Source organism: Pantoea sp. PNA 03-3 (assembly GCF_003201175.1).
Taxonomy (GTDB): domain Bacteria; phylum Pseudomonadota; class Gammaproteobacteria; order Enterobacterales; family Enterobacteriaceae; genus Pantoea; species Pantoea stewartii.
This window is the reverse complement of record NZ_QICO01000003.1, coordinates 481032-538702: the sequence shown is the minus strand read 5'-3', so window position 1 is coordinate 538702 and position 57671 is coordinate 481032. Positions and strand designations below refer to the sequence as shown.

At 49.5% G+C, this 57671-nt stretch carries 54 protein-coding genes and 1 other annotated feature (1 of these 55 only partly in view); of the genes, 16 read left to right on the top strand and 38 right to left on the bottom strand.

The genetic code is table 11. The annotated features are described in order from the left end of the window. The 3 genes in view from C7433_RS12225 to ltnD are tightly spaced (each overlapping or abutting the next) and all read right to left on the bottom strand, a layout consistent with a single transcriptional unit that may run on beyond the window. On the bottom strand, positions 1-225 hold the 5' portion of the coding sequence (locus tag C7433_RS12225) for an aldolase (RefSeq protein WP_110268257.1). It extends 402 nt beyond the left edge of the window; 225 of the gene's 627 nt are visible here — the first part of the coding sequence; the start codon lies at positions 223-225; its stop codon lies beyond the left edge, outside the window. Continuing rightward, a complete protein-coding gene (gene otnK, locus C7433_RS12220; RefSeq protein WP_110268256.1) occupies positions 218-1480 on the bottom strand; it encodes a 3-oxo-tetronate kinase in 1263 nt (420 codons plus the stop codon). The genes C7433_RS12225 and otnK overlap by 8 nt, the downstream gene beginning before the upstream one ends. Beyond that, positions 1480-2385 carry an L-threonate dehydrogenase gene (gene ltnD / locus C7433_RS12215; protein ID WP_033740433.1) on the bottom strand — a complete coding sequence of 302 codons (906 nt, stop codon included), beginning with the start codon at positions 2383-2385 and terminating at the stop codon, positions 1480-1482. The genes otnK and ltnD overlap by 1 nt, the downstream gene beginning before the upstream one ends. 264 nt (positions 2386-2649) lie before the next feature. On the opposite strand from ltnD, the gene ygbI reads away from it, so the two are divergent. Then, on the top strand, positions 2650-3417 hold the full coding sequence (gene ygbI / locus C7433_RS12210) for a DNA-binding transcriptional repressor YgbI (protein WP_006119819.1): 768 nt from the start codon (positions 2650-2652) through the stop codon (positions 3415-3417). A 41-nt stretch (positions 3418-3458) separates the two neighbouring features. On the opposite strand, the gene C7433_RS12205 is transcribed toward ygbI, so the two are convergent. The 3 genes from C7433_RS12205 to C7433_RS12200 form a co-directional block, all read right to left on the bottom strand. Next, a complete protein-coding gene (locus tag C7433_RS12205) occupies positions 3459-4817 on the bottom strand; it encodes an APC family permease (RefSeq protein ID WP_039338101.1) in 1359 nt (452 codons plus the stop codon). Next, on the bottom strand, positions 4807-4971 hold the full coding sequence (locus C7433_RS23745) for a hypothetical protein (RefSeq protein ID WP_006119821.1): 165 nt from the start codon (positions 4969-4971) through the stop codon (positions 4807-4809). The genes C7433_RS12205 and C7433_RS23745 overlap by 11 nt, the downstream gene beginning before the upstream one ends. A gap of 224 nt (positions 4972-5195) precedes the next feature. Further along, a complete protein-coding gene (locus C7433_RS12200) occupies positions 5196-6614 on the bottom strand; it encodes a glutamine synthetase family protein (protein ID WP_172677646.1) in 1419 nt (472 codons plus the stop codon). A 210-nt stretch (positions 6615-6824) separates the two neighbouring features. Here C7433_RS12200 and puuD point away from each other — a divergent pair, with 210 nt between their 5' ends. The 3 genes from puuD to C7433_RS12185 are packed head-to-tail and all read left to right on the top strand — an operon-like array spanning position 6825 to position 9445. After that, the gene (gene puuD / locus C7433_RS12195; protein WP_110268255.1) at positions 6825-7586 is read left to right on the top strand and encodes a gamma-glutamyl-gamma-aminobutyrate hydrolase; all 762 of its coding nucleotides are present in this window, start codon (positions 6825-6827) and stop codon (positions 7584-7586) included. Further along, the gene (gene puuR / locus C7433_RS12190; protein ID WP_110268254.1) at positions 7583-8140 is read left to right on the top strand and encodes an HTH-type transcriptional regulator PuuR; all 558 of its coding nucleotides are present in this window, start codon (positions 7583-7585) and stop codon (positions 8138-8140) included. The genes puuD and puuR overlap by 4 nt, the downstream gene beginning before the upstream one ends. Positions 8141-8167: 27 nt before the next feature. Continuing rightward, positions 8168-9445, top strand: coding sequence for an FAD-binding oxidoreductase (locus C7433_RS12185; protein WP_039338107.1), 1278 nt, complete (start codon positions 8168-8170; stop codon positions 9443-9445). 46 nt (positions 9446-9491) lie between these two features. Here C7433_RS12185 and C7433_RS12180 read toward each other — a convergent pair whose 3' ends face one another. Continuing rightward, positions 9492-10319 carry an SDR family oxidoreductase gene (locus C7433_RS12180; protein ID WP_006119826.1) on the bottom strand — a complete coding sequence of 276 codons (828 nt, stop codon included), beginning with the start codon at positions 10317-10319 and terminating at the stop codon, positions 9492-9494. Between the two features lie 178 nt (positions 10320-10497). Here C7433_RS12180 and hisL point away from each other — a divergent pair, with 178 nt between their 5' ends. From hisL to C7433_RS12120, 12 genes are all read left to right on the top strand, one after another. Further along, positions 10498-10545 carry a his operon leader peptide gene (gene hisL / locus C7433_RS12175; RefSeq protein WP_100396937.1) on the top strand — a complete coding sequence of 16 codons (48 nt, stop codon included), beginning with the start codon at positions 10498-10500 and terminating at the stop codon, positions 10543-10545. Beyond that, positions 10521-10641: a sequence feature (His leader region), on the top strand. It overlaps the preceding gene by 25 nt. A gap of 52 nt (positions 10642-10693) precedes the next feature. Further along, positions 10694-11593: an ATP phosphoribosyltransferase gene (hisG, locus tag C7433_RS12170; RefSeq protein ID WP_006119827.1), complete on the top strand. Its 900-nt coding sequence runs from the start codon at positions 10694-10696 to the stop codon at positions 11591-11593. A gap of 3 nt (positions 11594-11596) precedes the next feature. Next, entirely contained in the window at positions 11597-12904 is a 1308-nt protein-coding gene (gene hisD / locus C7433_RS12165) for a histidinol dehydrogenase (RefSeq protein ID WP_110268253.1), read from the top strand. After that, the gene (gene hisC, locus C7433_RS12160) at positions 12901-13971 is read left to right on the top strand and encodes a histidinol-phosphate transaminase (RefSeq protein ID WP_033740442.1); all 1071 of its coding nucleotides are present in this window, start codon (positions 12901-12903) and stop codon (positions 13969-13971) included. The genes hisD and hisC overlap by 4 nt, the downstream gene beginning before the upstream one ends. A 2-nt stretch (positions 13972-13973) precedes the next feature. Then, a complete protein-coding gene (hisB, locus tag C7433_RS12155; protein ID WP_110268252.1) occupies positions 13974-15041 on the top strand; it encodes a bifunctional histidinol-phosphatase/imidazoleglycerol-phosphate dehydratase HisB in 1068 nt (355 codons plus the stop codon). Beyond that, positions 15041-15631 (top strand): imidazole glycerol phosphate synthase subunit HisH, encoded by a 591-nt coding sequence (gene hisH / locus C7433_RS12150; RefSeq protein WP_006119831.1) that lies wholly within the window; start codon positions 15041-15043, stop codon positions 15629-15631. The genes hisB and hisH overlap by 1 nt, the downstream gene beginning before the upstream one ends. Beyond that, a complete protein-coding gene (hisA, locus tag C7433_RS12145; protein ID WP_033740446.1) occupies positions 15631-16368 on the top strand; it encodes a 1-(5-phosphoribosyl)-5-[(5-phosphoribosylamino)methylideneamino]imidazole-4-carboxamide isomerase in 738 nt (245 codons plus the stop codon). The genes hisH and hisA overlap by 1 nt, the downstream gene beginning before the upstream one ends. Further along, entirely contained in the window at positions 16350-17126 is a 777-nt protein-coding gene (gene hisF, locus C7433_RS12140; RefSeq protein WP_006119833.1) for an imidazole glycerol phosphate synthase subunit HisF, read from the top strand. Before hisA ends, hisF begins: the two co-directional genes overlap by 19 nt. Beyond that, a complete protein-coding gene (gene hisIE / locus C7433_RS12135; RefSeq protein WP_006119834.1) occupies positions 17120-17731 on the top strand; it encodes a bifunctional phosphoribosyl-AMP cyclohydrolase/phosphoribosyl-ATP diphosphatase HisIE in 612 nt (203 codons plus the stop codon). The genes hisF and hisIE overlap by 7 nt, the downstream gene beginning before the upstream one ends. A 73-nt stretch (positions 17732-17804) precedes the next feature. Next, on the top strand, positions 17805-18281 hold the full coding sequence (locus C7433_RS12130) for a YbaK/prolyl-tRNA synthetase associated domain-containing protein (RefSeq protein ID WP_006119835.1): 477 nt from the start codon (positions 17805-17807) through the stop codon (positions 18279-18281). Positions 18282-18348: 67 nt separating this feature from the next. Further along, a complete protein-coding gene (locus tag C7433_RS12125) occupies positions 18349-19146 on the top strand; it encodes an ABC transporter substrate-binding protein (protein ID WP_033740450.1) in 798 nt (265 codons plus the stop codon). Positions 19147-19252: 106 nt separating this feature from the next. Beyond that, positions 19253-20548: a succinylglutamate desuccinylase/aspartoacylase family protein gene (locus C7433_RS12120; protein WP_110268251.1), complete on the top strand. Its 1296-nt coding sequence runs from the start codon at positions 19253-19255 to the stop codon at positions 20546-20548. Between the two features lie 179 nt (positions 20549-20727). Here C7433_RS12120 and wzzB read toward each other — a convergent pair whose 3' ends face one another. From wzzB to wbaP, 31 genes are all read right to left on the bottom strand, one after another. Then, positions 20728-21732, bottom strand: coding sequence for an LPS O-antigen chain length determinant protein WzzB (gene wzzB / locus C7433_RS12115; protein ID WP_110268250.1), 1005 nt, complete (start codon positions 21730-21732; stop codon positions 20728-20730). A 94-nt stretch (positions 21733-21826) separates the two neighbouring features. Next, positions 21827-23236, bottom strand: a complete 1410-nt coding sequence (gndA, locus tag C7433_RS12110) for an NADP-dependent phosphogluconate dehydrogenase (RefSeq protein WP_110268249.1) — start codon at positions 23234-23236, stop codon at positions 21827-21829. A 190-nt stretch (positions 23237-23426) separates the two neighbouring features. Beyond that, a complete protein-coding gene (gene cpsG, locus C7433_RS12105) occupies positions 23427-24794 on the bottom strand; it encodes a phosphomannomutase CpsG (protein ID WP_110268248.1) in 1368 nt (455 codons plus the stop codon). Positions 24795-24798: 4 nt separating this feature from the next. After that, positions 24799-25542, bottom strand: a complete 744-nt coding sequence (locus tag C7433_RS12100) for a glycosyltransferase family 2 protein (protein WP_110268247.1) — start codon at positions 25540-25542, stop codon at positions 24799-24801. Between the two features lie 2 nt (positions 25543-25544). Continuing rightward, positions 25545-26960 (bottom strand): mannose-1-phosphate guanylyltransferase/mannose-6-phosphate isomerase, encoded by a 1416-nt coding sequence (locus C7433_RS12095; RefSeq protein ID WP_110268246.1) that lies wholly within the window; start codon positions 26958-26960, stop codon positions 25545-25547. A gap of 13 nt (positions 26961-26973) precedes the next feature. Continuing rightward, positions 26974-27429, bottom strand: a complete 456-nt coding sequence (locus C7433_RS12090) for a GDP-mannose mannosyl hydrolase (RefSeq protein ID WP_110268245.1) — start codon at positions 27427-27429, stop codon at positions 26974-26976. A gap of 1 nt (position 27430) precedes the next feature. Then, positions 27431-28393, bottom strand: a complete 963-nt coding sequence (locus C7433_RS12085; protein WP_110268244.1) for a GDP-L-fucose synthase — start codon at positions 28391-28393, stop codon at positions 27431-27433. A 2-nt stretch (positions 28394-28395) separates the two neighbouring features. Beyond that, positions 28396-29502 carry a GDP-mannose 4,6-dehydratase gene (gene gmd, locus C7433_RS12080; RefSeq protein ID WP_110268243.1) on the bottom strand — a complete coding sequence of 369 codons (1107 nt, stop codon included), beginning with the start codon at positions 29500-29502 and terminating at the stop codon, positions 28396-28398. Further along, positions 29499-30536 carry a glycosyltransferase family 1 protein gene (locus tag C7433_RS12075; protein WP_110268242.1) on the bottom strand — a complete coding sequence of 346 codons (1038 nt, stop codon included), beginning with the start codon at positions 30534-30536 and terminating at the stop codon, positions 29499-29501. Before C7433_RS12075 ends, gmd begins: the two co-directional genes overlap by 4 nt. Positions 30537-30575: 39 nt before the next feature. Then, positions 30576-31760, bottom strand: coding sequence for an EpsG family protein (locus C7433_RS12070; RefSeq protein ID WP_110268241.1), 1185 nt, complete (start codon positions 31758-31760; stop codon positions 30576-30578). Then, positions 31757-32665 carry a glycosyltransferase family 2 protein gene (locus tag C7433_RS12065; RefSeq protein ID WP_110268240.1) on the bottom strand — a complete coding sequence of 303 codons (909 nt, stop codon included), beginning with the start codon at positions 32663-32665 and terminating at the stop codon, positions 31757-31759. The genes C7433_RS12070 and C7433_RS12065 overlap by 4 nt, the downstream gene beginning before the upstream one ends. Next, entirely contained in the window at positions 32652-33893 is a 1242-nt protein-coding gene (locus C7433_RS12060; protein ID WP_110268239.1) for a flippase, read from the bottom strand. The genes C7433_RS12065 and C7433_RS12060 overlap by 14 nt, the downstream gene beginning before the upstream one ends. Positions 33894-33897: 4 nt before the next feature. Further along, positions 33898-34461: a dTDP-4-dehydrorhamnose 3,5-epimerase gene (rfbC, locus tag C7433_RS12055; protein ID WP_110268238.1), complete on the bottom strand. Its 564-nt coding sequence runs from the start codon at positions 34459-34461 to the stop codon at positions 33898-33900. 70 nt (positions 34462-34531) lie between these two features. Beyond that, complete coding sequence (rfbA, locus tag C7433_RS12050; protein ID WP_110268237.1) at positions 34532-35407, bottom strand: glucose-1-phosphate thymidylyltransferase RfbA; 876 nt, start codon at positions 35405-35407, stop codon at positions 34532-34534. 49 nt (positions 35408-35456) lie between these two features. Next, entirely contained in the window at positions 35457-36359 is a 903-nt protein-coding gene (gene rfbD, locus C7433_RS12045) for a dTDP-4-dehydrorhamnose reductase (RefSeq protein ID WP_110268236.1), read from the bottom strand. Beyond that, the gene (rfbB, locus tag C7433_RS12040; protein WP_110268235.1) at positions 36359-37444 is read right to left on the bottom strand and encodes a dTDP-glucose 4,6-dehydratase; all 1086 of its coding nucleotides are present in this window, start codon (positions 37442-37444) and stop codon (positions 36359-36361) included. The genes rfbD and rfbB overlap by 1 nt, the downstream gene beginning before the upstream one ends. Before the next feature lie 140 nt (positions 37445-37584). Beyond that, entirely contained in the window at positions 37585-38661 is a 1077-nt protein-coding gene (gene wecA, locus C7433_RS12035; protein WP_110268234.1) for a UDP-N-acetylglucosamine--undecaprenyl-phosphate N-acetylglucosaminephosphotransferase, read from the bottom strand. Positions 38662-39146: 485 nt separating this feature from the next. After that, positions 39147-40160, bottom strand: a complete 1014-nt coding sequence (galE, locus tag C7433_RS12030) for a UDP-glucose 4-epimerase GalE (protein ID WP_033740479.1) — start codon at positions 40158-40160, stop codon at positions 39147-39149. Positions 40161-40209: 49 nt separating this feature from the next. Next, complete coding sequence (gene galF, locus C7433_RS12025) at positions 40210-41106, bottom strand: UTP--glucose-1-phosphate uridylyltransferase GalF (protein ID WP_006119858.1); 897 nt, start codon at positions 41104-41106, stop codon at positions 40210-40212. A 268-nt stretch (positions 41107-41374) separates the two neighbouring features. Then, positions 41375-42715, bottom strand: coding sequence for a lipopolysaccharide biosynthesis protein (locus C7433_RS12020; RefSeq protein ID WP_033740483.1), 1341 nt, complete (start codon positions 42713-42715; stop codon positions 41375-41377). Further along, complete coding sequence (locus tag C7433_RS12015) at positions 42712-43935, bottom strand: glycosyltransferase (protein ID WP_110268233.1); 1224 nt, start codon at positions 43933-43935, stop codon at positions 42712-42714. Before C7433_RS12015 ends, C7433_RS12020 begins: the two co-directional genes overlap by 4 nt. Positions 43936-43939: 4 nt before the next feature. Then, a complete protein-coding gene (gene wcaK / locus C7433_RS12010) occupies positions 43940-45202 on the bottom strand; it encodes a colanic acid biosynthesis pyruvyl transferase WcaK (RefSeq protein WP_110268232.1) in 1263 nt (420 codons plus the stop codon). 150 nt (positions 45203-45352) lie between these two features. Beyond that, positions 45353-47563, bottom strand: coding sequence for a phage tailspike protein (locus C7433_RS12005; RefSeq protein ID WP_110268231.1), 2211 nt, complete (start codon positions 47561-47563; stop codon positions 45353-45355). Positions 47564-47651: 88 nt separating this feature from the next. Next, positions 47652-48686: a glycosyltransferase family 4 protein gene (locus C7433_RS12000; RefSeq protein WP_054687535.1), complete on the bottom strand. Its 1035-nt coding sequence runs from the start codon at positions 48684-48686 to the stop codon at positions 47652-47654. Between the two features lie 46 nt (positions 48687-48732). After that, complete coding sequence (locus C7433_RS11995; protein WP_110268230.1) at positions 48733-49485, bottom strand: glycosyltransferase family 2 protein; 753 nt, start codon at positions 49483-49485, stop codon at positions 48733-48735. 81 nt (positions 49486-49566) lie between these two features. Then, entirely contained in the window at positions 49567-50484 is a 918-nt protein-coding gene (locus C7433_RS11990; RefSeq protein WP_033740494.1) for a glycosyltransferase, read from the bottom strand. Positions 50485-50612: 128 nt separating this feature from the next. Continuing rightward, positions 50613-51749: an EpsG family protein gene (locus tag C7433_RS11985; RefSeq protein WP_006119869.1), complete on the bottom strand. Its 1137-nt coding sequence runs from the start codon at positions 51747-51749 to the stop codon at positions 50613-50615. A gap of 246 nt (positions 51750-51995) precedes the next feature. Then, complete coding sequence (wzc, locus tag C7433_RS11980) at positions 51996-54173, bottom strand: tyrosine-protein kinase Wzc (protein ID WP_110268229.1); 2178 nt, start codon at positions 54171-54173, stop codon at positions 51996-51998. 12 nt (positions 54174-54185) lie between these two features. Beyond that, entirely contained in the window at positions 54186-54620 is a 435-nt protein-coding gene (locus C7433_RS11975; RefSeq protein WP_006119871.1) for a protein-tyrosine-phosphatase, read from the bottom strand. 9 nt (positions 54621-54629) lie between these two features. Then, a complete protein-coding gene (locus C7433_RS11970) occupies positions 54630-55769 on the bottom strand; it encodes a polysaccharide export protein (RefSeq protein ID WP_033740498.1) in 1140 nt (379 codons plus the stop codon). Between the two features lie 274 nt (positions 55770-56043). After that, on the bottom strand, positions 56044-57477 hold the full coding sequence (wbaP, locus tag C7433_RS11965; protein ID WP_110268228.1) for an undecaprenyl-phosphate galactose phosphotransferase WbaP: 1434 nt from the start codon (positions 57475-57477) through the stop codon (positions 56044-56046). Between the last annotated feature and the right edge of the window lie 194 nt (positions 57478-57671).

Sequence of the window (57671 nt, the reverse complement as noted above, 5' to 3'; positions counted from 1 at the left end):
GATCTCTTTCGACGGTTTATCCCCGGCTATCCACTCCCCCTGTAACGTCACGTTAGACAGACGCTCCGCATCCAGTTCGCCCAGGCAGGACCCCGTGGGCGTTGCCAGTAAGGTGCCGTCGTCCAGCAGCAGCGACAGATTACCGGCCGAGCCGGTGGCGTAACCACGCTGGAAGAACGAGGCACCCAGTCTGACCATCTCTTCGCGGGCCTGTTGTTCAGTCATGTGAAAACTCCGTTTGTGCGCGGCGGAAGAACTGCTCATCGCCAAAATTGCCAGACTTCAGCGCCAGTGACAGCGGCTGCTGGATATCTCTGACCCAGGGCACACCGGGCGAAATCACCGGACCAATATGGAAGGCGGTCACGCCCAGGCTTTGGGCGACCACGCCCGAGGTTTCGCCGCCCGCCACGATAAAGCGCTGCCAGCCGCGGGATTGCAGATCTCTCGCCACCTGAGCAAACAGTTGCTCTACCGCCTCACTGCTGCGCTGTGCACCGAAATGCTGCTGGATCGACTGCAGCTGTTGCGCATCCGCAGTGGCAAAGAGCATCGGGGCCAGCGGCCCGTCGGCATGCTCAACGACCCAGTCGCACAGCGCCCCGGCGTACTGTTCATCGTTGAGGCAGCGCTCAACGTGAATTTCCCGGGCGGGTGCCTGCTGGCGATACGCGTTGACCTGGCGGTTGGTCATTGGTGAACAGGAACCCGAAAGCACCACGGCCCGCTGCCCTTGCGGATAGCCCGCGCGCTGCGCCTGACCATCGTCGCAGCCAGATGTTGACCACTGGCGCGCCAGGCCAATTGCCAGCCCGGAGCCGCCCGTGACCAGCCGCATCGACGTCAGCGCTTCGCCCTGATTCAGCAGATGCTGCTCAGTAAGCGTGTCGATTACGGCATAGTTCACGCCCTGAGCACGCAGATGTTCAAGTTGCTCTGTTATCGCGCCTGCGCCCTGCTCGACCGTGGCTAACGGAATAAGCCCGGCTTTTCCCGTGCTCTGACACGCCATCAGCCTTAGCAGGTTACTGTCGGTCATCGGCGTGACAGGATGATGGCGCATGCCGGACTCCGACAGCAGGTGTTCCCCCACAAACAGGTAGCCCTGATAAACGGTACGTCCGTTGACCGGCAATGCCGGGCAGATCACCGTCAGCGTCTCATTCAGCGCGGCCATGAGCGCATCCGTCACCGGACCGATGTTACCCGCAGCGGTGCTGTCGAACGTGGAACAGTACTTGAAATAAAAGCGCTCACAGCCTTGCGCCTGCAGCCAGCGCAGCGCCGCAAGCGAATGACTGACGGCCAGCGCCGGCGCACAGGATCGCGATTTCAGGCTGACCACAATGGCCTGGGCATCCGGGACCGTTGTCTGTTCTGGGATGCCGTTAAACTGAATGGTAGAAAGCCCGTTCTGCACCAGAAAGCTGGCAATGTCGGTTGCGCCGGTAAAATCGTCGGCAATCACCCCTAAGCGCATCACATCGCCTCCTCGCGCTGGGGCAGCGTAATGCCGCTGAAGATTTTAATCACCGCACTGTCATCCTCGCGGCCAAAACCGGCATTGCTGGCCTCAGTGAACATATTCAGCGCGGTAGAGGCCAGCGGTAGCGGGAAATGCAGGGCTTTCGCCGTATCGGCGACCAGATTCAGGTCTTTAACAAAGATATCCACTGCGGATTTCGGTCGATAGTCGCCGTCGACGACATGGCGCATACGGTTTTCAAACATCCATGAGTTGCCCGCTGCGTTAGTGACCACCTCATACATCGTATCGAGCGGAATCCCGGCGCGGGCGGCCAGCGCCATGGCTTCGGCCCCGGCGGCAATGTGCACGCCCGCCAGCAGCTGATGAATGATTTTGACTGTCGATCCCTGACCGATTTCCGTGCCGACGCGGTAAACCTTTGCGGCGACCGCATCCAGTACCGGTTGCAAAGCCGCAAAGGCCGCATCGCTCCCGGATGCCATCACGGTCATCTCGCCACTGGCCGCTTTGGCGGCCCCGCCGGACACTGGCGCATCCAGCATCAGCAACTGACAGTCCGCCAGTCTGGCGGCGATCTGCTGCGCATCCTGCGCGGACAAGGTGGAGGATACCATCACCGCCGTGCCCGGTTTCAGCCTGGCCGCCAGCCCCTGCTCGCCAAACAGAATCGCATTAACCTGCCGGGCATTCACGACCAGCAACAGGACAGCATCCAGGTGTTCGGCAAAGGCATGAGCCGACGACTGCGCGTCACGCGCGCCTGCCTGGCGCAGCGTTTCGCAGGCCTGCGGATTCAGATCAACGCCCCATGTCGCCAGCCCAGCCCGGATGCAGGACTGCGCCGCGCCCATTCCCATTGAGCCTAAACCTATGACACAGATCTTTGAAGCGGGCATCGGTGGCCTCCCTTGTTAAATTAAGTGAATTTTTGGTCTCTGCTGTTAATAGTGGCAGTAAAGTGAAGGTAAAAACGTGCCGTATTTCACATAAATTAACTTCATAAGGCCGCAGTTGAACATTTATTCACATCAACCACGTAACTGTTATTACCAGGTATCGCGGTCAAATCGCCACCAGCAAAGGGGAGCTGGTGCAAAATTTCCGTGCGTCTTTGTGAAGGCATCCCCTACAATGTGAAAAAATGATAAACCGAGGTGTATATGATCCCCGTTGAGCGTCATCAACAGATTCTGGCACTGGTGGCCGAGCGCGGCGTAATGAGCATCGCCGAACTGACCGAGCGTTTTGGCGTGTCACACATGACGATTCGTCGGGACGTGCAGAAGCTGGAGGAACAGGGCGCGGTGCTGTCGGTTTCCGGTGGCGTGCGCTCCGCTAACCGCCTGGCGAGCGAACCCTCGCACCTGACCAAGACCGCGCTGTGTAATGAAGAAAAAAACGCTATCGGCAAATTGGCCGCTCAGCTGATTCCGCCTGACAGCTGTATTTATCTGGATGCCGGTACGACCACACTGGCGCTGGCGCGGGAAATTGCCGACAGGGAGGACCTGTTAGTGGTCACCAATGATTTTATGGTGACCAATTTGCTGATGGAGGCGAGCCGCTGCCGGGTGATTCATACCGGTGGCACCGTCTGTCGGGATAACCGTTCCTGCATTGGCGATGCAGCCGCACGCCACCTGCGGCAACTGGCAATTGACATTGCCTTTGTCTCCACTTCCAGTTGGGGATTGCGCGGTTTGTTTACGCCGGATGAAGACAAGGTAGCGGTTAAACAGGCCGTGTGTGACGTCAGCAGCAAACGCGTGCTGCTCAGCGACAGCTCGAAATACGATAAAATCGCGACGTGGCTGGCCTTACCGCTGGAAAAGTTTGATGTGATTGTGACAGATGATCAGTTAAATGCCGCAGGACGGAATGCGTTACAGGCAGGAAGCTGGGAACTGATGCTGGCAAGTAAAAGCTGACAGAAAACGGCCCTGCTCTGTGAATGAGCAGGGCCGGGGGATTACACTTCTTCGCTAAACTGTGGAACGGGATTGCGGAAGCTGCGCGTCACAAAGGCCAGGTAAACAATACCAATCGCGGCCCAGATCAGTCCCAGCACCATAGAACTTTGCTCCAGGTTAACCCACAGTGCACCCACGGTCAGGGCACCCATCATCGGCAGAACCAGATACTGGACGTGATCTTTCAGGGTCTTATTCCGTTTTTCACGTACCCAGTACTGCGCAATCACTGACAGGTTAACGAAGGTAAACGCAACCAGCGCACCAAAGTTAATCAGCGCAGTCGCGGTGACCAGATCGAAGTTGATCGCCATCAACGCCACGGCACCTACCAGAATCACGTTCAGTGACGGCGTGCGCCATTTTGGATGGATATAGCCGAAGAAACGCTCCGGGAACACACCATCACGGCCCATCACGTACATCAGACGTGAAACGCCTGCGTGCGCTGCCATACCGGACGCCAGTACCGTAACCACAGAGAAGATCAGGATACCGATCTGCAACGCTTTACCGGCCACGTACAGCATGATTTCAGGCTGCGACGAATCCGGCTCTTTAAAGCGCGAGATGTCCGGGAAATACAGTTGCAGGAAGTACGACGCGACAATAAACATCAGGCCACCAATCAGCGCGGTCAGGAAAATCGCACGCGGAATGGTACGTTCTGCATCTTTCGTTTCTTCTGACAGCGAACTGATGCCGTCAAAACCGAGGAATGAGAAACACAGAATCGTCGCACCGGTGATCATCGGCACCACATGGGCGTTTTCAGACCAGAACGGTTTACTGCTTACCACTGTTCCCGCACCTTCGCCGTGCGCCACGCCGTAAATCACCATCGCGGTGATACCGACCATGACCACCACCTGAAGGATGACAATCACGCTGTTGAAGTTAGCGACCGTTTTGATGCCCTTAAGGTTGGAGAGCGTCATAAAGCCCACCAGCAGCACCACGAAAATCCACGACGGGATCCCTGGCACCAGGGTTTCAAAATAGTTTTTAGCCAACAGAATGTTGATCATCGGCATGAACAGATAGTCCAGCAGCGATGACCAGCCCACCATAAAGCCGACGTGCGGACTGATGGCCTTCTGAGCATAGGTATAAGCGGAGCCCGCAGATGGGAAGCGGCGTACCAGCTTACCGTAACTCACGGCGGTAAACAGAATCGCAATCAGGGCGAAAGCATAAGCGGTGGCAACGTGACCGTCCGTCAGGCCCGATACGATACCAAAGGTATCAAACAGGGTCATCGGCTGCATGTAGGCTAAGCCCATCATGACAACAGGAAGTAACGTCAGCGTTTTTTTCAGTTGGGCACGTTGTGGTGCGGCAGAGGTATTAAGCGACATGCTTCAGTCCTCCTTGCGCAGCAACCTGGCTGGGTTGATTCACAAGGAAACTGCGCATTAAGCGACAGGGAGTAAGGCTGGCGGCCAGCGCGGCGCCGTAGTCATCACGGAAACGTGTACCAGCCTGGGCTGGCAGAGTGTTAAACATCCCCATCTTTACATCCTCAATCTCACGCGGCTGCGTGTTTTCAGTGTTTATCTATCCGGGTGCGTGCCCGGCCTCGTTGGTGTCAGCTAAATGCTACGCGTTAAAAACAATATGCAAAAAAATAACCGGCGCGGTGAGCGTCGGTTATGTTCTGAATTTGCAGGGGGCGTATTTTGCCCTAACCCAACGCATTATTTCAAGACGTTGTCGCATAGAATGCAAAATTTTAATCAGGCGTTTTTCAGCATCCAGTCGATTTCGGTGGCAGTGATTAATCTTTCGAACTGCATAAGCTCATAATTTTTGCAGCTAAACCACACTTTGGCAAATTTCTCACCCAGTAATTTTTGTAAAGGATAGCTGCTTTCGAAGGCATAGAGTGCATCGCTCTGCCGAATCGGCAGCGCCAGCCCTTCCGCTTCATGGCCGTTTCCTTTAACCGGCTGTGGCAGCGGCAGCTGCGTATCGAGGCCGTGCAACATGCCGGCCAGAATGGTAGCCATGACGAGATAAGGATTCGCATCCGCCCCGGCTACCCGGTACTCGATGCGGCGACTTTCCAGATCGCCACAGGGAATACGCAACGCTACCGTACGGTTATTGTGGCCCCACGACGCCTGCAAAGGAACGTAGGCATCGGGCACAAAACGACGGAAGGCATTGACGTTGGGGGCCAGCAGCGCCATGGAAGCAGGCATAAGGTCAATCATGCCCGCCAGCGTGCGTTTCAGCAGCGGGGAATCGCTTCCGTCATCACAGGCAAAGGCATTATGGTCAGCGGCATCAAGCATGCTGATATGGACGTGCATCCCGCTTCCGGCGTAGTCCTCATAGGGTTTTGCCATAAATGTTGCCGTCATGCCGTGGTTCTCTGCCACCTGGCGGATAAGGCGCTTGAGCTGGATAGCATGGTCGCAGGCGCTCAGCACATCACGGGTATGATGGAGATTGATTTCGAATTGCCCCGGCGAGGCTTCCGCCAGCGCGCCATCCGCAGGAATGCCCTGCAGACGGGCCAGCGCATCAATATCACGCAGGACATCGGCGAAGTGATCGAGATTATCCAGCGAGTAAACCTGGCTTTGTCTGTTGCGATCGTCACTGCCTGGCGCACAGGGCGGTTGAATATAGCCTTCTGCATCGCGCTTTTTATCGACCAGATAGAACTCCAGCTCTACCGCTACCACCGGAAACAGTCCACGATTACGCAGCTGTTGCCACAGCCGGTTCAGAACATTTCGGGGTTCAACGTCAAAGGGAGTGCCATCTTGGTTGCACATGGTTAACAGCAGTTGTGCAATGTGTTGCGGATCGGCGGCGGAGGGGACGAGCGTGCCATGGACGGGAAGGCAGAGGTTATCGGGTTCACCAAGCGACTGGCCCAGACCGGCCTCTTCGACGGTATTGCCGAGAATATCCATAGCAAAAACCGAGGCGGGAAAGTAGCAGCCTTTTTCCAGCCTGGCTAAGGCCGAAACCGGGATGCGCTTACCGCGAAAAACACCATTTAAATCGTTGAGCAAGATATCGACATACTGCGTTTCAGGGTGGCGCTCCAGCCAGTTTTTCACTTCTTGCTGGAACGCGCTGGTTCGTCTCTCTTCACTGTGAAGCGTGAAGTCTTCTACTTCTACCAGGTTAGTCATGATTTCATCCGCCTTTGACCACAAAAATGGGAGTGCGTAATGCTCAAAAAAACCGCCACTCATCTAACATAGCTCTAACGTAAAAAGTGTGCAAATGTAACAAATCTGTTTGAAGATCGACCAATGGATTGCTAGATTGACAAAATATTGCACACTTAACCATCAGACATGCCCTTTTCGTCAAATATTTCGAACAGCAGTTAAGGGGGAAAGATGGGCATTATTTTTGACAAGCCTTTGATTGGCGTAGTGATGTGCCAGACGCACAATCAGGGCCACCCGGTTCAGTCTGTCCACAACAAATATCTTGATGCCATCGTCCTGGCGGGCGGCGTGCCGCTTGCCCTGCCCCATCACCTTATGGCTGCCCCGCATCTATCAGAAAACGCTATGGCTGTGCTGGACGGCATTCTGCTGACCGGGAGCCCCAGCCACCTGGCGCCCTGGCTGTATGGCGAAGAAGGCGAAGAGCCGGAGGCAGATGCCGGCCGCGATCGCCTGGCGTTTAACCTTATTACGCATGCTGTCGGTAAACAGGTGCCGCTGCTGGGCATATGTCGGGGCATGCAGGAGCTGGTCGTGGCCAACGGCGGTGCCCTGTATCGCCACCTTGACCACCATCCGCAGTTTCAGCGACACCATGCAGACGAGGATGCCTCACCTGAACAAACTTACGCACCCGCTCATGCCATCCAGATTGCACCGGGAGGATTGCTGGACAGGCTGCTGGGGCGTGCGCCGATCACCGTCAACTCCGTTCATCACCAGGGCATTCGTGAAGCGGGACCGCAGGTGCGCGTTGAGGCCCGTGCGCCCGATGGTCTGATTGAGGCGGTCAGCCTGCCAGCGCACCCTTTCGCCCTTGCCGTACAGTGGCATCCTGAATGGCAGCTGAAACCCTCCACGCCGTCCTTTGCGCTGTTTGACGGCTTTATTCAGGCCGCCCTGCACTATCACCAGAGGAAAAAGGTATGAATGATGCGGCTCAGGCTCCGGGACGCCGCCTGGCGCAGATCCGTCAGGCCATGGGACTGTCACAACGGCGCGTCGCGGAACTGGCCGGACTGACCCACAGCGCCATCAGTACTATCGAACAGGACAAGGTCAGCCCGGCGGTCAGCACGCTGCAAAAGTTGCTGAAGGTTTATGGCCTGTCTTTGTCTGCGTTTTTTTCGGAGCCGCATGCTGAGGACGCGCCCAAAGTGGTGGTCCGGCATGAAGATCTGCTGGAAATCGGCAGTCAGGGCGTTTCGCTTAAACTGGTTGATAACGGCACGAAAACCCGGGCGTTAGGCATGTTACTGGAAACTTACCAGCCAGGTGCCAGTACCGGCGAAAAGTTACGCCATGCGGGCGAAGAGACCGGCACCCTGCTGGAAGGGCGCATCCTACTGGAAGTTAACGGTCAGCAATTTCATCTGACGGCCGGCGAAAGTTACGTGATCGATACGGGTTTGCCGCACAGTTTTACCAACCAGGCCGATGTGCCCTGTCGCATCGTCAGCGCCCATACGCCCGCCAATTTTTAATCAGGGACGTTCGCCAAGGAGCTTGATATGAATTACGTAGAAAACTACTACACCTCCACACGGAACCCCCATGCGCCCTGGCCGGTGCTGCAGGAAAGCATCCAGTGTGACGTTTGCATTATTGGTGCCGGTTTTACGGGCTTATCGGCCGGCCTGTTTTTAACCGAAGCGGGTTACGATGTGGTGCTGCTTGAAGCGGCTCGTGTTGGTTATGGTGCCAGCGGCCGCAATGGCGGCCAGGCCGTGAACTCCTACAGCCGCGACGTGGATGTGATTGAACAACGCTACGGCAAAGACAGCGCGAAAATGCTGGGCAGTATGATGTTTGAAGGCGGTGATATTATTCGCGATCGTATCGACCGTTACGCGATCGCCTGCGATTACCGCCCGGGCGGTATCTTCGCCGCGTTTAACCGCCGTCAGATGGCGCACCTGGCCAGTCAAAAAGCCGCCTGGCAGCGTTACGGTAACGACCAGCTTGAACTGTTAGATGAGCGCGGCATTCGTCGCGAGATCGGCTCAGAGCGCTATGTAGGTGGGCTGCTCGACAAACGCGGCGCACATCTGCATCCGCTGAATCTGGCGCTGGGAGAAGCCGAAGCCATTCGTCGCCACGGCGGTCGTATCTATGAACAGTCCGCCGCGTTAAGCGTCAGCTACGGTTCACCTAATCGGGTAAAAACGGCACAGGGAGAAGTCAGCGCCACGTTTCTGATTTTTGCCGGCAATGCTTATCTGCCTTCCGAACTCGAACCGCGCCTGAGTCGCAAAAGCATGCCGTGCGGCTCGCAAATCATTGCCACCGAACCGCTGTCCCGTGACCGGGCATTAGCGCTGTTACCCAACAACTATTCGGTAGAAGATTCCAATTATCTGCTGGACTATTTCCGCCTGACCGCCGACAACCGGCTGCTCTATGGTGGCGGTGTGGTTTATGGGGCGCGCGAGCCTGGCGATGTGATCACGATGATCCGGCCTAAAATGCTTCGCACCTTTCCGCAGTTGCAGGACGTGAAAATTGATTTCGCCTGGAGCGGAAATTTTCTGCTGACGCTGTCGCGCATGCCACAGTTTGGTCGGCTGGAAAACAACGTCTACTTTATGCAGGGCGACAGCGGCCACGGCGTGACCTGCACGCACCTTTCCGGCAAGCTGATAAGCGAAGTGTTACGTGGGGATGCTGAGCGCTTTGATGCCTTCGCGAAGCTTCCGCATCTGCCCTTCCCTGGCGGACGGCGATTTAAAGTGCCGCTGACGGCCATGGGTGCCGCCTGGTATGCCTTACGCGACCGACTCGGCGTGTGATCAGGAACAGAATACGACGCTTTCCCCGCTAAGGGGAAAGCCACACTCATTCCAGCGGCATTTTCTGCGGATCGTCATAGCGGTATTCAAAGCCCAGCTCGTGACAGATACGCGCGCCGTCAATCAACTTACCGCTGTCGTCGTGCGTCTGCGGTTCAAAGGTGGGCGGCGTCATGCCCAGCTGGCGCGACACACAGGGATAGAAATGGGCGCGGGACGGATGTTTCAACGCACACAGGTTGAACGTTCTGCCGCCTTTTGGCGTTTGCAGCAGCAGCATAATCGCCTCCACCACATCATCCAGATGCACCAGATTTACCCCGTGCGATCCATTGGGTAAATCCTGTTTGCCAGCCAGGAAGCGACCGGGATGCCGTTTCGGGCCCACCAGCCCGGCCAGACGCAATACATCGACGCTGGTGCCGGGTAAGTCGTGCAGCCAGTTTTCCAGGTCCACCAGCGTTTTGCCTGCTGTGGTTTCTGGTTGAAGCGGGCTTTTCTCCGTTTTGATACCGGCGCTGCCGCCATAGACGGAAGTGGAACTGGTAAAGATGATCCGTGGGACATTGCGCGCCAGCGCGGTATCCACCACGTTTTGTACTGCCTGCACATAGGCGTCTCCGCCCTCTGCCGTGCGGCTGGCGGGCAGGGTGACAACCAGCGCATTCACGTCAAACAGCGCCTCCAGGTCCTCGGCCTCACAGACCAGTTCGGGCGTCAGTTCAAGTTGAAACGCATCGATGCCACAACGACGGGCCGCCTCTACGCCATCCGGCGTGGTTTTACTGCCGGTCACCTGCCAGCCTCGCGCGGTCAGCGCCATCGCAAGCGGCATGCCCAGCCAGCCGAGTCCTACAATTGCGACCTTTTTCATATTGTCTCCTGCTGCGAACGTCAAGATTCAGCCATCTTAAGCTGCCCCTGAGTTGCAAACCAGTGCAAAGTGTTTCTGTGCTTTGCGAAGAACAACATTAAAAAAGAGTTGCCAATTTCAACTATCTTCGTTAGGTTAATTCCACACAAATGAATAACTTTTCATTATCGAGAATTTTATGACACGCGTTCAGTTCAACCATCATCACCACCATCACCCTGACTAGTCTTTCAGGCGATGTGTGCTGGAAGACGTCTAGGATCTTCCAGTGGTGCGAACGCAAGAGAACCCCCGGAAGATCGTCTTCCGGGGGTTTTTTTATGGGCTGACGCAAAATACGCATTCAGGACAGGTTAATTAAGGGGACAGGAACAATGTTAGACAATAGCCGTTTACGCATAGCTATGCAGAAATCAGGTCGGTTAAGCGATGATTCACGCGAGCTGCTGGCGCGCTGCGGGATCAAAATCAATCTTCAGCAACAGCGTCTGATCGCCTTCGCTGAAAATATGCCTATCGATATTCTGCGCGTGCGCGATGACGATATTCCGGGCCTGGTGATGGACGGCGTGGTCGACCTGGGCATTATCGGCGAAAACGTGCTGGAAGAAGAGTTACTGACGCGCCGCGCACAGGGGGAAGATCCCCGCTACTTCACGCTGCGTCGCCTCGACTTTGGCGGCTGTCGTCTGTCACTGGCCATGCCGGTCGATGACGCGTACACCGGCCCGCAGTGCCTGAACAATGCCCGCATCGCCACCTCCTATCCTCACCTGTTAAAACAGTATCTCGACAAGCAAGGTATCGCCTTTAAATCCTGTCTGCTCAACGGCTCGGTCGAAGTGGCGCCGCGTGCCGGCCTGGCCGATGCGATCTGCGATCTGGTCTCCACCGGTGCCACGCTGGAAGCGAACGGTCTGCGTGAAGTGGAAGTCATCTATCGTTCTAAAGCCGTGCTGATTCAGCGCGACGGCGACATGCCCGCGGCCAAGCAGGAGCTGATCGATAAAATGATGACCCGTATTCAGGGCGTGATTAAAGCACGTGAATCCAAATACATCATGTTGCATGCACCGAGCGAGCGTCTGGAAGAAGTCATCAGCCTGCTGCCGGGTGCCGAGCGTCCAACCGTGTTACCGCTGGCGGGCGATGTGAGCCGTGTGGCAATGCACATGGTGAGCAGCGAAACGCTGTTCTGGGAAACCATGGAAAAACTCAAAGCGCTGGGTGCCAGTTCGATTCTGGTGCTGCCAATCGAAAAAATGCTGGAGTAAACGATGAGCAAAATCATGACACCCGTGAACTGGCAGGCGTGCAGCGCGGAGGCGCAACAGGCGCTGCTGGCACGCCCGGCGCTGTCTGCCTCTGACAGCATCAGTCAGATTGTGCGTGACGTTCTGGCGCGCGTGAAAAGCGAAGGCGACGCAGCTCTGCGCGATTTTAGCGCGCGCTTTGACAAGGTTGAGCTGACGGATTTTCGCGTGACCGCTGAGCAGATGCAGGCTGCCAGCGATCGTCTCAGTGATGAACTCAAACAGGCAATGGCGGTGGCGGTCGCCAATATCGAGACTTTCCACCGTGCGCAGATTCTGCCAGCTGTTGATATCGAAACCCAGCCGGGCGTGCGTTGCCAGCAGGTGACGCGCCCGATGCAATCGGTCGGCCTCTATATTCCCGGGGGGTCCGCCCCGCTGTTTTCCACCGTATTGATGCTGGCGACACCGGCACGTATTGCCGGATGCGGCCGCGTGGTGCTGTGCTCACCGCCGCCGATTGCCGACGAGATTCTCTATGCGGCCCAGCTGTGTGGCGTAGAAGAAGTATTTCAGGTGGGCGGTGCGCAGGCCATTGCCGCCCTGGCCTTCGGCACCGAGACCGTGCCGAAAGTGGCTAAAATTTTCGGACCGGGCAACGCCTGGGTCACCGAAGCCAAACGTCAGGTCAGCCAGAGCCTCGATGGCGCGGCGATCGATATGCCCGCGGGCCCGTCAGAAGTGCTGGTGATCGCCGACGATGGTGCCACGCCCGCGTTCGTGGCGGCCGACCTGTTGTCTCAGGCGGAACACGGGCCGGATTCGCAGGTGATTCTGCTGACGCCTTCACAGGGGCTGGCTGAGCGCGTGGCTGACGCTGTCGAACAACAGCTGGCGCAGTTGCCGCGTGCCGCCACGGCCCGTAAGGCGCTGGAAAGCAGCCGCCTGATCGTAGCCCGCGATTTGCAACAGTGTGTGGCGATTTCCAACCGCTATGGTCCGGAGCACCTGATTCTGCAAACCCGCACGCCGCGCGACCTGGTTGAGCAAATCACCAGCGCAGGCTCCGTGTTCCTGGGCGACTGGTCGCCCGAGTCCGCAGGCGATTATGCCTCCGGCACGAACCATGTGCTGCCGACCTATGGTTATACCGCGACCTGCTCCAGTCTGGGGCTGGCCGACTTCCAGAAACGTATGACGGTACAGGAACTGACGCCGCAGGGTTTTATGGATCTCGCCGCCACCATTGAAACCTTGGCCGCCGCGGAGCAGCTGGATGCCCACAAAAATGCCGTCACGTTGCGCGTCACCGCGCTCAAGGAGCAAGCATGAGTCAGGATATTGAACAACTGGCCCGCGCCAATGTGCGTGCGCTGACGCCTTATCAGTCGGCGCGCCGTCTGGGCGGCAACGGTGATGTCTGGCTGAATGCTAACGAGTTTCCGCTGCCGGTGCCCTTTGAGCTGTCGCAGCAAACCCTGAACCGCTACCCGGAGTGCCAGCCGAAGCAGGTAATCACCCGCTATGCGGCTTACGCGGGCCTGTCTCCTGAGCAGGTGCTGGTCAGCCGCGGCGCAGATGAAGGCATTGAGCTGTTGATGCGGGCGTTCTGTGAGCCCGGCAAAGACGCGATTCTGTTCTGCCCACCGACGTACGGTATGTACAGCGTCAGCGCGGAAACCATCGGCATTGAGTACCGCACCGTGCCGGCACGTGAAGACTGGCAGTTGAACCTGCCCGCGATTGCCGAACAGCTCGACGGTGTGAAAGTCGTTTATATGTGCAGCCCGAACAACCCCACGGGCAACCTGATTGATCAGGACGCTATCCGTCAGCTACTGGCGATGACCGCCGGCAAAGCGCTGGTCGTCGCGGATGAAGCCTATATTGAATTTTGTCCACAGGCGACGCTGGCGGGCTGGTTGCGCGAATATCCGCACCTGGTCATCCTGCGCACCCTGTCGAAAGCCTTCGCGCTGGCCGGTCTGCGCTGCGGATTTACGCTGGCGAATAAGCCGGTTATCGACCTGCTGATGAAGGTGATTGCGCCCTATCCGCTGGCGACGCCGGTGGCCGACGTGGCGGGCCAGGCACTGAGCGACGAAGGGATTGCCTTAATGCGCCAGCACGTCGATGAGCTGAATGCCAACCGTAGCTGGTTGTTTGAACAGTTGCCGCAAATTCGCGTTGTGGAGCAGGTCTTCCCCAGCGAAACCAACTATATTTTGGTGCGCTTTACCGATTCACCAAAGGTATTTAAAACCTTGTGGGATCAGGGCATTATTTTGCGTGACCAAAACAAGAACCCCGGCCTCGCAGGTTGTCTGCGCATCTCGGTGGGAACCCGCACCGAGTGCGAACGCCTGATCGCCGCGCTGCAAGCCTTATCTCTGGAGTAAGCATGAGTCAGAAGACCCTTTTTATTGACCGCGATGGCACGATTATCTCCGAACCGCCGCAGGACTTTCAGGTGGATCGGATGGATAAGCTGGCGTTTGAGCCGGACGTCGTGCCTGCACTGCTGGCGCTGCAGGACGCAGGCTATCAGCTGGTGATGATTACCAATCAGGACGGTCTGGGCACGGACAGTTTTCCACAGGCGGACTTCGATGGCCCACACACGCTGATGATGCAGATTTTATCATCGCAGGGCATTCGCTTTAGCGATGTGCTGATTTGTCCCCATAAGCCTGAAGACCACTGCGCGTGCCGCAAGCCGAAAACCCAGATGGTTGAGGCCTGGCTGGCTGAAGGTGCCCTTGATATGGCCAACAGCTATGTGATTGGCGATCGCCAGACCGATATTCAGCTGGCGGAAAATATGGGGATTCAGGGCATTCGCTATGGCGCAGAAGGTCAGGACTGGAAAGCGATTCAGCAGCAGCTGACGCAGCGCGACCGCTACGCGCTGGTCCAACGCAACACTAAAGAAACCCAGGTCCGCGTGGAACTGTGGCTGGACCGCGAAGGCGGCAGTAAGATCAACACTGGCGTCGGCTTCTTTGATCATATGCTGGACCAGATTGCCGTGCACGGCGGCTTCCGCATGAACATCGACGTCAACGGTGACCTGTATATTGACGATCACCACACGGTAGAAGATACCGGTCTGGCATTGGGCGAAGCGCTGCTGAAAGCGTTGGGCGATAAGCGCGGCATTGGCCGTTTTGGCTTTGTGCTGCCGATGGATGAGTGCCTGGCGCGCTGTGCGCTGGATATCTCCGGTCGTCCACATATCGAATTTAAAGCGGAATTCAGCTATCAGCGCGTTGGCGATCTGAGCACCGAGATGGTCGAGCACTTCTTCCGTTCCCTGTCCTACGCCATGATGAGCACCCTGCACCTGAAAACCAAAGGGAAAAACGATCATCACCGTGTGGAAAGTTTATTCAAAGCCTTTGGCCGGACCTTACGTCAGGCGATTCGCGTTGAGGGAAATACCCTGCCGAGCTCTAAAGGAGTGCTGTAATGAACGTGGTGATCCTGGATACAGGCTGTGCCAACCTGTCGTCGGTAAAGTGGGCCGTTGAACGTCTGGGCTATACGCCAGAGGTCAGTCGCCATCCGGATGTCGTCCTGCGCGCCGATAAGCTGTTTCTGCCCGGCGTTGGCACCGCGCAGGCGGCCATGAACCAACTGCAGGAGCGTGAGCTGATTGAGCTGGTCAAGGCCTGTACGCAGCCGGTGCTGGGTATTTGCCTGGGCATGCAGCTGCTGGGCAGCCACAGCGAAGAGAATGGCGGTGTGCCCACGCTGGGCATTATCGACCAGCCCGTGTCACTGATGGACACGCAGGGTTTGCCGTTACCGCACATGGGCTGGAACCAGATCACCGCTCAGGCCGGTAATCATCTGTTCCGCGGCATTGATGAAGGCAGCTACTTCTACTTCGTACACAGCTTTGCGATGCCCGTAAATGCCAGCACCATTGCGCAGTGTCACTATGGTCAGGCGTTCACGGCCGCGGTACAGAAAGATAACTTCTTTGGCGTGCAGTTCCACCCGGAACGCTCTGGCAAAGTCGGCGCGCAGTTGCTGAAAAACTTCCTGGAGATGTAATGATTATCCCCGCATTAGATTTAATTGATGGCAAGGTTGTGCGCCTGCATCAGGGTGATTATGCCCGTCAGCGTGATTACGGCAGCGATCCGTTACCCCGCTTACAGGATTACGCACGCCAGGGCGCAACGGTACTGCACCTTGTGGATTTAACCGGTGCTAAAGATCCGGCGAAACGCCAGATTACCTTACTGAAAAGCCTGCTTAACGGCGTGGATGCGGTGGTCCAGGTTGGCGGCGGCATTCGCAGTCGGGAAGACGTTAAAGCGTTACTGGACGCGGGTGCCAGCCGTGTGGTGGTAGGGTCGACCGCCGTCAAACAGCCCGAGGAAGTGAAAGCCTGGTTTACCGAGTTTGGCCCGGACGCGATTGTGCTGGCGCTGGACGTCCGTATTGATGCGACCAACCGCAAAGAGGTGGCGATTAGCGGCTGGCAGGAAGCTGCGGGCGTTACGCTCGAAGAGGTCATTGAACAGTTTCAGCCGGTCGGGCTGAAGCATGTTCTGTGCACCGACATTTCCCGTGATGGTACGCTCAGCGGGTCGAACGTGGATCTGTATAAAGAAGTGACCGCACGCTTTCCGCAGATTGCGTTTCAGTCCTCAGGCGGTATTGGTGAACTCAGTGACGTTGCCGCCCTTCGCGGCAGCGGTGTTCAGGGCGTGATCGTCGGACGTGCGCTACTGGAAGGCAAATTTACAGTTTCGGAGGCCATAGCATGCTGGCAAAACGGATAATTCCTTGTCTCGATGTGCGTGACGGTCAGGTGGTAAAAGGCGTTCAGTTTCGTAACCACGAAATTATTGGCGACATCGTGCCGCTGGCGCAGCGCTATGCGCAAGAAGGTGCGGACGAGCTGGTGTTTTACGATATCACCGCTTCATCGGACGACCGCGTAGTGGATAAAAGCTGGGTTGCGCGCGTTGCCGAAGTCATCGACATTCCGTTCTGCGTGGCAGGCGGCATCAAAACCCCGGAAGATGCCGCGCGGATTCTGGAGTTTGGTGCGGACAAAATTTCCATTAACTCCCCTGCGCTGGCCGATCCTTCATTGATCACCCGCCTGGCCGACCGCTTTGGCGTCCAGTGCATCGTGGTCGGTATTGATACCTGGTTTGATGACGCCAGCGGGAAGTACCATGTTAATCAGTATACCGGCGACGAATCCCGCACCCGCGTGACCCAGTGGGAAACGCTGGACTGGGTGCAGGAAGTGCAGAAACGGGGCGCAGGCGAGATTGTCCTCAACATGATGAACCAGGACGGCGTGCGCAACGGTTATGACCTGGTGCAGTTGAAGAAGGTACGTGATGTCTGCAAGGTACCGCTGATCGCCTCTGGCGGTGCGGGTACCATGACTCACTTCCTTGAAGCCTTTGAGCAGGCCAATGTCGATGGCGCGCTGGCGGCGTCGGTTTTTCACAAACAAATTATTAATATCGGCGAGCTGAAACGCTTTCTGATCGACAACGGTGTGGAGATTCGTGCGTGTTAACTGAACAACAACTGGCCCGGTTAGACTGGGAAAAAACCCAAGGTATGATGCCGGTCATCGTCCAGCACTCTGTTTCTGGTGAAGTTCTGATGCACGGTTATATGAATCAGGCGGCGCTGGAAAAAACGCTGCAGGACGGCAACGTGACGTTCTTTTCACGCACCAAAAACCGTCTGTGGACCAAAGGCGAGACCTCAGGACACTTTCTACAGGTCGTGAGCATCACACCTGACTGCGACAACGACACGTTGCTGGTGCTGGCCAACCCGATTGGCCCCACCTGCCATCTGGGCACCTCCAGCTGCTTCTCCCCTGCTGCGCCTGACTGGACGTTCCTCTATCAGTTGGAACAACTGCTGGCGTCCCGTAAGCAGGCCGACCCGGAAAGCTCTTACACCGCCAGACTCTATGCCAGCGGCACCAAACGTATTGCGCAGAAGGTCGGTGAAGAAGGCGTGGAAACCGCGCTGGCTGCCACGGTGAACGATCGTGAGGAACTGACGAACGAAGCCTCCGATCTGATCTATCACCTGCTGGTACTGCTGCAGGATCAGGATCTGGATCTCAGCACCATCATCAATAACCTGCGCGCCCGTCATAAGTGACAGACTGCGTTACGGCTGCTCGACGGTTTGCTGAGCAGCCTTTCCCGTCCATTTGACCTGTAAGGATTTTACCGTGACTACGCATGAAAAACTCATTGCTCTGCTCGACCAGCATCGTGCGCGTTACCGCCTGATGCAGCATGAGGCAACCGGCAAATGTGAAGCCGTTGCCAAAATTCGCGGCACGGCAGTCGGACAGGGCGCAAAGGCGCTGGTGTGTCATGTGAAAGGCAATGGCGTCAAACAACATGTCCTGGCGGTACTGCCTGCGGATCAGCAGGCCGATCTCAGTAAAGTCGCCTCAGCCGTAGGCGGACGCCGGGCATCCCTTGCCTCGCCCGCAGAGGTCGATGTACTAACCGGCTGCGTATTTGGTGCGATTCCCCCGTTCAGCTTTCATCCTGATTTAACTGTGGTGGTCGACCCGCTGCTGTTTGAGCGCTATGACGAGATTGCCTTTAACGCCGGCGTACTCGACCAGTCTGTCGTACTGAATACCCAGGATTACCGTGGCCTTTGCCAGGCTAACATTGTGAAAATCATCCTCTAATTGCCATCATCCCGGGTGAAAGGTACTCTGCGTAATACACTATTACGACAACAGAAGACCGAAAACGATGGCAATCACTTCTCTGAAAACCCGTTTACACAAAGCGTTAGCGCTGGCCCTCCTGGCTGGCTGCGCGTTTGGCGCCCAGGCGAAAATTGAGCAGGTTCGCTTCGCTGTTGATCCCACCTATCCCCCTTTTGAATCCAAAACGCCGCAGGGGAAGCTGGTCGGCTTTGATATCGATTTAGGTAACGCGCTGTGCGCGCAGATGCAGGCCAAATGTGTCTGGGTGGAGAGCCAGTTCGACGGGATGATCCCGGCGCTTAAAGCGCGTAAATTCGACGCCATTCTGTCTGATATGGGCATCACCGAAGAGCGACTGAAGCAAATCGACTTTACCGTGCCGCTGTACGATACGCACACCCAGCTTATCGCGCGTAAGGGGTCGGGCCTGTTGCCCACCCCGGAATCGCTGAAAGGCAAAACCGTAGGCGTAGAACAAGGCACCGTGCAGGAGCGTTATGCCCGGGCAAAATGGCAACCTTTTGGCGTGACGGTCGTGCCCTATGGCGATCAGGCGCAGGTTGAAAGTGATCTGGTGGCCGGGCGCCTTGATGCGGTCTTTACCGATGCGGCTCAGGCGGCAAACGGTTTTCTCAAACAACCTCAGGGCAGCGCGTTTGAACTGGCCGGGCCGATTGTGAAAGACCCGATCATCGGGCCGGGCACGGCGATTGGCCTGCGTAAAGGCGATACCGAACTGAAAACTGCGCTGGATGATGCCTTCGCTGCCATTAAGAAAAATGGCACCTTTGACAAACTGCAAAAGAAATATTTCGCCACGGATATTTCCATTCAACCGTAACGTCAGTGCAGGCTTTTTCCCCCTCCTCCGTCTGCATGACTATACTCAATGACTTTATGGGCGGCATTTGTCCGCCCCTGAACCGACAAAAGGACATTAACACGGTATGTACCAACAACATCACCCTTTGTTAAGCGCCTCTCTCGGCACCCAGCGTGAAATTATCAGTTTTCATTTTGGCGATGATCACAGTCGCCAGGTCTATATTCAGGCTTCCTTACATGGCGACGAGATCCCGGGGATGGCGGTGGCCTGGTATCTTAAGCAGCGTTTACAGGCGCTAGAATCTGCCGGACGACTCAAAGCTTTTTTCTCCCTGATACCGGTATCCAATCCGCTGGCCCTGAGCCAACACTGGCACGGTACGCATCTGGGACGCTTCCACGCACAGTCCGGCCAGGATTTTAACCGCAAATTCCCGTCTCTGGGTGCACTTCTGGCGGAGGAACTGGCCGAGACGCTGACCCAGAATGAGAGTCATAACCGGCAGCTGATTCGTGATGCGATTGACCGTTACTACCGTGACACAATCGCCAAAACTGAACTGGAAGCCCAGCGTTATACGCTGATGCGCATGGCCAGTCAGGCCGATCTGATGATTGATTTGCATTGTGACTGGGAGGCGGTTCCACACCTTTACACCACGCCACATGCATGGCCGGATATCGAACCCTTAGCACGCTGGCTGGGCAGTGAAGTGCAGCTACTGGCACAGATATCGGGGGGTGAGCCCTTCGACGAAGCCTGCTGTGAACCCTGGCTGACGCTGGCTGAAAAATTTGGTGAAACATTCCCGATGCCGCGCGGCCTGCTGCCGGTAACGCTGGAGCTACGTGGCGTACGTGATGTCTCGCCTGAACAGGCTGAGCAGGACGCAGATGCGATCATTAACGCGTTGCAGGAATCCGGCTATATCTCTGCGGCCGATACGTCCGTGTCCGTTGAAGTTGCTGCGCCGGTGATTGGCGGTGATGAGCTGGTGTCGGTGGTGAGCGGCGGTGAGGATGTGGTCGGTGTGGATGAGAGCGGCACCGGACTGGGTGCGCCTGGTGTGGCGCAGGCCGCAGAAGAAGGCAATATTATCAAGCAGCGTCACACCGAAGGCACGTCGGCTTTAATGCCGCCGCTTAAAAATCCCCCGACGCCGCTGGCGGGTTGTGAATATGTTCACTCACCGGTATCGGGCCTGATCCTGTATCGCAAACCGCTGGGCGCGCGAATCCGTCCAGGGGAAGTGGTTGCGGAGATTGTTGATCCTGTCACCGACCACATCACGCCGTTGGTCGCAGAATTTGGAGGCGTGCTATACGCGCGGCACTGGGCCAGATTTGCGACGGCAGGCATGCTGGTGTTAAGGCTGGCGGGCGATAAGGCGGTGAGGAGTGGGGAGTTGTTAGTATGATAAATTCAGCGCTACAGGCTGTGACCTCATTGGAGGCCGTGATGATTCTGCAATCATAGGATCAATAAAATAATCACTTCCTTTCCTTGCATGAGAATGAAAAAAGCTCATTATTAAATGAGCTTTTTGATGAATACAATATATGGATTAACGTGCTTAAAACCAGTGGTCTTCCTACGTTAATTATTCTTATAACTGATTAAAGCATTACGTGTAAGAACGAATAAACCGCCTAAAATTGCGCCACCAATAAGAGAAAGAAATAATATCAGGGCTTTTTTAGGGCTATCACGTCTGAAAGGTAAGTCAGCTTCAGAAATATATCTGTAGGACTGAAGGTTTTCGACCTCAATCTTAAGGTGCGTGACAGCCAATAAAGCGCGCTGTGCCTCATAATACTCCTTGCCATAATCAAGAGGTTTAGAGTTTTCATTTGCTACCATAGCATTAAGCGCATCAGTACCCAGTAAATACAAAGTATCGTCAGAAAGAAAATCAGCTTGTTTGACTTGCAATTTATCGACATTAGATGCCTGAGCGACTTTAAGAGCCTGTTTAATGACATCCAGTCGGTGCTCTTTTTGATTGATTGCAACCTGAGTGTAGGTGTCAAGTGTATTTGTCAATTCTCTTGTTTTAACGCTCAAGTTACGTTTAATATCATCGCCGTAATCTTTTACAACATCGGCATTTATTTTATCAATATACTTTGAAAGTTGCGACTGCGCTTCTTTAGCTGTATGACCGACAAAAGAGACATTAAGCGCATCATCCCGACCTTTTATAGAATCAATCCGCAGCGTCAGTGGCTCTTCCAGATTAGCCAATGCACCTGATAATGCACTTAACGATGCGCTAAAACGGCCAAATAATTGATTTTGTAATCCACTTAACGAAGGTTTATCCTGAGGAGTATCAGCGTATACAATGGCAAGAGCTGCATTATAATTAGCAACTTGACCTGCGGCAGGTAAGGTTACCGTAGCCTGGGATGTCCATTTTTCTTTAACTACGCTAACGTAAATTGCCGCTATGATAAGTGCAATTACCATCCCCAAAATAATAAATTTTTTACCTTGCCATAATTGAAAAAAAACATCCATTAAGTCAAGTTCATCTTTCGAACTAACACTATTTTTAGGGACGTTTGGCTGCTCCCCTCTTGTAGAAAACTTTTCATTCATAAACAGTCAACTCAGGAAAAATTATTTCTAATTGCCTTGTTAAAAAGGCACGAAACCAAAAATAAACCTCCCAGTTGGGAGGTTTTATTAACAATTAATCCAGCCATTCCGTATGGAACACGCCTTCTTTATCGATACGCTTATAAGTATGAGCGCCAAAGTAGTCGCGTTGTGCCTGAATTAAATTAGCTGGCAATACTTCTGAGCGATAGCTGTCATAGTAGGCAATCGCTGCTGAGAAGGTTGGCGTTGGAATGCCATTCTGAACAGCATAGGCTACAACATCACGTAGCGCCTGCTGATATTGATCAGCAATATCTTTAAAGTATGGTGCCAGAAGGAGATTGGCAATACCTGCGTCTTCAGCATACGCATCAGTAATTTTCTGAAGAAACTGGGCACGAATGATACAACCCGCACGGAAAATCTTAGCGATCTCACCGTAGTGCAGATCCCAGTTATTCTCATCTGATGCGGCACGCAACTGAGAGAAGCCCTGAGCATAAGATACTATTTTGCCAAGATAGAGCGCACGGCGTACTTTTTCCACAAACTCTGCTTGATCGCCAGCGAAGGCCTTAGCCTGTGGTCCACTTAATACTTTAGAGGCAGCAACGCGTTGCGATTTAAGCGATGACAGGTAGCGAGCAAAAACAGATTCGGTGATCAGTGACAGAGGCTCACCCAAATCCAGTGAACTCTGGCTGGTCCATTTACCGGTGCCTTTATTGGCTGCTTCATCAAGAATAACATCGATGAGATAATGACCGTCTTCATCTTTTTTAGTGAAAATATCTTTAGTGATATCAATCAAGTAGCTGCTCAGTTCGCCGTTATTCCACTCGGTAAACGTCTTCGCCAGCTCTTCATTATTCAGACCCAGAGCACCTTTCAGCAGCGCGTAAGCTTCTGCGATGAGCTGCATATCGCCATATTCAATACCGTTATGGACCATTTTAACATAGTGGCCCGCACCGTCTGGGCCAATATATGAGACGCAAGCCTCACCATCTTCTGCTCGAGCAGCAATTTTATCAAGAATAGGCGCAACCAGCTCATACGCTTCTTTCTGACCACCAGGCATAATTGATGGACCTTTTAAGGCCCCTTCTTCGCCACCCGAAACACCGGTGCCGATAAAGTTAAAGCCCTGATCAGATAGCTCTTTATTACGACGTATAGTGTCTTTATAGAAAGTGTTACCACCGTCAATGAGGATATCGCCTTTATCAAGATGAGGTGTTAAAGAGGCAATAGTCTTATCAGTTGCTTCACCCGCCTGCACCATTAAGAGGATACGACGTGGTTTTTCCAGTGAATCGACAAATTCTTTAACAGTGTAGAACGGGGCCAGCTTCTTCCCGGGGTTCTCAGCAATCACTTCATCTGTCTTTTCACGTGACCGGTTGAAGACAGAAACAGTGTAACCGCGGCTCTCAATATTAAGTGCCAAATTTCGGCCCATCACTGCCATACCTACAACACCGATTTGTTGCTTAGACATATCTACTCCTGTCTTAAAGTGAAATCAGCAGTACACGACTGCAATTAATGTCCTGACATGTTATCTCATGATAATGAGATGAGGGAAGAAATTGATGGTTTCAGCATATATCGCTAAATCATGGGCTTGGATGACTGTCGATAAAAACCGCATTGAGGCAACATCACTTGTAGCTTCAAGATTAACTGGCTCAGGCTAACAGGCTTAGTACTTCTGAGGTTTTGGCTTGCATCAGCTGTATGTCACCTCGCGATTCGACGTTCAAACGAACTACAGGTTCGGTGTTCGATCTTCTTAAATTAAAGCGCCAGGAGCCAAAATCAAGACTGATGCCGTCAGTAAAGTCTTTAGTCTCTGCGAGATCCTCATAGTGCTCAAGCACCCTTTTAATTGATGCATCTGGATCAGTTAACTTGCTGTTAATTTCCCCAGAAGAAGGATAAGCGGCAATTCTTTCTGAAACCAAATCGCCTAAAGACATGCCTTTTAGACTAACCAGCTCAGCAATAAGTAACCATGGGATCATTCCACTATCACAATAAGCAAAATCGCGGAAATAATGATGCGCACTCATTTCACCGCCATATACTGCATCTTCTTTACGCATGCGTTCTTTAATAAAGGCATGTCCTGTTTTAGACATGATTGCTTCTCCTCCATTAGAAGTCACTATGTCAATAGTGTTCCATGTGAGTCGAGGATCGTAGATGACTTTTTCACCAGGATGTTTCTTTAAGAAAGCCTCAGCAAGAAGCCCAACGATGTAATAACCTTCAATAAACTGTCCTTTTTCATCAAAGAAAAAGCAACGGTCAAAATCGCCATCAAAAGCTATTCCAAAGTCGGCACCATGCTGTAATACCGCTTTTTGTGTATCTTCACGACATTCTGGCAAAAGCGGATTAGGGATTCCATTAGGAAAAGTGCCGTCAGCAACATGGTGAATTTTGATAATTTCAATGGGCACATTATTCTTTTTAAATTGACACTCTATAGCATCAATTACATGACCCGCTACACCATTACCACTGTTAATAACAAGCTTAAGAGGTTTTAAATACTCTAAATTAATACTACTCAGGATATTTGAAACGTATTCATTTAGTGTGGTAACTTTCGAATATGTCCCTTTTGCGTTATCCTCAACAGCGCTAAAATGACCTGATTCAGCCAGGTACTGAATGTCTCTTAAACCACTGTCCCCGCTAATAGGTTTAGCACCATGGCGAACTAATTTCATTCCATTATAATTAATAGGATTATGACTGGCAGTCACTTCAATTCCACCGTCACAACCTAAATGAAAGGTGGCAAAATAAATTTCCTCTGTTCCGACCATACCTAAATCCAGTACGTCAACACCTGAATCCTGAAGGCCATTGGCAAGAGAGAGCTTAAGCTCTTCGCTTGTAAGCCTGGCATCACCACCTACAACGACAGTTTTAGGTTTTAAGAACTGACCGAATGCACGGCCAATTTTATAGGCAATCTCATTATTAAGCTCATCTCCAAGTTTACCGCGAATATCATATTCTTTGAAACAGGTTAAATTTTTCATATTTTTATTTTATAAATTGAGGAAGTTTAGAGATATTTTTACACAGCAGAACAGTTGGCCAAAACAAACCATTTTTCTTTATAACATCAATATCTTCACGGGATTTTTTTAAGATATTTTTGATTGAACGATTGCTTTCGCCGCCGACCCGCATCGAAATGGTAACTTTAGGAAGATATGATACATTAGCTTTATGAACATACAAATAACGTAACAGCGAATCATAATCCGCAGAAATCCGATACGTTAAATCAAAAACGCCCCATTCATCATACCTTTTCTTTTTCATATAAAAGGTTGGATGAGGTGGCATCCAGCCAAGCTTAATTTTTTTCACATCATAGAAGCCGCTCAACCATTTACGAACGACTTTATCCGTATTTTTCTGAGAAACATAATTAAGGTCTGAGTAAACAGCATCTATGTCATCATCTGTAAAACTACTTACAATTTCAGAAATGGCTGATGGATAAGAAAAAATATCATCTGAATGTAAAAAACCAATAATATCGCCTGTAGCATTAAGAATACCTTTATTTAAAGCGTCATAAATGCCTCTATCAGGCTCACTGATAATTTTGGTAATACGTGTACAGTTTTCTTGCGCCACGGCTAATGTATTATCTTTTGAAGCACCATCGATAATAATAAATTCAATGTTAGGATAATCTTGTGATTGCAATGATAAAACAGTGTCTTTAATTGTTTTTTCACTATTATAGGTTGCTGTTATAATAGAAACTTTCATTCTTAATATCCTGTCCCGTCATCACCAATACGGATGACATCATCTTCAGACAAGTACGTTCCGGTACGTACTTCAATAATTTCAAGCGGAAGAATGCCAGGATTTTCAATAGCGTGGGCTTCCCCAATCGGAATATAAATAGATTCATTTTCCGTAATGAGATAGCTTTGGTCACCTTTATGAACTTTAGCGGTTCCTGAAACAACAATCCAGTGTTCAGCACGGTGATGGTGTATTTGCGTTGCTGTACGCTGCCCCTGCTTAATCGTCAATTTTTTTACGTGAAAACGAGCACCTTCACTTATTGTATCGTGTGATCCCCAAGGTCTGAATATTTCACGATGTTGCAAATGTTCGCAACGCGAATCAATTTTTAGCTGATGTACAATATCTTTAACACCCTGTACTTTATCCTTATGTGCAATCAATACAGCATCTTTTGTCTCTACGACAACTAAATTGTTAATGCCTACAGTAGCAACTAATTTGTTTTGAGAATATATATAACTATTGTAAGTATCGGAAGTAACGACATCACCTCTGATAGCGTTTTCATTACCGTCTTTAGCATTTATCTCCCATAAAGCAGACCATGAGCCAACATCACTCCAGGCAGCATTCATTGGAACCAAAGCTGCATCCTGTGTTTTTTCCATTACAGCATAATCAACGGATTCATCAGGACAACTTTTAAATGCATTATCATCTAAACGTATAAAATCAAGATCGTTGTGTTGTCCTAATAGAGCTTGCTCACACCGCTCCAGAATATCTATATGAAACTTGCGAATTTCATTAAGAAACACAGACGCACGGAATAAAAACATCCCACTATTCCAGTAGTACTCACCCGATGACAAATATTCTTGTGCAGTTTCTAAATTGGGCTTTTCAACAAATGAATCCACTTTATAAGAGTGGTCATTGAGTTTTGAGCCTTGTTTGATATAACCGTACCCAGTTTCAGGATGGGTCGGGACGATACCGAAAGTAACAAGTTTACCTGCTTCAGCCAAAGGAATAGCATTTTCAACTGATGCTAAAAACGCTTTTTCATCCTTGATAACGTGATCGGCAGCGAGCACTAACAAAACGGGATCGCCAAAATCTTTTACAGCCTGTAGCGCAGCGAGAGTTATTGCTGGCGCCGTATTACGGCCTACAGGTTCCAGGAAAATCCCTCCGTGTTTTACATTCTGCTGGCGTAACTGTTCAGCAACAATAAATCTGTGTGATTCATTACATATTATATAAGGCGGAAGATGAGGCAATGGCTCAACACGCTTAATCGTTTCCTGTAGCATTGTTGAATCAGAAGTAAGTGCAAGAAATTGCTTAGGATATAACGTTCTTGACAATGGCCATAAGCGACTACCTGAACCTCCAGCCATAATAACAGGTAATAAATTAACTGACATAATTTCAATGCCTTTATTGAAAATAATTCTTAGTATAAAAATGAACAGAGTCAGAAGCTAAAATTTCTTCTTTACTGAACCACTTGAATTTTGAATGCTGGTTTACGGGAAAACTTTCCAAATCAGATCTGTAGGAAATATTATAAGCAAGGACAATGTAATGCGTTGAGACACTATCACTTACATATGAATCGTTGTAGAAATGCTCATACACACTTTTAAAACTTGCGCATTCAATTTCTAAATGAAGATTTAATTCATCGCTGACGATCCGCTTGAACGCGTCAGCAATTGACTCAGATTTAAAAATTCTCCCGCCAGGTACAAACCAATGATGCTGCGCAGGTTTATTATTCCTGTATCCTAATAAAAACTTCCCATCTGAGTTTTCGAGAATCAGGTCTATTGATATCAATGGAGTATTGGCCAGAATATTTTCGAATAAATCCCTACTTAATCGCTTTACCATTTTACTTCCTAAAAGAATGCTGGTTCATTAAAAACCACTTATAAGTTTCTTTGAGGCCAGTATGAAGGTCAGTTGAAAATGACCATCCCATATCTTTCAAGCGTTGTACATCGAGTAATTTTCTCGGTGTTCCGTCAGGCTTTGAACTATCAAAAATTATTTTGCCTTTATAACTAACTACTTCGGCGAGCGTATTTGCCAGTTCTCTTATAGTACAGTCCACACCTGTACCAACATTTATATGCGATAACATAGGCATAGTATTAGCAGCATAACTGGCGTAATCCAATTCCATAACGTAGACAGATGCTTCCGCCATGTCATCAACATATAAAAATTCACGCATGGGGTTACCGCTTCCCCATACTGCCACTGTAGGCTCATTATTTAGCATCGCCTCATGGAAGCGACGCATCAGAGCAGGTACAACATGTGAGTTTTCTGAATGAAAATTATCGTTTATACCATACAAATTTGTTGGCATTACACTGCGGTAATCTCGAGAAAATTGTCTGTTGTACGATTCACATAATTTGATGCCCGCTATCTTAGCAATCGCATAGGGCTCATTGGTGGATTCAAGTACTCCAGTAAGAAGAGCAGATTCTTTAATAGGCTGCTCTGCAAACTTAGGATATATGCAACTCGAACCTAAAAAAAGCAGTTTTGGGACATTTGCCAGATGCGCTGCATGAATGACATTACATTCAATTAGCATATTTTCATAAATGAAGTTCGCGGGGAACTGATTATTAGCCTGAATCCCCCCTACCTTTGCAGCAGCAAGATAAACCTCATCAATCTTAGTTTTACAAAAGAAATTTTCGACATCATCTTTTGAAAGTAGATTCAACTCTTCTTTACTTTTAGTAATGATTTCAATATCTTTGCGCTTTGAGAGTTGGCGAACAATTGCAGAGCCCACCATGCCTCGGTGTCCCGCTACAAAAACTTTTTTAGTCATAATTAGCTTTCCACAGAGATTGAAACATTGAAGCCATGACTTTTCAATAATGCGAACTGTTTGGCGTTACCTAAATCATGTTCCACCATTTCTGCACACATTTCTTCTACGGTAATTAGAGGTTCCCACCCAAGTAACTCTTTTGCTTTAGATGGATCACCGAGGAGAGTTTCAACTTCCGCAGGTCGAAAATAACGAGGATTAACTCTTACAATGACATCACCAACTTTCACTTGCGGAGCATTGTCACCTGAAACCGAAGTTACCGTAGCGATTTCATCCACGCCTGTGCCAGTAAACGTTAATTCAATGCCAAGTTCACGAGCCGACATTCTGACAAATTCACGAACTGAAATTTGTTTACCCGTGGCAATAACGAAATCATCTGCTTGGTTTTGCTGCAACATCATCCATTGCATACGTACATAATCTTTGGCATGACCCCAGTCACGTAACGAGTCCATGTTGCCTAGTTCTAACTGTTTTTCAAGACCCTGTGCAATATTAGCAAGCGTTCGCGTAATTTTTCGCGTAACAAAGGTCTCACCACGGCGCGGGGATTCATGATTAAACAAGATACCATTGCAAGCATACATGCCATAAGACTCACGATAGTTAACAGTGATCCAATAGGCGTACATTTTTGCTACTGCGTAAGGTGATCTCGGATGAAAAGGCGTAGTTTCTTTCTGAGGAATTTCTCTTACCTGACCATATAATTCGGAAGTTGAAGCCTGATAAAATCTGGTTTTTTTCTCAAGACCACAAATACGAATGGCTTCAAGCAAACGAAGAGTACCAATTGCATCTACGTCAGCAGTATACTCAGGTGATTCAAATGATACCGCAACGTGAGACATTGCACCAAGATTATAAACTTCATCCGGACTGATATCTTTCATTAGTCTTATTAAATTAGATGAATCAGTCAAATCACCATAATGAAGATACATATTGCGATTTTTACTTAAAGCATTATCGATCCGTTCAGTATTGAACGATGATGTGCGTCGAATAATTCCATGGACTTCATATCCCTTTTCCAAAAGAAAATCTGCAAGATAAGAACCGTCCTGACCCGTTACGCCTGTAATTAATGCTTTTTTCATTTTAAATCTCTTATTTCATCATAAAAATTTAATGTTTCCTGTGCCATTTTTGTCCAGGAATATTTTTCAGAGTTTGTAAGTCCGTTAGTGACCAACTTTTCTTGTATTCTTTTATCATCGAGCTGATATAACGCCTGACTTATATCAACTTCAGTAATATTGTCCAGTAAAATCGCTGCACCTGTAGCTATTTCTTTTACTGAGGAAGAATTTGAAGCAATAACAGGACAGCCTGAACGCATCGCTTCTATAACTGGGATTCCAAATCCTTCATATAAAGACGGGTAAATTAAGCAATAGGCATTTGAGTAAAGTGCATTAAGTTCCTGTTCATTTACAAACCCTGCATGACTGTAACGCCCAGGTATGGTATTGCGCAATAAAATAAGTTCTTCAGGATTAAAACTGCCGCCACCTACGACGATTAATTTTATGTCTTTATGATCTTTTAGCGCTTTTACACAAGAAACGAAGTTTTTGTATCCTTCTCTTGCGCCAACAAAAAGAACATATTTACCTTTATCGCTTTTAGTGTTTAATGGTACAAAATCGCTTACACCATTATATATAACTTTAGTTGGTATATTTTTAGCTTCGGGAATATATTTCAACATATCCTTTCGGGTGGATTCAGAAATACAAATAATCCCATCACTGTTAAGTATCGCTCGTTTTTTTTGCCAATGATGAATTTTAGTTTTGACCCCCCTGGGGAATACTTCATAGGTAAAATCATGAACCGTGGTAATTATTTTTACATTATCTTTATTAACGGGAAGCCGGTAATAACTTGAGTGAAAAATGTCGCTTTTACTTTCTGGCGATATACTAACATCAATATAACGCTCGATATTAATATTTAGTCGTGGCTTACGATTTACCTGCAATTTTTTTGCATAAGGATTGCTGTTTGGATAAATTATCAGTTTATTTTTAACATTACTTTTATCCAAAAATTTCAAATACTCATCAAAATATACAGATATTCCACCTGAGTTTTGTAATGAGTATATAATTCCATCAATATAAATCATCAATACGCCTTAGTATAATATTTTATCTGTTATCATACATTATATTGAACATAAAAACTCCAAACCCATAGTGTGCAGAACTGCACATTTTTTCTTCGCTCTGATATAAAGCCCATCATCGTTTAGGTAATTAGCGGCCTGAAATATTGTTTCCTGATTAATTATTCCATAACGCGAATGTTCATAAAGCATGGGACGTGCTGCTTGCGCTATGAGAAATAAGTAAATCATCAATTTAGTAACGGGAAAAGATGCAGTGCTTTTTATTTTCTCAAAATAAACAGAGTCGGAAATTTTCGCATTGAGTAAGATAATGATAAAGGGTAATCCGTACCAACCTATTCTTGTCATCACCGGCATCATTTTCCCAATTATTATTGAAAAACTAATATAGAGAATTACGCCTGGTAAGACTAAATTCAAATGATGTAAAACATTTTCATCTTTCTTACGCTTCAGCCCCTTGTAGCAAATATAGACAAGAACGATAAGGATTAAGTCGAAGAGAGTACCTACGCCAGCTGAAAGCTGTGGCCGATAAGCTTCAGAAGTCAGATAGAAATTCAATTTTTCGTACGCAAGCGATCCTGGTTGTAAAAACGAGAAAGCTATATTTAAAATAATGAACGGTACAAACAAGAATGCGAGAGAAAGTATTAATGTCGACATTGAACTTAAGTGTGATATTCTCGGGGATATCACTGGTAAGATAAAGAGTATACATATTATGGCCGTTGTATGCACTGTACTTGCCAACAAAACCAGAAGTATATAATTTATTATTTTTCTTTTAAAAAGGAATGGTATAGCCAACAATAATAAAGAGATTGCTATCGATTGCCTTACGGCCTCTACATATAACATCCAATACATGAAAGACAGCATTGAAAAATATATAAACGCTTTATTCTCAAACTGTTTAGAAAATTTATCAAGGCAATAAATATTAAATATAACTATTATTATATTATAACCCAGGAAACCTAAATTGCCAAAAATGTAAACTATTAAATTAAAGCCAGGCTCAAAGCTAGGTGTATTTTCGTCACACTGACCATTTTGAATGCAATCATAATTCAAAAAATATCCTATCCAATCCCCCCCGGATGGATAAGAGAAACAAAACACAAAAAGAGTAATAATTAGACAAGTTATTCTTTCACTTTTTTGGTGTCTAAATAAGGAGATAAAAAGGGTTATAAAGAAATAGGTAAAATAAATCATCTGGTTACCACAAAAGCAATGAGCATAAAAAAAGCATACCCTCTTCTGCTACCGAATAAAATTTCAGGTGTAATATTTCTTAACGCAAAAAAAACATCTGTTAGCCAAGAGTTTCCGACCGAACCAAGAGACTCGTTACCTCTGATTTTCTTGGTTTCTGCGATGAGCTTTGTGATCTTTTTCCTGTATTTTATTATTTTATCGATTGTGTTAGGTAGACTTTTTATCTTGGTTGTTAATGTTTTTCCTGAACCCCCTACAACATTATTGCTATGCTGACGATAAAAAATAGTCTGGTGATCATAGAAAAACAATCCCTTTTCAGTTGCTGCGTTTAAAGCTAACCAGTTATCATGCATCGTAATTCCTTCTGGCAATGGCAAGCATTTATCGAGCAGTTTTCTGTTCATGATTACTGAACAACCGTATACACTACATTGCCAAATTAAAGTTTTATAATCGCTATTTTTTAATGGGTCAATTGAGCGTGATTTATAAAAACTCTCAGAAATAACTTTCAGATTTTCGTCGACAAGTGTAAGGTCACTAAAAACCATTGCAACCTTATCTTGAGGTTTCTGCATAATAAAATCTAATAAATCTTTGATACGATGCTCGGGCCAATAATCATCCTGATCTGAAAGTAAAACAAATTCTGCATTTGTACATAGTAAAGCTTTATTGAAATTGTTAACTACGCCACCTTGCCTTTCAATATTAATTAATTTTATTCTGGTATCCTGATTTGCAAACTCTTCAATGATTTTTTTCGTATTGTCAGTTGACGCATCATCACTGATATATAAGGTCCAGTAAGGGTAAGTTTGATTTTGAATAGAGCGTAATTGTTCTGCTATATACTTTTCACCATTATAGGTTGCCATTGCAATATCAACGTTCTGCATCCAATTTCCTTGAAAGATAGAATAAAGCAAAAAAATCCACCATCACTCTTATACTCCATGCTACCGCTGCCCCTGTTAAAGCATAGTTTACAGTAAGAAAATAAAGCATAAGTAGATAAGGTATTAACTCGGCCATATGAAGGCTTGCTGTAATATGTGCTTTACCTATAGCCTGTATTTTAGAAAAGGGGATTTGAGCCATTGCATTAAATACAAATCCTATTAATAGAATCTGTAATATTTTTGCTGGCTCTCCCGCATACGCAGATCCCATCCATGTAACAAGGATTTTTTCTGCAAAAAAAATACCAATAAAGACTATGGGTAAACAACACCCAGCCATTAGCAAATAACTAAGCTTCTCGAGTTTTTTTCCGTCAGCGTTTCCAGCGCTTAACTTTGGGAAAAGCGCTCTCGATAACGCTGTAGGAATGTTCAACAGTCTGGAGACAGCTTCTGAAGGCGCAGTATAATAAGCTATTTTGTTAGCACCTAAAAGATGAGAAATTACGAAGCGGTCAAAATATACCATGACTGGTGAGATGATGTTACTTATAGTTATCCAACCACCAAATTTCAAAAGTCGAAAATAAGTTTCTTTACTTAACTGAAACCTTCTAAGGATAATTTCGCGGCTAAAATAAAAGCTCATTATAAGTGAAATTACTCGCCCAATTAGCAGTCCAACAATGGCATAATATAAAGTATGCTGTATTAACATCAACATTGCAGGTATCGCTGCGATAGAAGAACTACTGAGCGCACGTTGCATATTAATGATGGCAAATCTTTCGTGTCCTTCCAGATACGCTAGCCATATTTGATTTAATAAAAATACAGGTATTGTAATTGCAAGCACTTTAAATGAAGATTTGACATCATCAATATGAAATATTGAAACTTGTAAAAAACCGGGTATAAAAGGAATTAGAATATAGAGTATACTGCCTGCTAAACAGCCCAATAAAAATACTGAAACTGAGGCTGTAGATATTATTTTAATTTGCTCTTCATGGTCATTTCTGAATAAAGAAATTTCTCTTATAACGGCACGCGTTAATCCTGCATCAAAGATGCTTGCATATCCTACAATCGCAAATGCCAACGTAAAAATGCCAAAAAGTTCTGTTCCGAGTTCGCGTGCCAGGATTCCCAAACTTGGTATGGCCACAATTGTAGGTATCATGAACCCAGAAAGATTGAGTATGCTATTTTTGATTAAACTCATTTAATTACACAGTAATGAAATTATGTAGATTAGATGCGAAAGGTGTACCTTTTTCATCCTTAGCAGAAAGTTCTGGCAACACTTTATCAGGGATGGGCCAGGAAATATTTAAATCTACGTCATTCCATTTAATGCATCTTTCGCACTCTGGTGAGTAGTAATCGGTAGTCTTATAAACAAACTCAACATCATCTGTAAGAGTGTAAAACCCATGTGCGAAGCCTTCCGGAATCCATAATTGTTTTTTGTTTTCCGCAGATAATCGTATACCAAACCACTTGCCAAAAGAAGCAGAGTCTGGCCTTATATCGACAGCAACATCATAAACTTCACCTCTAACACACCTTACGAGCTTACCTTGAGCCTTGGGTGATTTTTGAAAGTGAAGTCCGCGTAAAACATTTTTCTTTGATTTAGAATGATTATCCTGTACGAAGTTAACTTCATAGCCAACAGCTTCATCAAAAATTTTTTTATTAAAGCTTTCGAAAAAAAAACCGCGATCATCGCCAAATACTTTTGGTTCAATTACTAATACATCTTTAATATCTGTATCTATAATATTCATTTTTTCTTTCTGAATTGAATTTTAATAAAGAATGATTTTTCTTATAAAGTCAGCGATTATTAACCGTAAGTTATGAGCTGATCATTCTCATCAGGTATTTACCGTATTGATTTTTTTCGAGTGGTTTAGCTAGCTTAGCAACCTGTTCACGATCAATAAAACCTTTTCGGTATGCGATTTCCTCAGGACAAGATACTTTTAATCCCTGTCGTTCTTCAATGGTCTGAATAAAATTACTCGCTTCAATCAAACTTTGATGCGTTCCAGTATCTAACCACGCGAAACCTCTTCCCATCATCGCTACAGAGAGATCTCCCCGCTCAAGGTAAAGCCTGTTAATATCTGTGATTTCAAGCTCACCACGAGGTGACGGTTTTAGATTTTTCGCCATTTCGACGACACTGTTATCGTAAAAATAAAGTCCGGTGACAGCATAATTGCTTTTCGGTTTAGCTGGTTTTTCTTCAAGGCTGATTGCTTTGCCATCTTTATTAAATTCAGCAACACCGTATCGCTCGGGATCATTGACATGATAAGCAAAAATGGTAGCGCCCTCATCTTTCACGATGGCTGTTTCCATGAGTTTTGGCAAATCATGCCCGTAGAATATATTATCGCCTAAAATTAATGCACAGTTATCATTGCCAATAAACGCCTCACCAAGAATGAAAGCCTGGGCAAGACCATCCGGGCTTGGCTGCACTTTATATTGCAAGTTCACTCCCCATTGACTACCATCGCCTAAAAGTTGCTCAAAACGAGGTGTGTCCTGTGATGTGCTGATAATCAAAATATCATTTATACCTGCTAACATAAGTGTTGAAAGCGGGTAATAGATCATAGGTTTGTCGTAAATAGGCAGAAGCTGTTTACTAACAGCCATTGTGACTGGATAGAGGCGTGTTCCTGAACCGCCCGCCAGAATAATTCCTTTCCGCTTTGCCATTCTTTTATCTCTTTAAGCATAAAATGCCTGATATCAGGCATTAAATTAATTATTTATCTTTTTGCTGCATTAAAACTTCGTTTAACATACGCTCAACACCTGAGTACCATTCAGGTAAATTTAATCCAAATATATGTTGGAAATGGGAGTTATTGAGTCGAGAATTATAGGGGCGACGAGCCGGTGTAGGATAGGCGCTGCTTGGGATGGCATTTAACTTTTCGAGAGAAAGCATGATACCTTTGTTTCGGGCTTCATTAAAAACAAATGAAGCGTACTCATACCAGGTTGTTGTACCACTTGCAGCCAAATGATAAATGCCTGCGACTTCAGGTTTACGTAATGCCGTCTGAAGGGCATGGGCGGTGCAGTCCGCCAGCAGTTCTGAGCCTGTGGGGGCGCCAAACTGATCGTTTATAACAGAAAGCTCTTTTCTCTCACTGGCTAACTTCAGCATCGTTTTAGCAAAATTGTTACCATTTGCCGCATAGACCCAACTTGTACGTAAGATCAAAAACTTCTGGCAATATGCAGCTAGTGCATGTTCACCAGCAAGCTTACTGGCACCATAGGTGTTTACTGGACTGGTCAAATCAGTCTCGGTCCAGGCACAATCACCTTCACCTGAGAATACATAGTCAGTTGAATAATGAACAACCCAGGCATTTATTTTTTTCGCTTCTTTAGCAATTGTCTCAACGCAATGAGCATTGATTAGATATGCCAGACTGGATTCAGACTCTGCTTTGTCAACAGCAGTATATGCAGCTGCATTCACAATAATCTCGGGCTGGATTTGCTGAATTGTCTTTGCTATTTCATCTGGCTGACTTAAATCACCACAATAATTTTTGCTGTGTCTGTCCAATGCTATTACATTGCCTAAAGGTGCCAGAGCGCGCTGAAGTTCCCAGCCAACCTGGCCCGATTTCCCAAACAACAGGATATTCATTACTGGCGGTCTCCATAATTCTCTAAAATCCAAGTTTTGTAGGCACCGCTTTTGATATTATCAACCCATTGCGTATTTGCCAGATACCAGTTCACCGTTTTACGTATACCGCTTTCAAAGGTTTCTAATGGCTTCCAACCTAATTCACGGGCTATTTTCCCTGAATCGATTGCGTAGCGGCGATCGTGACCAGGTCGATCTTTGACATAAATTATTTGTTCACGATATGATGTTTTTTTAGGTACGATTTCGTCCAATAAATCACATATAGTATGCACAACATCTATATTTTTCTTCTCATTGTGCCCACCGATATTATAAGTTTCGCCAATTTTACCCGTCTTAACGACGGTTAAAAGTGCTCGTGCATGATCCTCCACATATAACCAGTCACGAATCTGATCGCCTTTCCCATAAACGGGCAAAGGTTTGCCCTCAAGTGCATTTAAAATCACCAGAGGAATAAGTTTCTCTGGAAAATGGTACGGGCCATAGTTATTTGAGCAGTTTGTCACAATCACAGGTAAACCATATGTCCGTGACCAGGCTCTGACTAAATGATCGCTGGATGCTTTTGAAGCAGAATAAGGACTGCTCGGTGCATATGCAGAATGTTCGGTAAAAAGGGGCAAAGTTGAAATATCTTGCACCTCATCTGGATGTGGTAGGTCTCCGTATACTTCATCCGTAGAGATATGGTGGAAGCGGAAATTAGCCTTACGGGATTCATCCAGTTGCATCCAGTATTTTCTGGCAGCATCAAGAATTGTATAAGTCCCCACAATATTCGTTTCTATAAAGGCTGCGGGGCCGGTAATTGAACGATCAACATGACTTTCTGCTGCTAAGTGCATAATTGCATCTGGTTGGTAACGTTTAAGGATAGTATCCATTTGATCGGCATTGCATATATCAGCATGTTCAAAATTATAGCGTTGATGCTTGCCAACATCTTTAAGAGACTCAAGATTACCTGCATAGGTTAGTTTATCAACATTAACTACGCTGTCTTGCGTATGTTCAATAATGTGTCGAACTACCGCAGATCCAATAAAACCGGCACCACCAGTAACTAGAATATTCACAATCGCTATCCAGAATTTATTCTTTTAAACATTCAGAAAAGATAATGACTATCCATTTCTAAATTTCATGAAAGTTATGTTAGGAGAAAATTACATCTAATAAAGTTTTCCGAACTATATAAATTTCACATCATTAGATTTTAAAATTTATCAGCCAATGCATTCGTATCATTTTGTTTAGCTAAACTAATTTGATTAACTCTATGAAATCGCGCTGAACGGTATATTATTCCATTAAATGAAAGGAATGCAGCAATAAAAAGCAGCAATTGCCAGCTGTCGCTTACGCCCAAAGAATCAAATGCAACGCCTGCTGCTGCCAGTATAGCTGCGAATATGACCATAACGACAAGTGTCCCGCGTCCAGTCAATCCTGCCCTCATGAGCAGATGATGCAAATGTTCCCGATCGGGTTTGAAAGGGCTATAGCCTCGACGGAGACGAGCAGCCATAACACGTGCCATATCCATGAGCGGAACGGCGATTAGCCATAACGCAGTCACTGGACGAATCACGGCTTCTGTGCCTTGTGTCGCCAACATTAATAGCCAAATTACTGTAAAACCTATTAAGGTACTTCCTGCATCACCCATAAAGACCTTAAATTTATTGCCCCAGGGAATGCCCAGATTGAGTAATATGTATGGTAAACATGCCGCCATCAAGCATGTACACCATAGGGCAAGAGGCGTGTTTCCGCCGATTTCAAACACGATTCCTAAGGCACCAAATGTGACGCACGACAAAGCTCCTAATAGTCCATCTATACCATCTACCATATTGAATGCGTTTACCGCGCCGATGACAGCAAAAAGCGTCACCGCATAACCAAAAATACCCAATACTAACTGAAAGCCGAAAAGCACATTTCCTAATGAATACAAGTAATAACCATTCCACATCATGATACAAGCCATCAATGCCTGAATCATGATGCGTGGCATTACCGGAAGATCAAAGCGGTCATCAAGGACGCCGACGACCAGCAGTACCGTGGCACAGAACATGTAGATGGTGAAATCAGGCAGCCAACCTGGCTGCATGATGTATAAAATCCATAGTGATAAGTAGACCGAAACGCCGCCAACTAAGGGAATGTGTCCTTTATGCTGCTTTCTGTCGTTAGGCTTATCGACCAGTCCGACTTTGCGAGCGACCTTGCGCGCAATGAATAGCAACGCGAATGCACTTAGAAAAACACAAACGATCTCTTGCATGTATGCACCACTGCTGAGTTGTCATATTTTAACCACGCTACCGCCCCTGGCTATCGCTACCACTTGCGTGAACATAGTTTTAGCCATCGTTAAGCATAGACTGCATTACAAAATGGCGTTGTCTTGCCCGGTTATTATTTTCGAGAACCTGGCTGAATCGATAAAAAACCTTACGATTCTCGTACTATCCTGGCTTTGAGACAAGGTTTAAAGCGCCACTTTTTGACAATTTTCTGATCACACAAGATTTGGCATCTGAAATCTGACCATTTAATCAACAGATTTTGTTTTCTGTGGCAAGCGGGATGGGTTGAAAGCGCCCTAGATTTTTGATTTATGGACAAAAAATAACTAAGTCCATTTTTTAACAGGTGAGTTGCTTACAATGATGTGAACGGTTTAAAGACAATACAGGAACATCCCATACGTGCGGCTGCTTGTTAGCATCGAACGATATGGGATTTTACAAATGCTAATGAGTAATATTAACGAAACCCTTCCGGATTCTTCGACTGCCAGTTCCACGTATCGCGCATCATCGCGTCAATCCCCCGTGTCACACGCCAGTCCAGTTCACGGTTCGCCAGCGACGCATCCGCCCAGAACGCCGGCAGATCGCCATCGCGACGTGGCTTGATTTCATACGGAATCGGTTTGCCCGAGGCTTTTTCGAAGGCTTTGATCATCTCCAGTACGGAGAAGCCTTTGCCACCACCCAGGTTGTAGGCTTTATAACCTTCAATTTTGTCCAGATGATCCAGCGCTTTAAGGTGGCCTTCCGCCAGGTCAACGACATGAATGTAGTCACGCAGGCAGGTGCCGTCTGGCGTATCATAGTCACCGCCAAACACACCGAGTTTATCCAGACGACCGATAGCGACCTGGGCAATGTAGGGCAGCAGGTTGTTTGGAATGCCTGACGGATCTTCACCGATCTCACCCGATTCATGCGCGCCAACCGGATTGAAGTAGCGAAGCGCAATGGTTTTGAACTTCGGCTCGGCTTTGGCAAAATCACGGATAATGAATTCGACCATCAGCTTAGAGGTGCCGTACGGGCTGGTCGTCCCCCCAATTGGGGTAGTTTCAACGTAAGGTACCGGCGCGTTAGCGCCGTAAACGGTGGCAGAGGAACTGAAAATGAAGTTCCAGACGCCAGCGTTACGCATTTCTTCCAGCAGAACAACGGTACCGGCAACGTTATTTTCGTAATATTCCAGCGGCATACGCGTGGATTCACCCACCGCTTTAAGTGCGGCGAAGTGAATCACGGCAGAAATACGGTGAGAGGCAAACAGGTCGCGCAGGCAGGCGCGGTCAAGGACATCACCTTCAATAAAGGTGGCTTTCTTGCCGGCGAGTTTCTCAACACGGTTAATCGCCTCACGCGAGGCATTGCACAGATTATCCAGGACGACGACGTCGTCACCGCGCTCCAGCAGCGCCAGTACGGTATGAGAGCCGATGTAACCCGCGCCGCCTGTAACCAAAATTGCCATCTCAACTTCTCCCTTTCTGCCGCGTTAACCGCGGCGAATTATACAGTGATTACTTCGCCAGAATATGCTTGATCGCTTCGCGGAAATCACGGCCCTGCGCATTGTTTCGTAAACCGTACGAGACAAATGCCTGCATGTAACCCAACTTGCGTCCACAGTCAAAGCTGTGCCCGGTCATCAGGGACACATCAACCGTTTTTTTCTTGCTCAGGCTGGCAATCGCATCCGTTAACTGAATACGTCCCCATGCGCCCGGTTCGGTACGTTCCAGTTCTGGCCAGATATCGGCAGAGAGGACGTAGCGCCCTACCGCCGCCAGGTCTGAGTTTAACTCAGCCGGATGCTCTGGTTTCTCAACGAAGTTACTGATGGTGCTGACGTCGCCCGGGTTTTCCAGCGGTTGTTCCGTCGTGATCACCGAGTATTCTGACAGGTCATAATCGGTCAGATGCTTCGCCAGAACCTGGCTATGACCGGTCTCTTCAAAACGCGCCACCATGGCCGCCAGATTATAACGTAAATGGTCAGCGGTAGAATCGTCCAGCAGGACATCAGGCAGAACGACAACAAACGGGTTATCGCCGATCATCGGACGGGCACAGAGGATGGAGTGTCCCAGACCCAGTGGCTGCGCCTGACGTACGTTCATGATGGTCACGCCTGGCGGACAAATTGACTGTACTTCACTCAACAGTTGGCGCTTCACGCGCGCTTCAAGCAACGCTTCAAGTTCGTACGTTGTATCGAAGTGGTTTTCCACCGCATTTTTGGACGCATGGGTGACCAGCACAATCTCTTTAATACCTGCAGCTACGCACTCGTCAACGATGTATTGAATCATTGGCTTGTCCACAACAGGCAGCATCTCTTTCGGAATGGCTTTGGTCGCCGGAAGCATATGCATGCCGAGACCCGCAACCGGGATTACTGCTTTAAGCTTGGTCATATTTATTCCATCTAATGAAGTGAAGACATGCGTCAATTATGCCGGATGGACCGGAAAAGGAAGTATAATCTTTATCTGAAAAGCCCACACTAACTCGCTGTGAAATCTTACAAATTCGGGATTTTCCCTGGGTTTTCGCCGTTTGGAAATAAAGCGCAATCCCGCAGACAAGCGAGTCTCTGGCGGTCCGAATGCAACGCCCTTTGCCCTTTTTAAGGCCAGCCATAAAACGACACGGGCGACCCGAAGCCGCCCGTGATAATGACACTTACAGCCACTGTTCAAACCATTCCGGCATCACGAAAAGGTTGAAGTGATTGACCAGCAGCATCAGTCCCGCAAACAGCACGGAGACCGACACCCACTGTCGGGCATAGGGTATAAAACGAATGCCAATGACCGGTTTAATAAAGAACGGATGCGCCAGGGCGGAAATTAACACCTGCGAAATCGACAGCGTCAGCGCGACATAGAGGACGTTCGGCCAGATAAAGGTCGTGGCCAGCACCGCCACCACCACCAGACTCGCGACGATGTTCCAGTAGAACTCCACGTTGGTGCGACCGTTAGCCTGGGAAATAGCACCAGTCAGACCGCCCATCGGCCGCAGCATGCCAAACAGCAGCATCAACGGAATGAGATGGTAAACCTGCTCATGTGAGGCACCATACAGCACGCGAACAATGACGGGTGACAAAATACCAATAGCCAGATACATCGCGCTGCTGAACAACATAATCACCAGCGTGCCCTTGAGGAACAGTTTCTTCAACTGCTCTGGATCGTGCTGCTTCTCGGCAAAGCGCGGCAGCGCCAGGCGGTTAATCACGGGCGACACCAGCTTGAGCGGTTGCAGCACCAGCTCTTTCGCCAGTGAGTAAACACCGAGCATGTCAGCGCCCATCACTTTCCCCACCACCAGCGCATCGGCCTGGGTGCGTAACTGGTTAATCGTCTGCGAACCGAGCTGGTAAATTCCGTAGCGTACCGCGTTAAAAAAGGTCTGTTTGTCGAACTCCAGCGTAGGCCGCCAGGACTTCTCTCCAAGCGCAATCATGCACAAAATACGAGTGAACGCATTGATAAACAGGCCCAGAATCGCTGCTGCGACGGTGAGCGACGTAAACTCCAGCATGGCGACAACACACAGAAAGGCGAACAGCTTCGTGCCCATCTCAATTTTCGCCAGCGAAACCATGCGTTTGGTTTTGATATAGTGCGCCTGATACTGAGACAGATGACCGAGCACCAGGAAGTTGAGACTGGTCAGCATAATCAGTCCGGTTAACGCCGGAAGGTGATAGAACCAGGCAACCGGGAAAGCAATGCCCAGCATAACCAGGCCGGTACAGAAACTAATACCGACGTTAACCCAATAGATCGTGCTCTGCTCGCGGCGCGTGATGTCCTGGCGGTGTACCAGATAGCTGCTCATTCCCATGTCCTGCAGGACACCCGCCACCGCCAGAATGGCGTTGATAATGGCCAGCAGCCCCAGTTCATGGGTTTCGAGTTTACGGGCGAGAAAACTCAGTTGCGCGACCTGCAGTACGGCTGAAAAACAGGTACTGCCAAACAACCAAATCGCCTGTGACTTTATTCCACTCAAACCATTTGCTCCAGAATCTGTGCCAGCTCGCGGTAGGCGATATGCTGATTAAACTCGGTTTCCACTTTCTGTCTGGCGGCCGCAACAACGGGGGCAACGTCTACCTCGCCCTGGGACAGTTTCAGTAAGGTGTCGGCCAGCGCGTCAGCGTCATCTTCTTTGACCAGCCAGCCGGAAACGTTGTTTTCGATAAGTTCAGGAATACCGCTGTGGAAGGTGGAGACCACCGGCAGCCCAACCGCCATCGCCTCCATCAGCGCGACAGGAATACCTTCCATGTCGCCATCGGCGGCGGTTTTTGACGGCAGCAGGAAGATATCGGCATCACTCAGCGCCTTACGAATCTCCTCCTGCGGTTTAAAACCTGGCATGGTGACGCAATCCTGCATCGCTTCGTTCGCAATGAAGTCACGCATCATCTTGTCCTGATCGCCGTTACCAATAATCGTGTACTGGAACTGACCGCCGCGCTGCTTAAGCATGGCGCTGGCTTTGACCGCGACATCCAGGCCTTTCTTCTCAGTCAGGCGGGCGACAGACACGATACGCAGCGGCGTGTGAAAACCGTCGCGCGGCTGGAAGTTGAATTTCTCTGGCTCGATGCCCATACGGGTCACGTGAATCTTTTCGGGCGGGCAGCCCATTTCGATCAACTTGTTTTGCCACAGATGGCTGATCGGTAGCATCAGCTCGCTCTGCTGAAACAGGTTGCGGTAATCCTGCTTGTGCTCGTCAAGAATGTGACGACGCGAAATATCCGCGCCGTGGAAAACGGTGGCCTGTTTGCCCTTCAGAATACCCAGTTCGCGGAGTTTATTTGCCAGCGCACCGGCATAGCCGAAGTGCACCAGGAACACATCCGCTTCATAGGTCTGACGCGCATTGGCGACAATGGCGGGAAGCAGCAGTTTGCTTGATTGTGCGCCATAGCGGCGCACGTTAAGCGAACGTAATAAGGATGCCCGGGTGATTTTAGGCAAAACGAGTTTCAGGCGTTGTCCCAGCTTGTCCGTCAGCGACACTTTTTCTTCTGGCAGCAGGTAGTGCGTTTTTGCTGCCAGGCCGTACTCATCAAACGCGCCATGCCGGTTGACCAGATCCCCCGGAAATACCGAGATAATCTCAACGTCATAGCCCGCATCAATAAAATGAGTGACCTGGTTCAGAACAAATGTTTCAGAGGCAACCGGGAAACGCATCGTGAAAAAAGTCAGTTTCATCACATCATCCTATTACGTTTAGAATCTCTTCAGTGATTCGGTTACCCACTTCCCTTTCGTGCGCCACGGCAGCAGCAACGTTTTGCTTGATCGCGTCGTAGTCGGCCAGGACGCTCTGCACCTTATCGATCAGGGAACCGTCCATCAGGCTCTGCACATCGGTCGCCATCTGCGGCAGGCCTAACTGATTCATGACGCCCATGGATTTGTGCTCATAGTTAATCGCTACGGCAGGCGTGCCGAAGTTCATCGAGATAATGGCAGAGTGCAGACGGGTACCAATGGTGAGATGACACTCGCTGAGCAGCACACCCAGTTCCAGGTCATTAAACTCGTCCATCACGACGTGATAATGCTCAGACTGTTGTACGTGGTCACGCAGGGTCAGCGCGACCATGCGGTCATCTTTGGCGTAGCTGTCGATACCGGTGCAGGTAGACAGGGCGACGACCTGATAACCGCTCGCGATCATCGCGTTAATCACCCGGCCACATGCGGCTTCATAGTCTTGCTGCGTGACGCCCAAACGCTTATCAAAGGGGGCCAGTTCGCGTACCGTGATGGCAATGGTTTTACGCGCGCGGATCACGCTCTGCCAGTGTTGCAGGCTGTGGCTGGGGTTTTCCACTTCACGGGCACGAACCAGAAACGCGGTATCCACACCGGCCACCACTTTCGAGCTGGTAACGCCATCCCGCTTCATCAGATCCAGACTGACCGATTCACGCAGAATAAGCTTGTCCACCCGATCAAACACAAAATTTGCCAGTTGGTTGGTGCGCGCATTCTGGAACGGACCGACCGAGTGACCAATCAGGTAAATAGGTTTTTTAGCTAACAGAGCACAAAGCGCATGGTCAAACTGCGTTACGCCATAGAGATCGACAAAGAATGAGCCGCCTACCTGGATGATGGCATCATAATCCTTCAGGCTTTCCGTAAAGGCTTTAAGGTGCGGCGGCACGGAAAATGACTTGTAAGGACCGCCCTTACCCAGGTGTGCCATCATGATGTTCGGCATCAGGCGGTTCGCTACCTTACGTTTGACCGAGCCAATCAGGCCCTTCCCCGAGGAGTTGTTATGCAGGAACAGCTTGTCCTGCTGAATATGTTGCTGAAGCAGATAACCGGAGCTGGTTGGATAACGGCTAATCACATCAATATCGACATCGTTGCGCGCGGCCTGAATTGAATCAATCAGTCCACGCAGAATCGCGCCATCCCCACGATTCCCACAGGTATGGTTACCCACCAATAAAATTTTCATAAAAACTCCGAATTAAATTTTTTCTAATTCTAACAACCGCCCAGTTCCGAAACGGGCAAAATGAACACTGATAAAAAACAGCAATAACGTGCACGCCAACAGCCCAGATCCCGTTGGCCCTGGCTGCCGCTAAGGGCAGCCCTCTCTCAATTACGCTTTAATGGCAAAATAGGGCAAGGCAACGGTTTTACCGTTAATGACCACCGACACGAAACCTTCTGGTTTACGGGTATCCACGTTGTCAGCCGACAGCGCGCGGGAAGCCAGCAGGAGATCGCCTTGCTCATTTGCGCCGACGCCCGCTTTGCCGTTGTGCAGACTAAAGCGCTGCGGTGCAGCATGGCTGCCACTGTCGGGCGTGGCTTTAGCCATTTTGGCATCGACCCGCGCGCAGCGGCCGGTCACAAAACGGTCCTTCGCGGTGCTTTTGATCATGATGGCAGCAGAAGGCGTCCAGCCTGCCAGCCTGATAAAGACCTGTGTATCGGTGTCGGTTTTCGCCACGTAGCGCACGTCCAGCACCGGGCTGCTGCCTTCCGCTGACCAGCTGGCTTCAGCGTGATCTTTCTTACGCTGAACATGAATCACCGCGCGACCCCCGGTGTTTCTGCCGTCGATCAGATTCATCAGCGGTTCGCTGTCCGTGCCGTTGTTAAACTGCGACTGGCCGAAGACCTCGATTTCCCACGAGTCACCGACAGTAGGAGAATAAAGGTTAGCCAGTTCGTACCACACGGGCTGACTGGTGTTGTTTTCCAGCAACCAGCGCGAAGTGAGATAGTTGTATTTCAGGCTGCCATCAATCGCGACGCCGTAGGATTCAACGCGGGTCGATCCCATCTCCCAGGCGCTTAACCAGCGATCGCCCTGCTCTGAGTTATCAATCCAGCTCCCCGACTGCAGGTTGGTCTGGCGCGTATTCAGGCGCGAGTGCCAGGCGATAAGCGGGTTTTTGCAATCTTCCAGACTGAGCGCATCAATAATCCACTGACCATTGGAGATATCGCCGGGATTGTCGCAGTGTTCAATCCAGCCGTTATGAATCAGCGACTGACTGCAGCGCGGCAGATTCAGGACCTTGCCACCTTTACAGTGCTGCGCATTGAAGTTGGAAAGCTCAATCGCCGTGCTGTGATCCCAGTTGCCCTTCTTCTGTCCTGACCAGCCGGCCTGAATGACATCACCAGTACAGGCCGAGGCGTACCACTGGTCAATTTTACAGTCCAGCGTATCCAGCAGGCTCAGCGCGGTGCCACCAACGTTGTTGAAACGCAGACAGGCCCCCCGGAAGAATTGCCCTCCCGGACAGGTATTGCGGAACAGGCCCTGCCTGTTCGGCTTCGTATCGGTATTGCCATTGAAAATCAGGTTGGAGATTTCCACCCAGCGGGCGCTGACCTCAAACACAAACGGGGATTGACCATCAGAAACGATGGTGGTCGCCGGGAAGTAGCCGAAGTTGACCATGGCCCCGGAGATACGGAAAAAGCGACGCTGTTCTTCGCCAAAGTCACAGCCTGTCACGAAGAAGGTGCCTGCCGGGAACTGGACACAGATAGGCTGATCGCTCTGTTGCGACCACTGATACATGGCTTTAATGGCGGGCGCGCTGTCGGTTTTGCCGTCGGCGATCGCGCCGAAGTCAAACAGCGACAGCCGGTTATAGTCATCCACCACGCGGCGCCAGTGAAAGCCGTCGCCGCTGAAAATCACGCCCTGATCGTCCTGAGCGGGTTGAAAACTGCCAACAAACTCGCCCCCGCCTACTTCCAGGCCGGGATGCCAGCTCTTCAGCTTAATCTTTGCCCCTTCAAACAGCGGCCGCGTTTTACGCAGATCATCGACAGAAGGAATTTCCCCGATGAGCTGATAACCGGCAGGCTGCGCCAGACGCTGACTAAAAGCGGCCTGACCCGGCTGACTGACATCCGGAATGTTGAATACGGTCTGTCCGTTGCTGTCCTCCAGCGCCATGGCGTGCGACGGATTAGCGATAAGCGCCGCATTGTCTTTGACGAACTGATCAAAATTGCCTTTGTTCAGCGTAATCGGCTGGGTGATTTGCGCCAGATTGCCGTTGGCATCGCGCAAAAAGACCGGAATCTGGTTACCGGGCTGGCGGGCATCGCTGCCTGCTCTGCCAATCCACAGCTTCCCCTGAAAATTTTGCCAAAACTGCGGTGGCATGGCGTACACATTTTCAGGGGTAAGAATGGGAACATCCCCTTTCGGGATCGCCGTTGCATCAACCGATTTCAGCGCCAGACCTGTATTTTTGGCGGCGTAACTGGAAAACGTGCTCACGGAAAGCGCACCGACAAGGGCGGAGGCTGCGGTTTGCAAGACTTCTCTTCTTTTCATGCAGTAAATCCCGTCGTCATGAAGGCTGTAAACTCAGCCATAAAAGGTGTCCCATGAGGCACAGCAAAAATGAGCATCTCCAGCCCGTTTACACCAGCGCCAGCCAGCTTTGTTTAATCTGTTTGCCGTCAAATTTCAGCGCAGTGTGTTGGGTTTTTTCGCTCATGGCGTAGAACAAGGCATCATCGCTCGCCAGTTGCTCCATCCGCGCCAGAAATTCGCTTTTCTTGTTCATTGGCACCAGGAAGCCGTCTTCACCGTGATTGATGATCTCCTGAGGACCCGTCGGGCAGTCATACGCCACCACCGGCAACGACCACGATTTGGCTTCCAGCAAAACCAGCGGTAAACCTTCATAACGCGAGGTCATCAGCGCCATATCGCTGTCGCGATAGTAGTCGTTGATGTTGCTGACTTTGCCGACGAACTTCACGCTGGAGGTGATGCCCAGCACGGCAGCCTGATCGTGCAGTTGCTGGCGCAGCTCGCCGTCACCGGCAATGACCAGGGTCCAGTCTGGATGGGCTTTGGCAAAGTCGCGCCAGATATCCAGTAGCAGGTCAAAACCCTTTTGATTGTCCAGACGGCCGACTGCCAGCGCCTGGCGATGACGCGAGGTGCGTTGCCAGGCTTTGTATACGACCGGGTTGGGGATAGTCTGGCTGGGAATGTGCCAGCGCTGAAAGACCTGATGATCTTTATCCGTCAACACAATCACGCGGTCGTAGTAGCGCAGAAGCAGGAATTTGAGGAATTTAATGGGCTTGCTAAAGGAGTTGATGGCCACGTGCTCACAGGCATAGGCTTTGAAACGTTTCTTTTTAAACGTCATCAGATTCCAGAACGCAAACATCACGCTCAGGCGGCCCATGCTGATCAAAAACACGGTATCAAAGCCTTCCTGCTGGATACGTGCCACCGCACTTTTAATCGGGTTACTTTCCCCTTCAAAGCTGACGATGCGCTTAACCTTTTCAAACGGGTAAAACGGCTGACCGTGCCCTTCCAGCGAGTAAATGGTGACGTCGTGCTCATCACCGAGGCATTCCGACATAAAGTTACAGATATTCTCGGTGCCGGCATACGAGTAAGCGTCTTTGATCACCAGGACGATTTTTTTCATGAAACGTTATCCACCTCAAAGTTTACAGACAATCCTGCCGATCGGCTTAACGGTGTTTCAGGCTAAAAAGCACACCGTTCACCATATACCAGGCGTAATAGTAATAGATTTTTAACGGATTGTTTTTATAGATAATTCTTAATAGTTCGAGGTGCCATTTCGCGGCTTTATTTTTATTACGCGACAGAGAATCGCCCAGCTCATAATAATTCACCAGAATTGTCTGAATTATCCTGGCCTGTTTATAACGGCTAAACAGTTCGTAGAGGAAAAGGAAGTCTTCATGACCTTTGCGCTGGAAAAAAATACCGCCTGGTGGACGGCGAAAGCACACGGAAGAGAAGCAGACACGGTACTGTTTTTTTACGAAGTTGTCCTGCTGTAAATACGGCTTCGAGTAGCGGATATCGTGGTCAGCTTTGCGGGTTTTATAATGATATTCGGTAATAACCAGATTATCCCCATCGGCTATCGCCTGCATCTGCTGACGCAGTTTATCACTGTGCCATTCATCATCGCTGTCCAGAAAAGCAATGATCTCTTCTTTGGCCGTGCGCAAGCCGACATTGCGGGTTTCGGCTGCGCCCATGTTCACGGCATTGTCCAGAATCGTAATACGCGGATCCTGGCACTGTTCTGTTACCCAGGCGAGGGAGTCATCGGTGGATTTATCGTTGATCAGATAGAGGTGCCAGTCCTGATAGGTTTGATTTAACACGGACTGCACGGCGCGTAATACCGTCTGGCGGGCATTATACATAGGCATCACGATGCCAACGGTACCAGAGTGATTAGTCATTTTCATACCTGAATAAATAAAAAGACGGAGCGACCGGGAGAGGCTTCCGGCAGCACAGAAACGTCACAACATTTAAGAGAATCAGGAAAGTGCCTTTTCACCGCCAAAACGCGCTTTCAGCTTGTCTTTCACGCGGTTGAGGAAGTAGGTGCGATTGTCTTTATTAGTGAGCAAGAAATAGCGGGCAAAACTCACGCTCGCCATCAGGGCGTTGCCGTCCATTTTGTAGCGCAGCGGCAGCTTAAAGGCTTTATAGGTGTGAATATCACGTGCGGTAAGGTGCGGCTTCATGGTATCCAGCCAGAACAGGGAGTATTTGACCGATTCCCCTTTGTGCTTTGAACCGAACGAGGTCACCAGATGATAGTTAGCCAGCGGCGCGTCAATCATCTCGAACCGGTAACCCATCCGATCGGCACGGATACAGAAGTCATAATCCTGATGGCGAATAAAGCGCGCATCGAACTGAATTTTGGCGGCATCTTCACGCTTCAGCACAATCGTGCTGGTTTGAATGAAGCCATAACAACCGAACAGATATTCCGCCACCGTTTCATTTTCAGCAGGCGGCTGCATTGGCATGACTTTCAGGAACGCGCCGTCCTGATAGATATTCACCTGACTGAAGATAATGGTCTTGTCTTTGCCCTGCGCCTCAAGTTCGGCAATTTTTTTTGTGACCTGCAGCAGCTTATCGGCGTGCCATTCATCGTCGGCATCCAGGAAGCTGACATAGTCGCCCGTGGCCAGTTCAATGCCTTTGTTACGCGCACCTGCGCCATTCAGCTTGACCTCTGACAACACCAGGTTGATGTCCAGGTCCTGGTAACGCTCGCTGCGAACCACCTCGGCGAGCGCGGCGGCATCCGCCGATTTGTCATCAACGATGATGACCTCGAAATGACGATACGTCTGTGCTTTAACGCAATCCAGCGTCGTGACAATCGATTCTGACGCGTTATAAGCCGGAATTACGATGGAGAAACGAATGTCCTTCATTGCCAGCACCTCATTAAAATAGTTCAAAAATAAACAATTCAATCGACAAAGGTCGAAGAAAAACCTGTGTTCTGACTGGCAACCGCCCCTGCGTGACACCTTTCACGGGAGGACGATCGCCGGGTTGATTAGCGAGTCAACCAAAACTCCTGCGCCACTTCGTAGCCGACAACCGCCTGTTTGGTGGAAATGGTGTTGTAGTAGAGGTAATAGAGCAGGAAGAAAACCAGCATGCCAAACAGTGCGGGCTTCCAGACGCGCCTGGCCTGAAAGATGAGCGAGGTCAGGATAATCGGCTCGACCTGTTGCAAATAGTTGGACAGACGTGAACCCGACGGGAAGTTGTACAGGAAGATCCTGATCGCCCCGCCGATAGCAAAACTTAAAATCAGCAGATAGTTAAGACGGTACTGGGCGTAATTTTCGCGCTTCAGCTCTTCCGTCAGCATGAAATAGAAGAAGATAAACACCAGCATGATGTTTTTTAGGTTCGAGACTGACAGGATACTGCCATCCATTGCGTAGGACGGGTCATTGTTATAGCCCGATGCCCTTTCACCCAGCGACCCCAGATGACCGGCAATCAGCGCGATAAAGCTGGAACCGCCGACAACGGAGAGCGGCAGACTGAAGAGAATGATAACCACCGGCCACCAGCGCCAGTCACGAATAAACAGGAACGGCACCAGCGTCACCACCATAACGGCGGTATTGTGGCTCATAAATGACAGAATAAAAAAGGTAAATGCCCACCAGTAACGCTTGAGGTAAATGGACCACAGCACACCCAGGAACAGCGCGGAGCTCAGGCCAAAGCGAATCTGGTTTATGTCTTTGTTAATAAAGATGTGCGCGGAATACAGCGCCAGCGCCAGCACCGGATAGGGTGACATCTTCTTAAAGAAGTAGGTATTTATGGAAACTGCAATGGCACAAAACACAAACAGAAAGACGCTGGCATTGTGCGAAAACAGGCTGGTCAGCCAGGCCATGGCGAAAATCAGCGGTTCGTAACGGAAAAAAGCGACGGTATTAAAAAAACCGTTAATCTGAATGCGTCGTACGAAGTCCTCGAAGAAACTCCGGTACTGAAAGTCATCCATGCCGGTGCCCAGACCGCGAATACCGCCGAAAACAATCAAAATCATGGCAGCAATACAGAGCAGCCAGGTTAAAGCATAATTTGTGCGTTCGTCTTTTTTAACCAGGATTTCGAACAGCGAAAGCAGCAGCAAAAACCCTGATATTGACCAATATGGAGCCATGGTGTGATTCCTTAAATCCACAAGTTCACATGCCAACAGTGGCCAGCGCTGATGCCCTTCCAGGGGGCTGTCTCAGCGGGTCTGCGTGAAAGACCAGGGCATGTTGATGATGAATTCTGATGATTGACGTGAGATCGTCGCTTATTGTGCGTTCTATCCAGAATCATCTGTGCAAATCGTTGCGTGTCGTCATCGCAAGCCAGCGATCAAAAGGGGCGGTGAAACCCGCCCCTTCTCACTTAGCGCTTAGCTTTTCGTGGGTTTACCGTATTCGTAGTCGTAGTAGTCGTAGCCGTAACCATAAGAGTTAGCGGCTTTGCGTACCACGGCGTTCAGAATCACCCCTTTAATTTCGATACCGTTCTGGGCAAAGCGTTTGAAGCTGACATCCACTTCTTTCGTGGTGTTAGTTTCGAAACGCGCCACCATCAACGACGTACCGGCCAGTTTGCCGATAATGGAGGCGTCGGTAACGGCCAGAATCGGCGGTGTATCAATCAGGACCAGATCGTAGTTTTTGCTTGCCCAGTCCAGCAGTTCACTCATACGGCGATGCATTAACAGCTCCGACGGGTTCGGCGGCACCTGACCACGTGGCAGGAAATCAAATCCGTACGCGCCCTGCTGAATCATGGCCGGGCTAAACTCCGTTTTGCCGGACAGGACGTTTGACAGCCCGGATTTGTTATCAGCACCTAGCAGTTCGTGGGTATAACCCCGGCGCATGTCACCGTCGATAAACAGCACTTTCTGACCGGCTTTGGCCACCAGCGTCGCCAGGTTGACACAGATAAAGGTTTTACCAATGCCCGGGCTGGCCCCGGTAATCATCAGGATGTTGTTTTTCGCCTCCATCATGGCGAAGTGCAGGCTGGTACGCAGGCTACGAATCGCTTCAATGGACAGATCGGTCGGATTACCCAGCGCCAGCAGCGTGTCATGCGGATCGGTTTTCACCTTGTGACCACGACGTGCCAGCGCCTCGGTGTCTTTCTTACGCTGCCAGTCGGAGAGCGGTACGCTGGCATAGACGTTCATGCCCAGCTCTTCCAGCTGTTCTGGATTTTCGATGCCGTGATGCAACAGGGCTTTAAGCAGAACCACGCCCACGGAAACCATCAGGCCCAGGATAAAGCTGGCGGCGATAATCAACAGCTTCTTCGGGGCTACCGGTGCGTTAGCGGTGGCCGCCTGGTCGATGATGCGAACATCACCCACGGTACTGGCCTTGCTGATGCTCAGCTCTTGCTGACGGTTAAGCAGCTGCATGTAGATTTCCTGGCCTGACTGCACATCGCGGGTCAGACGCAGAATCTCTTGCTGGGTTTTCGGCATCTGCGCAATTTTCTTGTTTAACTCAGCCTGCTCATCTTCCAGCGTTTTGCGCTTCTCAAGCAGCGCACGATAGGTCGGGTGATCTTTGGTAAACAGCTGCGACACTTCGGCTTCACGGAAAGTCAGCTCGTTAAGCTGGCTCTGTACGCTGACGGAAGAATCCAGTGCCGATTTCGCTTCCAGTGAGAGGTCAACGGATTCATTCGCGCGGCGGAAGGCGTTCAGCTTATCTTCAGCCTGATCCAGTTTGGCCCGGACTTCAGGCAGTTGCGTTTTCAGGAACTCCAGGCTTTTCTCCGCCTGCTCAGATTTACGCTGAACGTTCTGCAACAGGTAGTTGTTGACGATCTGATTCAGCACCTTACTGATCTGATCCGGGTCTTCACCCACATACTGCAGGCCCAGCACGCCAGTATCTTTTCCTTTATCCGCGACGGTCAGGTTAGACAGGATGCTGTTAATCGCCTGCAACTCGTTCAGTTTGGTGACGGTAAATGTGGTGCCGGGTTCAGCATTGATATCGCTGACCAGCATGCTGACATCACCGTGTTTTTCAAACTGCCCGACTTTTCCTTTAAACAGCTCATCCCCGTCAGCCGAAACGGTGTAGCTGTCTTTTCCGGTCACTTCCAGCTTAACGCTGCGTTTGTCGATAGTGCGTGGGATCTCCAGACGGGAAACCGCGACCTCGCCCGGTTTATTGCCCATCAGGCGCGACAGACCTTTACCGATAACCGGGAAATAGTTCTGTGAGACCACCGCATCCAGACCAAGGTCCTGAACGGTTTTGCCCAGTACCATACGTGATTCCAGAATCTGAATCTCAGTGTCAGAAGCAGGCGTGGTCGGCATCAGCGTTTGCAGTTCATTCAGAACGGTGCTGGTGTTCTTTTGCTCGACCTGAACCATCGCATCGGCGCTGTAAATGGGTGTTGCAAACAAGGTGTAAAGGGTTGTCACCAGCATGAAAAAAGCGGTCACAGCGACGATCACCCACCGGTGATCAATCAGCTGTCCCACAAGGTGTGCCAGATCCCATCCATTCGATTCCTCGCGTGGCGCGGTCATGACTTTATTTTTACTATTCATGGATAATCCCAACTATCGGCTTAAAACGCTGACCCATTTCTGAGTGGCGTGTTCCAGTAACCCGTAAACCTCTTCAAAGGCCTCACGGCTTTTTCTGTACGGATCCGCAATTTCCTTCTGATCGAGCCAGTGCCCAAGCAGCATCGTTTTGCCACGCGCTGCCGGGTCAATGCGGTTAACCTGTTCAATGTGGCGCTTTTCCATCACCAGAATCAGGTCATATTCCCGACACAGGTTGGCCGTTAACTGTTGGGCCTCGTGCCCTTCCAGTGACAACCCGTTATCGGCCGCGACGTCAGAGGCGGTTTTATCCGCCGCGTGCCCGACGAGGGCACCCAGACCGGCTGAGGCGACAGAGAGTTGCGGCAGCGCACGTTTGAACAGGCGCTCTCCGGTAGGAGAGCGGCAGATGTTGCCTACGCAGACGACTAACACAGACTTAATCATGGCGAAACCTTAGTTCGACCAGTTGCGGATGCGTTGTGCGGCCTGCGTCGCATCGTTAACACCGGCTATGGTTGGTATCAACTGCGATATCACGCGATTCCAACGCGTCAGCGGCGTCGAGGTCACGTAGACGATATCGTAAGGTTCGAGTTGGAATTCGGTACCCATCACCATTGATGCAGCATCTTTGGTGTTCAACTGGTAAATATTGGCGATCTTGTTGCGGTCTGTGCCGCGTGTCGGACGGATAACAAAGACACCGGTCGCATCCGACGTGGTCTGATCCATGCCCGCCGCATTGCCCAGCGCTTCCGCCAGCGTCATGCCACTGCGATCCATCTTCAGGGTGGCCTGCTGTTTCACTTCACCCATAACGAAGACTTTCAGATCGTCGTTGCGCGGCACATACAGAATGTCACCCGGATAAAGCAGATGGTTTTGGCTCAGATCGCCATTCTGCATCAACGCCTGCAATGACACGCGCTGTTCACGGCCATTATGCGTCAGAACCACGTTGCGCCAGTCGGCGTCCGCAGCCAGTCCGCCCGCGGCGTTAATTGCGTCCAGGATAGTAAGCGGAACGTTGGTAATAGGCTGTTGACCTGAGGTGGTCACCGCACCGGTTACGTAAGTTTTCTGTGACTTAAAGGAAGCAATGCTGACGTCAACCTGAGGACTTTCGATGTACTGTGCCAGGCGACGCGCGATCTCATTACGCACTTCCCCTACGGTCCGGCCTGCGACACGGACCCGACCAATATAAGGGTAGAAAATGGTGCCATCTGAATGGACCCAGTTACCGGTGTCGCTTGCACTGCGGTACTGACCAGCGGGCGTGGTGAGTTCAGGGTGATCCCATACGGTCACGGTGAGCACATCACCGATGCCGATACGGTATTCATAGTTCTGAATCTCATTTTGCAGTGACGGGTTGGCTTGTGCTACCAGTGGCTTAGGACGCATTCTTTCCACCAGGCTCGGCGTTAACGGATACACGTTAACGTACTTGTCGATGTCAAAGTTATTGTCCTGCTGCTCAATGACATCTTTTCCCGAAGTGGATAAATTTTGCCCCGGCACGACGGTACAGCCGGCCATAAACGTGGCAGATACCAAAACAGGTATCATCTTCATTTTCATTGTAATCATTTAGATCTTCGCTATCAGTTAATGTTTGATAGAGGCAAGTACGCCGCTGTGTAAGCGCTCAAAAAAAGTAAACTATCCTGACTCAGGCACTGAACATGTCGTTCATTATTCTTAGCTCCTGTCTTTTACCGATCACGCGCTTTACCCAGAAAGAAATAAAGCAAAGCAGAACATTGCTGTTTATCAATGCCGTACCGCTTTTTTTTAGAAAAATGTACCAACCCGCTCCCCTGTCGTGTGCTGTCAGAGAGAGGCTGGCACCTTTTTCCTGCGGTTAATAAGCACCATCACGCTTAAGCACGACACCGACGGTTTTGAACAAAATGGCGATATCGTTCCACAACGACCAGTTTTTCACGTACCAGGAATCGAAATAGACGCGCGTTTCATAATCTACGTCGTTACGACCACTGACCTGCCACAGTCCGGTCATGCCGGGTTTGGCCATCAGGTAGTAATCCACTTCACCGGCGTAGCGTGCCAGCTCGTCTTCGATGACAGGACGCGGTCCTACCAGACTCATATCACCCCGAACGACGTTCCACAGTTGCGGCAGCTCATCCAGGCTGGTTTTACGAATGAAGTGGCCGACTTTGGTAATACGTGGATCGTTTTTAAGTTTGAAATCTTTATCCCACTCAGCACGGGCGACCGGATCGGTACGCAGCACTTCCTCAAGCACTTCTTTGGAGTTGATCACCATCGAACGGAATTTCAGGCATTTGAATTTACGGCCATTCATGCCCACGCGCTCATGACCATAAATCGGTGGACCGCCATCCCGGCCGACCAGAAAACCCAGCACCAGCAGCGCGGGGAGCAGCATGACGATGATAGACAGTGCGCCAACAATATCGAATACGCGCTTCAGGAAGCGTGACGTACGCTTAGCCAGGTTATTCTGCACGCGCAGGATCATGACTTCATGGCTGAAGATGTAGGCCATATCGGTACCGTACAGCGGTACGCCGCGCAGCGTCGGAATGACAGAAACGGAGCGACAGTTGTGCATAGCCAGTGATTTCAGCCACATATCACGGTACTGGCTTTGCTCGAATTCCACCGCCACGATGAACTGGGTGTCCGCATTGGTCAGCTTCCATACGTCCTGTTCGTCGCGCAGAACAGGAACGCCCGACATGACGTCCTGAGGGCAGGTCCCATCAACGTCGTAGAAGGCAATGACATCGAATCCCATGACTTCTTCACTTTGCAGCGCTTCCCACGCTTCCTGGGCATTTTTACTGCTGCCGATAATGATGGTCTGTTTTTTCCACAGGCCATAATTATTTAAGACGCGTTTAAAAACGGAGCGACAGACAGGAATAATCACCAGCGTGATAAGCCAGGTCAGCAGCCAGACAAAACGGGACATTTGCCACTGAGACAGTGCCGTGATTGACAGTTCAATAACGGAAAAAATAAGAATGGTACGAAAAATTTCTTTTAATTCGAACCAGAAAGGTTTGCGATAGGTGTAATGACGCAGTCTGACCCAGAACCAGCCCACGCAAATTACTGACAGGCAAATGTGGGTAGCAATTTTTAAATTTAATTCCCGGTCAGACATATCCGATAAAAGAGACGGAGATGTCAAATTAATTAGCATCATCGCGATAAATAATGCCGCGTTGAAACATATTAAATCAGAACAAGCCAATAATAATTTGGTGATAAGACTTTTAAACGTAAAATGGTTATCGCGCATATTTAACTCTTTATTTTATTTCCTTAACCCACCACGACCAGACCCTGAAGTGAACAGTACTGATGTTGAGCCTGAAGCGTTTCTGAGGGGAGCTCCTGCGGCATTTACGCCATTGTCATTGACTATGAAAACAATAATCCCGTACTCAATACCAACAGATTACTCTGACTTTACCCACACAGGACTGATTAAAT

Excerpts from the sequence above, each read along its gene's own strand:
- otnK (WP_110268256.1), bottom strand. The coding sequence starts at position 1,480 with ATGCGCTTAGGGGTGATTGCCGACGATTTTACCGGCGCAACCGACATT.
- ltnD (WP_033740433.1), bottom strand. The coding sequence starts at position 2,385 with ATGCCCGCTTCAAAGATCTGTGTCATAGGTTTAGGCTCAATGGGAATG.
- ygbI (WP_006119819.1), top strand. The coding sequence starts at position 2,650 with ATGATCCCCGTTGAGCGTCATCAACAGATTCTGGCACTGGTGGCCGAG.
- C7433_RS12205 (WP_039338101.1), bottom strand. The coding sequence starts at position 4,817 with ATGTCGCTTAATACCTCTGCCGCACCACAACGTGCCCAACTGAAAAAA.
- C7433_RS23745 (WP_006119821.1), bottom strand. The coding sequence starts at position 4,971 with ATGGGGATGTTTAACACTCTGCCAGCCCAGGCTGGTACACGTTTCCGT.
- puuD (WP_110268255.1), top strand. The coding sequence starts at position 6,825 with ATGGGCATTATTTTTGACAAGCCTTTGATTGGCGTAGTGATGTGCCAG.
- puuR (WP_110268254.1), top strand. The coding sequence starts at position 7,583 with ATGAATGATGCGGCTCAGGCTCCGGGACGCCGCCTGGCGCAGATCCGT.
- C7433_RS12185 (WP_039338107.1), top strand. The coding sequence starts at position 8,168 with ATGAATTACGTAGAAAACTACTACACCTCCACACGGAACCCCCATGCG.
- C7433_RS12180 (WP_006119826.1), bottom strand. The coding sequence starts at position 10,319 with ATGAAAAAGGTCGCAATTGTAGGACTCGGCTGGCTGGGCATGCCGCTT.
- hisG (WP_006119827.1), top strand. The coding sequence starts at position 10,694 with ATGTTAGACAATAGCCGTTTACGCATAGCTATGCAGAAATCAGGTCGG.
- hisD (WP_110268253.1), top strand. The coding sequence starts at position 11,597 with ATGAGCAAAATCATGACACCCGTGAACTGGCAGGCGTGCAGCGCGGAG.
- hisC (WP_033740442.1), top strand. The coding sequence starts at position 12,901 with ATGAGTCAGGATATTGAACAACTGGCCCGCGCCAATGTGCGTGCGCTG.
- hisB (WP_110268252.1), top strand. The coding sequence starts at position 13,974 with ATGAGTCAGAAGACCCTTTTTATTGACCGCGATGGCACGATTATCTCC.
- hisH (WP_006119831.1), top strand. The coding sequence starts at position 15,041 with ATGAACGTGGTGATCCTGGATACAGGCTGTGCCAACCTGTCGTCGGTA.
- hisA (WP_033740446.1), top strand. The coding sequence starts at position 15,631 with ATGATTATCCCCGCATTAGATTTAATTGATGGCAAGGTTGTGCGCCTG.
- hisF (WP_006119833.1), top strand. The coding sequence starts at position 16,350 with ATGCTGGCAAAACGGATAATTCCTTGTCTCGATGTGCGTGACGGTCAG.
- C7433_RS12125 (WP_033740450.1), top strand. The coding sequence starts at position 18,349 with ATGGCAATCACTTCTCTGAAAACCCGTTTACACAAAGCGTTAGCGCTG.
- C7433_RS12120 (WP_110268251.1), top strand. The coding sequence starts at position 19,253 with ATGTACCAACAACATCACCCTTTGTTAAGCGCCTCTCTCGGCACCCAG.
- wzzB (WP_110268250.1), bottom strand. The coding sequence starts at position 21,732 with ATGAATGAAAAGTTTTCTACAAGAGGGGAGCAGCCAAACGTCCCTAAA.
- gndA (WP_110268249.1), bottom strand. The coding sequence starts at position 23,236 with ATGTCTAAGCAACAAATCGGTGTTGTAGGTATGGCAGTGATGGGCCGA.
- cpsG (WP_110268248.1), bottom strand. The coding sequence starts at position 24,794 with ATGAAAAATTTAACCTGTTTCAAAGAATATGATATTCGCGGTAAACTT.
- C7433_RS12100 (WP_110268247.1), bottom strand. The coding sequence starts at position 25,542 with ATGAAAGTTTCTATTATAACAGCAACCTATAATAGTGAAAAAACAATT.
- C7433_RS12095 (WP_110268246.1), bottom strand. The coding sequence starts at position 26,960 with ATGTCAGTTAATTTATTACCTGTTATTATGGCTGGAGGTTCAGGTAGT.
- C7433_RS12090 (WP_110268245.1), bottom strand. The coding sequence starts at position 27,429 with ATGGTAAAGCGATTAAGTAGGGATTTATTCGAAAATATTCTGGCCAAT.
- C7433_RS12085 (WP_110268244.1), bottom strand. The coding sequence starts at position 28,393 with ATGACTAAAAAAGTTTTTGTAGCGGGACACCGAGGCATGGTGGGCTCT.
- gmd (WP_110268243.1), bottom strand. The coding sequence starts at position 29,502 with ATGAAAAAAGCATTAATTACAGGCGTAACGGGTCAGGACGGTTCTTAT.
- C7433_RS12075 (WP_110268242.1), bottom strand. The coding sequence starts at position 30,536 with ATGATTTATATTGATGGAATTATATACTCATTACAAAACTCAGGTGGA.
- C7433_RS12070 (WP_110268241.1), bottom strand. The coding sequence starts at position 31,760 with ATGATTTATTTTACCTATTTCTTTATAACCCTTTTTATCTCCTTATTT.
- C7433_RS12065 (WP_110268240.1), bottom strand. The coding sequence starts at position 32,665 with ATGCAGAACGTTGATATTGCAATGGCAACCTATAATGGTGAAAAGTAT.
- C7433_RS12060 (WP_110268239.1), bottom strand. The coding sequence starts at position 33,893 with ATGAGTTTAATCAAAAATAGCATACTCAATCTTTCTGGGTTCATGATA.
- rfbC (WP_110268238.1), bottom strand. The coding sequence starts at position 34,461 with ATGAATATTATAGATACAGATATTAAAGATGTATTAGTAATTGAACCA.
- rfbA (WP_110268237.1), bottom strand. The coding sequence starts at position 35,407 with ATGGCAAAGCGGAAAGGAATTATTCTGGCGGGCGGTTCAGGAACACGC.
- rfbD (WP_110268236.1), bottom strand. The coding sequence starts at position 36,359 with ATGAATATCCTGTTGTTTGGGAAATCGGGCCAGGTTGGCTGGGAACTT.
- wecA (WP_110268234.1), bottom strand. The coding sequence starts at position 38,661 with ATGCAAGAGATCGTTTGTGTTTTTCTAAGTGCATTCGCGTTGCTATTC.
- galE (WP_033740479.1), bottom strand. The coding sequence starts at position 40,160 with ATGGCAATTTTGGTTACAGGCGGCGCGGGTTACATCGGCTCTCATACC.
- galF (WP_006119858.1), bottom strand. The coding sequence starts at position 41,106 with ATGACCAAGCTTAAAGCAGTAATCCCGGTTGCGGGTCTCGGCATGCAT.
- C7433_RS12015 (WP_110268233.1), bottom strand. The coding sequence starts at position 43,935 with ATGAAACTGACTTTTTTCACGATGCGTTTCCCGGTTGCCTCTGAAACA.
- wcaK (WP_110268232.1), bottom strand. The coding sequence starts at position 45,202 with ATGAAAATTTTATTGGTGGGTAACCATACCTGTGGGAATCGTGGGGAT.
- C7433_RS12005 (WP_110268231.1), bottom strand. The coding sequence starts at position 47,563 with ATGAAAAGAAGAGAAGTCTTGCAAACCGCAGCCTCCGCCCTTGTCGGT.
- C7433_RS12000 (WP_054687535.1), bottom strand. The coding sequence starts at position 48,686 with ATGAAAAAAATCGTCCTGGTGATCAAAGACGCTTACTCGTATGCCGGC.
- C7433_RS11995 (WP_110268230.1), bottom strand. The coding sequence starts at position 49,485 with ATGACTAATCACTCTGGTACCGTTGGCATCGTGATGCCTATGTATAAT.
- C7433_RS11990 (WP_033740494.1), bottom strand. The coding sequence starts at position 50,484 with ATGAAGGACATTCGTTTCTCCATCGTAATTCCGGCTTATAACGCGTCA.
- C7433_RS11985 (WP_006119869.1), bottom strand. The coding sequence starts at position 51,749 with ATGGCTCCATATTGGTCAATATCAGGGTTTTTGCTGCTGCTTTCGCTG.
- wzc (WP_110268229.1), bottom strand. The coding sequence starts at position 54,173 with ATGAATAGTAAAAATAAAGTCATGACCGCGCCACGCGAGGAATCGAAT.
- C7433_RS11975 (WP_006119871.1), bottom strand. The coding sequence starts at position 54,620 with ATGATTAAGTCTGTGTTAGTCGTCTGCGTAGGCAACATCTGCCGCTCT.
- C7433_RS11970 (WP_033740498.1), bottom strand. The coding sequence starts at position 55,769 with ATGATTACAATGAAAATGAAGATGATACCTGTTTTGGTATCTGCCACG.
- wbaP (WP_110268228.1), bottom strand. The coding sequence starts at position 57,477 with ATGCGCGATAACCATTTTACGTTTAAAAGTCTTATCACCAAATTATTA.